Genomic DNA, 56,193 nt, shown 5'->3' with positions numbered 1-56,193 from the left:
CGCGGGCGTCCACGACCGGCGTCCGTCCCTCACCGAACGTCTGCAGGGCGATGAGGCCGGCGAGCGTCGCGATGGGCACGAGCGCCGCGAGCCGGCGCACCATCGGCCGCTCCAGGACGGCGGCGGGCACGGACAACCCGAGGAGTTTCACGGCGTAGCAGCCCGCGGCGACGAGGGCGATGGCGGCCCAGATCATGACAGGTCCCTCCGGCGGCGGTTCACGACGAGGACGGCGGGCGCCGCGAGCGCCGCCACCAGGATGGGCACTCCGGCAGGCAGGATCGGCAGGCTCGCCAGCGTGAGGACGGCGGCGGCGAGGGCCGTCACCGGCTCAGGACGCTCCCGGATCCGTCGCCACGACCCGCGCGAGTTCCCGCCCCGCATCATCGATGCGAGAAGCGCCAGGAAGACCGCAGGACCTGCCGCGTCCAGTCCCCATGCCGACGGATCGCCGAGCGCCGACGCACCCAGCGCGCCCAGCAACGTCGTGACGTTCCACCCGAGGTAGAGGCTCACACCGGTGACCGTGAAACCCAGGCGGGCGGCGGCCCGGTCCGGCTGGGCGAGGGCCACCGCCGAGGTCTCGTCGATCACCCATTGGGCTGCCAGCGGGCGGACGGCGGCGGGCAGGGCGAGCAACTGCGACAACCGCAGCCCGTAGAAGGCGTTGCGCGCCCCGAGGAAGAGGGCGCCCGCCGCCGCGGCGAACGGGGCGCCGCCCGCACCGATCGCCCCGACGAGAGCGAACTGCGACGCCCCGGTGAACACCAGGAGAGACAGGGCGCAGGTCTGCGCCACGCTCAGGCCGGCTCCCGACGAGGTGACGCCGAAGACGAAGCCGGACAGACCGACGGTGATCCCGACGCCGAGGGCGTCCCGGACGACCGCGGCTCGCGGTTTGGGGGGTGGAGGGCCGGTCTGCGTGGGGGATGCGGTCACTCGGCCGAGACTAGGCGCGGCCCCATTCGCGAGTCTTGTACGTTCTTGCGCTCTCGGCTGTAGGCGCCGGGTGGCACGCCGATGATCCGGGTGAAGTGCCGGTTCAGGTGCGGCTGGTCAGTGAAGCCCACGGTCACGGCGGCGTCCGCCGGGGCGATCCCGTTGTCGAGGAGGCGCCGGGCCCGCCGCACTCGCGCGTCGGTGAGCCACACGTGGGGCGGCATGCCGTACGCGTCGCGGAAGGCCCGCAACAACGCGAACGGGCCGGTGCCCAGTTGGGCCGCGAGCTCCCGCAGGGACGGGGGATCGGCCATCCGGGACTCGAGGATCTCCCGGGCCCGCGACACGTCGTGCCTGGCCGCGCCGCGCGGAGAGCGAGCGGGCAGCGCCGTCCCGCTGGAGCGCAGCAGCCGGGCCACCACCAGGCGGAGCATCGTGTCGGCGGCGAGCGCGTTCTGGCCGTCCGCGGCCCGATGCACCTGGGTGATCAGGCGGACGGCCTGCGGGTCGTGGGCCACGGCGACGGCGAAACCGGGATTTCCGCGGATCGAGGTCGTCTCCCCGGCGATCTCGCCCACGACGGCCGCCGACGGGTAGATCACGCTGTAGGTCCAGCCCTCGGGCACGCCCGCCTGGCCCGTGTGCACCGTGTCGGGATTGACCAGCGCGAGGTGGCCCGGCCCCGCACGCTCGATCGAGTCGCGGTGGTGGAACTCCTCGACGCCCGAGGTGATCGCGGCGATGACGAACGACTCGTGCGTGTGCCGGGCGAAGGTCTTGCTCACGTAGCGGGCGTCGAGCAGGTCGACGCCCGGCAGCCCGGGGTGCCGCCAGTGCCGCGCTCTCTCCCGCGCACTCATCGCCGGGCGTCAGTCCTCGCCGGCGCGGCGCAGGATCTGGAGCGACCGGGCCGTGACGGGCACCTTGGCGCCCGCCGGGCACGTCTCCTCCCCGGACGTCTCCTCCCGCGGGCTCTCGTCCGCCGTGTCGAGGACGAGGTGCCACTCCTGGCCGAACTCGGCGCCGGGCAGGTTGAACATGAGCTCGTCGTGGTGGGCGTTGATCAGCAACAGGAACGAGTCGTCCCTGATCCTCTCCCCGCGCTGGCCCGGCTCGCTGATCGCCTCGCCGTTCAGGAACACCGCGAGCGACTTGGCGTAGCCCGCGTTCCAGTCGGAGTCGGCCATCTCCTTCCCCGAAGGGGTCAGCCAGACGATGTCCCGCGTGCCGTCCTGAGCCCTGCGGCCGTGGAAGAACCTGCGCCGGCGGAAGACGGGATGCTCACGGCGCAACGCGGCGAGTGCGCGGACGAACTCGAGCAGGTCGTCCTCCTGCTTGAGCAGCGACCAGTCGGTCCAGGAGGTCTCGTTGTCCTGGCAGTAGGCGTTGTTGTTGCCGCCCTGGGTCCGGCCGAACTCGTCGCCCGCCAGCATCATCGGGACGCCCTGGGAGACGAACAGCGTGGCCAGGAAGTTGCGCCGCTGCCGCCGGCGCAGCCGTACGATCCCGGGGTCCTCGACGGGGCCTTCGGCGCCGCAGTTCCACGAGCGGTTGTCGTCGGTGCCGTCGCGGTTGGCCTCGCCGTTGGCGTCGTTGTGCTTGCGGTTGTAGGAGACCAGGTCGGTGAGAGTGAAGCCGTCGTGGCAGGTCACGAAGTTGATCGAGGCCACCGGGCGGCGGCCGCTGGTGGCGTAGAGGTCGCTCGATCCGGTCAGCCGTGAGGCGAACTCGGGCACCGTGCGGGAGCCGCCTCGCCAGAAATCCCGAACGGAATCCCGATATTTCCCGTTCCATTCCGTCCATAAGGGCGGGAAATTTCCCACCTGGTACCCGCCGGGGCCGACATCCCACGGCTCGGCGATCAGCTTGACCTGTGAGATCACCGGGTCCTGCTGGATGAGGTCGAAGAACGCCGACAGCCGGTCGACGTCGTGCAACTCGCGGGCGAGCGCGGCGGCGAGGTCGAAGCGGAAGCCGTCCACGTGCATCTCGAGCACCCAGTAGCGCAGCGAGTCCATGATGAGCTGCAGAGCGTGGGGCGAGCGGACGTTCAGCGAGTTGCCGCAGCCGGTGTAGTCGAGGTAGTAGCGCCGGTCCTCATCGCGCAGCCGGTAGTAGGCGACGTTGTCGATCCCGCGGAAGCCGAGCGTCGGGCCCATGTGGTCGCCCTCGGCGGTGTGGTTGTAGACCACGTCGAGGATGACCTCGATGCCCGCCTCGTGCAGCGCGCGGACCATCGCCTTGAACTCCTGGACCTGCTCGCCCCGCTGCCCCGCGCTGGAGTAGGCGTTGTGCGGGGCGAGGTAGGCGATCGTGTTGTAGCCCCAGTAGTTCGTCAGCCCGCGGGCCACCATCGCGTGCTCGGGCACGAACTGGTGGACCGGCATCAACTCGACGGCGGTGACCCCGATCGACTGCAGATGCTCGATCACGGCGGGGTGGGCGAGGCCGGCGTAGGTGCCGCGCTGCTCCTCGGGCACCTTCGGATGCCGGATGGTCAGGCCGCGCACGTGGGCCTCGTAGATCACGGTGTCGTGGTACGGCGTGCGGGGCGACCGGTCGTTGCCCCACTCGAAGAACGGATTGACCACCACGTTCTTCGGCATGTACTCGGCCGAGTCGTCGACGTTCAGCCGCGCGGGGTCGGTGAAGTGGTAGGAGAACAGGGACTCGTTCCATTTGACCGAGCCCTCGACCGCCTTGCCGTACGGGTCGAGCAGGAGCTTGGCCGGGTTGTTCCGGTGGCCGTGCCCCGGCCGGTACGGCCCGTGCACGCGGAAGCCGTACCTCTGGCCGGGCATGATCCCCGGCAGGTAGCCGTGCCACACGAACCCGTCGACCTCGGGGAGGTCGACGCGGCTCTCTTCGCCGTGGTCGTCGAACAGGCACAGCTCGACCCGCTCGGCCACCTCGGAGAACACCGAGAAACTGGTGCCCACTCCATCCCAGGTGGCTCCGAGCGGGTACGGCTCTCCAGGCCAAACTTCACGCATGTAACCTCATTCTCCACTCCCGCGGTCGATCGCGCACCTGAAGAGGCTCGAGGCGGTCAGGGAACCCCGTCAGGAAACCCCACCGGGCACATCGCCGGGGACGTCTTCGGTAGATCGTCACCGGAAAAGGTTTCCGGGAAACGGCCGTTGGAACGTCGTTCGGGTGTGTCGTCCGTCTGGGGAAATGCGAGAGCCCCCACCGGATCACGTCCGGCGGGGGCTCTGCCCGGCCATCAGGGCATGTTCAGCCGACGAGCTCGGCGTTCAGCGTGATCGTCGTGCCGGTGAGGGCCTTGCTCACCGGGCAGTTGGCCTTGGCCGTCTCGGCGGCCTTCTGGAAGTCCTCGGCGGACAGGCCGGGGACCTGGCCGCGGACCGACAAGACGATGCCGGTGATGCCCTCACCCGGCTGGAAGGTGACGTCCGCCTTGGTCTCCAGCGACTGCGGCGGGGTGCCCGCGCCGGCCAGGGCGTGGGACAGGGCCATCGAGAAGCAGGAGGAGTGGGCGGCCGCGATCAGCTCTTCCGGGCTGGTCTTGCCGTTGGCCGTCTCGGCCCGCGAAGCCCAGGTGACGTCGAAGGTGCCGACGCCGGAGGTGTCCAGCGAGACGACGCCCGAGCCGTCGAGGAGAGCGCCCTTCCACTGCGTGGTCGCGGTACGAGTGGTCGCCATGGCGATTGTCCCTTCATCGGTTAAGTCACATCCATGAGCGAGCTTAGAGCCTCCCCAGGTGGTGATCATGCTCAGGTTCGGTGCCAGCCCAACCGACCTGACCCTTCTCTGGCCGTGATCATGCACAGATTCGTAAATGTGCCGTCTGAACAGCCAAAACTAGGGGCGTGATCATGCACAGGTTCGGTGACGGGCCGACTGACCTGGCCATTCCCGAGTCGTGATCATGCACACCTTCGCGAGTAAGGCCTGTGACCTGCGGTGATGCGGCTCGTGATCATGCACGCATTCGCGCAACGCCGTACGGACCTGCGGCTTCGCCGTACGTGATCATGCAGAGCATGGGTTCGTGCCCGTGCGACGCCCGATCGCACTCCTCGCCGCTACATGACCATGTACGGCGAAACGCCTGCTCATCCCGCATGCTCGCGAACCTGAGCATGATCACGAAAAACGAAGTCGCAGGTCAGGTGGCCGATCCACGAAAGTGTGCATGATCACGAACCATGTCACCGCAGGTCAGAGGGCATCCTCCCGAATGTGTGCATGATCACGGCGGGGTGGCCGTCAGGTCGCTCGTTCGACGATCGCCTCCAGGTCGAGGCCCGCCGGAAGGGTGCCGAAGGCCCGCCCCCACTCACCCGCCAGGCGGGAGGCGCAGAACGCGTCCGCCACCGCCGCGGGCGCGTGCCGTACGAGCAGGGACGCCTGGAGGACCAGGGTGAGCTCCTCGGCGAGGCGCCGGGCGTCGCCCTCCCCGGCCGACGCGAGCGTCTTGCGGGCCCGCTCGGAGGCGTCGCCCACCCGGCGGTCGTCGGCCAGCGCGACCTCGGCGAAGAACGCCTCCAGCCCCTCGGGCTCCTTGGTGAGCGCCCGCACGAGATCGAGCGCGGCGACGTTGCCCGATCCCTCCCAGATGCCGTTCAGCGGCGAGTCGCGGAACAGCCGCGGCATCTGCGACTCCTCGACATACCCGTTGCCGCCCAGGCACTCGAGCGCCTCGGCGGCGTGGACGGGAGCCCGCTTGCAGATCCAGTACTTCGACGCGGCCAGAGCCGTACGGCGGAACAGCCCCTCGGCGGCGTCGCCGCGCACCGCGCGGTCGGTGGCCCCGGCCAGGCGCATCATCAGCGTGGTGGCCGCCTCGGACTCCAGGGCCAGGTCCGCGAGCACGTTGCGCATCAGTGGCTGGTCGATGAGCGCCTTGCCGAAGGCCTTGCGGTGAGTGGTGTGATGGATCGCCTGGACCAGGCCGTACCGCATGCCGGCCGCCGAGCCGATCACGCAGTCGAGCCGGGTCATGTTGACCATCTCGATGATCGTGCGGATGCCCCGTCCCTCCTCGCCCACGAGGTGGGCGATCGCGCCGTCGTACTCGACCTCGGCCGAGGCGTTCGACCTGTTGCCCAGCTTGTCCTTCAGCCGCAGCAGGCGCATCGCGTTGCGGGAGCCGTCCGGGAGCACACGGGGCAGCAGGAAGCACGACAACCCGCCGGGAGCCTGGGCCAGGACGAGGAAGACGTCGCACATCGGGGCGGAGTTGAACCACTTGTGGCCGGTCAGGGCGAACGTGCCGTCGGCCAGCCGTTCGGCCCTGGTGGTGTTCGCACGGACGTCGGAGCCGCCCTGCTTCTCGGTCATGGCCATGCCGGCCAGCACGCCGCGTTTGTCGTGCGCGGGCCTGAGCCCGAAGTCGTAGGTCCGCGAGGCGAGCTGGGGTTCCCACTCGGACCTGAGGTCGGGGGAGTGCCGGAGCGCGGCCACGGCGGCGTACGTCATGGAGATCGGGCAGCCGTGTCCGGCCTCGACCTGAGACCAGGTGAAGAACTTCGCCGCCCTGGCCACGTGAGCGCCCGGCCTGGCGGAGGTCCAGGGTGAGGCGTGCATGCCGTTCCCGACCGCGACGGCCATCAGGTCGTGCCATGCGGGGTGGAACTCCACCTCGTCGATGCGGTGGCCGTACCGGTCGTGCGTCCGCAACACCGGCGGGTTGTCGTTGGCCAGCCGCGCCCATTCCTGCGCCTTCGCGGAGCCGGCCAGCAGGCCGAGCTGGCGGAGCTCCCCGGTCGCCCAGTCCGCGCCCTCCCGGTCCAGCCCGTCGAGCAGCGCGGGGTCGCTTGACACGTCGTGCCCGATCAGCGGCGGTGCCTGGTTGATCACGTCGTGGGTCACTTGGGCCTCCTGTCCGGGTCGTCATCAACCATCTCAACATTTCAAGTGGATAATGAAATGCGGGGGTCGAGGGGGATAACTCCACAATCACACGGGACGGCCGTCCAGAGAGCCGTCGGCGTCGCCGGCCCCGGAGGTGCCCGAAGTTCGTCCTCTGGGAGAGGTGATTCCTTCCCAGGGAGGATAGGTCGATCGCGTCGTGCGGGATAGCGTGGAGGCGTGAGCGATCTAGGTGATATGCGTGCTTCCGACGCGGAACGGGAGCAGGCGGTCGAGAGGCTCCGTGAGGCCTCTGTCGAGGGACGGCTGACCCTCGCCGAGCTGACCGAGCGGACGGAGGCGGCCTACCTGGCCCGGACGCACGCGGAGCTCGCCCAGATCACCGCCGACCTCCCCGGGGGCGCCCCGGCACCCCGGCCCCAGCCGGTGAAGACGCCGGGCAAGGTGAAGACCTGGGTCGTCGCGGTCATGGGCGACGCCAAGCGCAACGGCACCTGGCGCATCGACCAGGAGATCGCCGCCGTCAGCGTGATGGGCGACGTGACGCTCGATCTCCGTCAGGCCGAGGTGCGCACGCGCGAGGTGGAGATCACGGCCACCTGCGTCATGGGCGACGTGAAGATCATCGTCCCGGACGGCGTCGACGTCGAGCTCTCCGGCGTCACCATCATGGGAGACAAGAAGGTCCAGGTGGCCGAGGCTCCGGCGGGCCAGAACGCCCCCGTCGTCAGGGTCAAGGCCTTCGTCCTCATGGGCGACGTGAAGATCATCGGCGATTCCCTGGCCGATCCGATCAAGCGGGGATGGTTCGCCTGGAGTGAGTGGTGGTGGGATCGCCGCAAGGAGGTTCGCCAGCAGTTCCGCGCGGATCTGCGCCAGACGATCGACGGCGGCCGTCAGGCCCACCGCGAGATCATGCAGGCCCACCGGGACGCCACCAGGGAGTTCCGCCACGTGCAGCGAGAGGCCAGGCGGGGGGAGCAGGAATTCCGCCGGCAGTTCACGCGCGACGATCGCGAGGCCCGCAGGGAGTCCCGCCGCGAGGGTCGTGACACCTGGGGTGACCTCCGCCGCGGCGACGACCCGTCCTCCTAGCCCTTTTCAGGCCGTCGCGACGGCCTTCAGGCCCCGTACGGCCTGGCCGTACCTTTCGAGGACGACGGTGACGAGTTCGGGCGCGGGCCCGAGGACGCCGGCCACCACGTCGGCTCCGGCGTGCAGGGTGTCCCGCTCGACCTTGTCGGCGAAGTGGCCCGGCGCCAGCAGGTAGGGGGCCACCACGATCCTGGGCGCCCCCGCTCGCCTGAGCCGTGCGACCTCCTGCTCGGGGGTGGGGGTGGCAGCGGAGGCGAAGGCCGCGGTGACCGACCACCACGGACGTGCCCGCGCCCACTCACGGGCCATCCGCGTGATCACGAGGTTGGCCCGGCGGTCGCTGGAGCCGGCGGACACGAGCACCACGGCGGTGCCGGGGTCGCCCGGCGTCACCCCGGCCTCGGAGAGCCGGCGCTCGAGTGCCCCGATGAGGAGCGGATGGGGTCCGAGGGTGTCCCCGCACGCCACCTGGAGTCTCGGCCGGCGGGCGGACGCCTCGCGGAGCGCCGAAGGGATGTCCACGCGGCTGTGGTAGGCCGCGGTGAGAAGCAGGGGGAGGACGACGGCCTCGTCCAGGCCCGACAGGGCCGCGGCCAGTGTCGGCGGGGCGTGATCGAGATACGCCGTCCTGACCTCGAGACCGGGCTCCCGCTGCCGTACGGCATGCAGGAGCGCCTCCACCGTCACGGAGGCGCGCGGGTCGCGGGACCCGTGCGCCACCGCGATCAGCGGCGCTCGGTCGGCTGGACGGCTGTGCATGATCACGAAAGGAGTTCCGCCTGGTCGTCGGGTGTTTTCACGAATTCGTGCATGATCACGCCCGGTGAAGGAGCAGGTCAGTGACCGTTCCTCCGAACCTGTGCATGATCACGCCTGGGGGGTGGGGGGTCAGAGGTGGATGCCGCACTCGATCTTGCCGAGTCCTGACCAGCGGCCGCTCCTCGGGTCCTCGCCGGGCGCGACCTGCCGGGTGCACGGGCCGCAGCCGATCGAGGGGTAGTTGTCGTAGTGGAGCGGGTTGATCAGCACACCGTTGTCCGAGATGTAGTTGTCCACCTCGTCCTGCGTCCACCGCGCGATCGGGTTGATCTTGACCATCTGCCGCTTGGCGTCCCACTCGACGACCTTGGTGCCCGCCCGGGTGGGGGACTCGTCGCGGCGGATGCCCGAGATCCAGGCCAGGTACGGCTCGAGCGCCCGGTTGAGCGGCTCCACCTTGCGCAGGTAGCAGCACAGATCCGGGTTGCGCCCGAACAACCGGGGGCCGAGGTCGCGATCCTGCTCGGCCACGGTCCGTGAAGGCTGAATGTTGATCACGTTGACGTCGTAGACCTGCTGCACGGCGTCGCGCGTGCCGATGGTCTCGGCGAAGTGGTAGCCGGTGTCGATGAACAACACGTCCACGCCGGGCTTGACGCGGCTGACCAGGTCGATCAGCAGCGCGTCGCTCATGGAGGACGTGAGACAGAGACGGTCGCCGAATGTGGCCGCCGCCCAGCGGATGATCTCCCGGGCGGGCGCGTCCTCAAGGAACTCGGCGGCGGACGCCACGATGCTCTGCAGGTCGAGCGTCACCCGCTGCCGTTCAAGACCGGCCTCGATGTCCACGACGGTCATTGCCACTCCTCACACGTCATTTCTCTAAGATCACTGTTCGACTCGTCACGAACGCACGCCGAGCCCGAGGAACTTCACCCGGAAGGCCCGAGCACAGGAGCGGCAGTACCACCCGTAGCTCTCCTCTTCGGTGACGTAGGGCTCCAGGTCTTCCTCGCCGCAGTAGGGGCAGTAGAACGGCGCCGCTCTCTCGCTCACTTGAGGTCGGCCTCGTCCGCGCGCTGGACCCACTCGCTGAAGGTCTCGCCCTCGTTCTTCTGCTTCTCGAAGTTCCGGACCACGCGCTCCACGTAGTCGGGCAGTTCCTCGGTGGTGGCCTTCAGCCCGCGGACCTTGCGGCCGAAGTTGGGGTTGAGGCCCACGGAGCCGCCCAGGTGCACCTGGAAGCCCTCGACCTGCTCGCCCTTGTCGTTGGTCACCAACTGGCCCTTGAGGCCGATGTCGGCGACCTGGATGCGGGCGCAGGAGTTCGGGCAGCCGTTGACGTTGATGGTCAGCGGTTCGGCGAAGTCCGGAAGGCGCCGTTCCAGCTCATGGATCAGATCGACCGCCGTGGCCTTGGTCTCGACGATCGCCAGCTTGCAGAACTCGATCCCCGTGCACGCCATGGTCTGGCGGCGGAAGGTCGACGGGTTGACCTGGAGGTCGGCCGCCTCAAGCTCCTTGACGATCGAGTCCACCTGGTCGGGCGCGACGTCGAGGACGACCATCTTCTGCTCGACCGTCGTGCGCACCCGGGTGGCCCCGTGGCGCTCGGCGATGTCGGCGATCTCGTGGAGCTTGTCGCCGTTGACCCGGCCGACCTTGGGGGCGAACCCCACGTAGAAGTTGCCGTCCTTCTGGGGGTGGACGCCGACGTGGTCACGGCGGCCGTCGCGCGGCACCTCGGGAGCGGGCCCGTCGGGCAGCTTGTAGTCGAGGTACTCGGTCTCGAGGACCTCGCGGAACTTCTCCGCACCCCAGTCGTTGACGAGGAACTTGATCCGGGCCCTGTGGCGCAGGCGGCGGTAGCCGTAGTCGCGGAAGATCCCGCAGACCCCCGCCCAGACCTCGTGGACCTGCTCGGGCCGGACGAACGCGCCGAGGCGCTTGGCGAACATCGGGTTGGTCGACAGGCCGCCGCCCACCCAGACGTCGAAGCCCTGCTCGCCCTGCTCGTTCACGACGCCGACGAACGCGATGTCGTTGATCTCGTGGACGGTGCAGGCGGCCTTGCACCCGCTGATCGCCGTCTTGAACTTCCGGGGGAGGTTGGAGAACTCCGGGCTCCCGATGTACCGCTCGTCGATCTCGTGGATCTGGGCGGTGCCGTCGATCACCTCGTCGGCGTCGATGCCCGCGAGAGGGCAGCCCAGGATGACACGGGGAGTGTCGCCGCAGGCCTCCATCGTGGACAGGCCGACGGCCTCCAGCCGGTCCCAGATGTCGGGGACCGCCTCGACCTCGATCCAGTGGAGCTGGATGTTCTGCCGGTCGGTGATGTCGGCCGTGCCCCTGCCGTACTCGTTGGAGATGTCGGCGATCACCCGGAGCTGCTCCAGGCTGAGCTGGCCGCCGTCGATCCGGACGCGGAGCATGAAGTAGCGGTCGTCGAGCTCCTCGGGCTCGAGGATGGCGGTCTTGCCGCCATCGATCCCGGGCCGGCGCTGGGTGTACAGGCCGAACCAGCGGAACCGCCCCCGGAGGTCGGCCGGGTCGATCGAGTCGAAACCACGCTTCGAGTAGACGTCGATGATCCGCTGACGGACGTTGAGCCCGTCGTCGTTCTTCTTGTTCTCCTCGTTCTTGTTCAGCGGCTCACGGTAACCGAGAGCCCACTGACCTTCGCCGCGCGGGCGCTTGTGGTGGCGGTTCGCCGGGCGGGCCGGGGTGCTCATGGGCACGTCCTTTTCCGAGTGATCGGTCTGATCGGACTACGGTCCGGGACGCGCTGGGCAGGCCGCCTCCCACCTCGTCATCGAGTGTGAGGGCATGAAAAAGACGCCTGCTATGCGCCCCGGGTCAACAGAGGGAGCGGTCAGCCGGCGTCGATACAGATGGCACTGCGGACGCGCAGAAGGTCGACGTGACGTCGCACGACGAGCAATGGGTCCGCTGGCATGTCCTAGACGATACCTCGGAGATCCCGGATGTCCAAGTTCGTGTCCACGATGCGGGACTGTAACCTCTGCTTCATTTTTCCAGGCCGGACGGGTCGTCACCCCTGGCTGACCCAGTTCTCGGCCGGCTCGGTCCGCCGGCCGTCCGGCGACTCCTGATGCTGGCAGTCGCACCACGACCCGCCCCGGCAGTCGTCGTGCCTGCGGTCCTTGCACGCGTCGCAGATCATGTCTTCATTGTTCTCCGCCGGTTACGCTGGCGTGAGCCGAGTGTCACCCGCGGATGTCACGGGAGATGTGATGGGGATCACAGGATCCGGGCTCATGGCCGAACTCGTCGCCGATCTCGGGGCCGAGACGGCCGACCTCGCCGGCATGGTCGAGGACCTCGACGCCGCCGCCTGGGACCTGCCGACCCCGGCCGCCGGCTGGGCCGTACGGGACCAGATCAGCCACCTCGCGTGGTTCGACGACGCGGCGACCCGCTCGCTGACCGACCCCGCGGGTTTCCGCGTGGCCCGCGACGCCCTGTTCTCCCGGGGCGCGGGCGTGATCGACGACCTGGCCGCCGGAGCGCGCGGCCTCAGCCCGCGTGAACTCCTCGACTGGTTCGGCGCGGCCCGCCCCCGCATGATCGGGGAACTGGCGGAGACCGACGCCCGGCTGCGGGTTCCCTGGTACGGCCCCGACATGTCGGCGGCGTCGTTCGCCACAGCACGCCTGATGGAGACATGGGCGCACGGGCAGGACGTGGCCGACGCGCTCGGAATCGTCCGTGTGCCGACCGCCCGGCTGCGTCACGTGGCGAGCCTGGGCGTCCGCGCTCTGCCGTACGGCTTCGCGGTGCGCGGCCTCGCGCTCCCCGTGGATCCGGTGCGGGTGGAACTGACCCTGCCCGACGGCGCCGCGTGGGCCGCCGGGCCGCCGGGCGCACAGGACGTCGTACGGGGTCCGGCGCTCGACTTCTGCCTGCTGGTCACCCAGCGCTGCCACCTCGACGACACCTCTCTGGAGGCCGCGGGCGCGACGGCGACGTCATGGCTGAAGATCGCGCAGGCGTTCGCCGGGCCGCCGGGCGAGGGGCGGCGCCCCGGTTATTCCCCGGCGCTGGCGAGGCGCCCGGAATAACCCCCTATCCTTGGCCTGACGACGGCGTTGAGGGCCCGGGGCGAGCCGGGTGGCGGTATTCGCGCCGGATGCGGGTAGTGCTCAGTTCTAACAGCCGGTGTTCGCATTCAAAGATCACGCTGAGCCGCGGACATCTTCACTGTGTGTATACGGTTGGGTGCCATGACGTCCACGGACGCTTCGACGCGCAGGCCGAGGCATGTCTCACGCCTCGCGATGGCGCGGGCCCGTGCCCGCATGAGCTGGGTCCGCGACACAAGCGGCTGGGCGTTGTTGAAGGCGACCACGATGGCGGGCGTCAACTACCGCGTGACGGGCCTCGCCGGTGAGGCGGCCTTCTTCGCCCTGCTGTCGCTGCCGCCCTTCGTCCTGGGGCTGCTCGGCGTCATGGGCCACCTGAGCGGCATGCTCGGCGAGGCCACCGTCCTGGAGATCAAACAGTGGGTCGTGGACCAGGCCGAGTTGCTGTTCACCAGCAACACCGTCGACCGGGTCGTCACGCCCCTGCTCAACGACGTGCTGACCGGCGGCCAGGTGTCGCTCATCTCCGTCGGCTTCCTGCTCTCGCTGTGGTCGGGGTCCCGCGCGCTGTTCGTCTACGTCGACCTGATCTCCATCGCGTACGGCCTGGGGGAGACCCGGGGGATCATCCGCACCCGGGTCATGTCGTTCGGCCTGTACGTGGCCGCGCTCCTGATCGGCCTGGTCATCATGCCCACCCTGGTGATCGGGCCCACGCTGCTGTCCAACACCCTGAGCCGGTACGGCGTGCTGGTCTCGGTCTTCTACTGGCCGGTGGTGATCCTCGGTTCGGTGCTGATGCTCACGCTGCTCTACCACGTCAGCATCCCGAGGCGGACCCGCTGGTGGCGTGAGACTCCGGGTGCCGTGCTCGCTCTGATCATCTGGATCCTCTGCGCCACCGTGCTCCGCGAGGTGCTGGCCGCCTGGTTCACGCCGCTGTCCATCTACGGGTCGCTGGCCGCCCCGATCGCCGTGCTGCTGTGGCTGTACATCACCGCCCTGGCCGTGCTGATCGGCGCCACGCTGAACGCCGAAGTGGACCGGCTGTGGCCCCTCAACGGCACCGCCCGCCACGAGCGGTGTGAGTGAGGCCCGGCCGATTCGGGACGTAGGCGGATTTGTCGCGTAACCACGGATGATCCGTAATGATGGCTGCGATGAACGCGCAGCCTCCCCCCTCCTCTGAGGACACGATGCCGGTCTCCCGCCGGACGATCGGCCCGTACGTGCCGGTCCGCAGGCTCGGAGAGGGCGGGATGGGGATCGTCTACCTCGCCCACGACGCCGCCGGCCGTCAGGTGGCCGTCAAGGTGATGCGCCCCGAACTCGCCTCGCAGGAGCAGTTCCGGAGCAGGTTCCGCAAGGAGGCCGAGGCGGCCAAGCGGGTCGCCCGCTTCTGCACGGCGCCACTCCTCGACGCCGGTCTGGACGGCGAGCAGGCGTACCTGGTCACGGAGTACGTCGACGGGCCCGACCTGTCGTCGGTGATCGAGGCGCAGGGGCCCATGGGCGGGTCGAACCTCGACGCCCTCGCGGTGGGCGTGGCGACCGCGCTGGCGGCGATCCACCGGGCCGGAGTGGTCCACCGGGATCTGAAGCCGTCCAACATCCTGCTGGCGCCGGTCGGCCCCCGGGTGATCGACTTCGGCATCGCCCAGCTCGCGGACACGCTGGCCGAGCAGACCGGGACGGTGATCGGCACACCGAGCTACATGTCCCCCGAGCAGGCGCGGGGCGAGGCGGTCACCGCCGCGGCCGATGTCTTCGCGTGGGGATGCGTGGTCGTCTACGCGGGAACCGGGCGGTCGCCGTTCGGAGGCGGCACCACACCCGAGGTCCTCTTCCGGGTCGCCCACCACGTGCCCGACCTCCGGGGGCTCGACGAGCGCCTCCGGCCGCTCGTCGAGCGGGCCCTCGACAAGGACCCCGAGCGGAGACCGTCCGCTCAGGAGCTCCTCGACCGCCTTCTCGGGCGTGAGGAGGTGGCCGTCGAGGCGGCCACCCGGATCGTGAGCGAGGCCTGGACCAGCCCGGACCCCGACAGGACGGGAGCGGTCGCCGCCCCGGGCACGGTCGGCCTGGCGCACGAGGCCGGCCGTACCTCACTGGCGGAGGGCGTGTCACGCCGCCGCTGGCTGCCGGCCGCCCTGGCCGGAGCCGTCGCCGTCATCGTGGCCGCCGGGGCCGTCATCGTGTTCCAGCAGTTCGGCGGAGGCCGGTCGGAGACGCCGGACGGCCCGCTGGCGACACGTGATCAGCAGATCAGCGGGATCCCGCTCAAGGCGACCGTGGACGCGGCGACGCGGCAGGGGACCGCGGTGAGTGTGTGGCTCACGGTCAAGGTCACCGGGGCCAAGTCATGGTGGCCGAGCGACCTGTTCGGGGACGAGGCCTCCAAAGTCAGCCTCATCGACCCGCCCAGCGGATCGAAGTTCTCCCCGGCGAGCAAGGACGGTGCGTGCCTGTGCACCTCGCTGCCCAAGCAGTGGCTGAAGTCCGGCGACTCCCTGTCCCTCTACGCGAGCTACTCCGGTGTGCCCGATGACGTGGAGAAGATCGGCGTGGACGTCCCCGGATTCGGGCTCATCCCCGACATCCCCATTTCGGAAGGGTGAGCCGTACCGGGAAGCTCCCGATAAAGTGGGGAAGTCGCGACTGGCGCTGGCGTGTCCCCACGGGGCCGCGTCGCAAGGTGGGGCACCACCGGGGAGCATTCTCGCGGAGGCCGTGCGCCTGGGCCGCCGTCATCGCCGATACGGACAAGGAAGCGCCATGGCTGGGAACTCGCTGAATTCCGTCGATCCCGAGATCGCAGGGCTCATCACGGCTGAGGAACGGCGGCAGGCCGACACCGTCAAGCTCATCGCGTCGGAGAACTATGTGTCCAAGGCCGTTCTCGAGGCCACGGGCACGGTCCTCACGAACAAATACTCCGAGGGATACGCGGGCAAGCGCTACTACGAGGGCCAGCAGGTCATCGACCAGATCGAGACCATCGCGGTGGAACGGGCCAAGTCGCTGTTCGGGGTGAACCACGCCAACGTCCAGCCGTACTCGGGCTCGCCCGCGAACCTGGCGATCTACCTGGCGTTCCTGAACCCCGGTGACACCGTGCTCGGCATGGGTCTCCCGTTCGGCGGCCACCTCACCCACGGCTGGTCGGTCTCGGCCACCGGCAAGTGGTTCAACTCGGTCCGGTACGGCGTCCGCAAGGAGACCGGCCGCATCGACATGGACGAGGTCCGCGCGCTGGCGCTGGAGCACCGCCCCAAGCTGATCTTCTGCGGCGGCACCGCGATCCCGCGCACGATCGACTTCCCGGCCTTCGCCGAGGTCGCCCGTGAGGTCGGCGCGGTCCTCGCCGCCGACATCGCGCACATCGCCGGCCTCGTCGCCGGCGGGGCTCACCCGTCGCCGGTCGGCCACGCCGACGTGATCTCCACGACCACGCACAAGACCCTGCGCGGGCCGCGCGGCGCCATGCTGATGGCGACCTCCGACGAGCACGCGACCGCGCTGAACAAGGCCGTCTTCCCGGGCCTGCAGGGCGGGCCGCACAACCACACGACGGCCGCCATCGCCGTGGCCCTGCACGAGGCCGCCCAGCCGGACTTCAAGGCGTACGCCGCGCAGGTCGTCAAGAACGCCCAGGCGCTCGCCGACGAACTCGCGGGCAGAGGGTTCGACCTCGTCTCGGGCGGCACCGACAACCACCTGATCCTGATGGACCTCACGCCCAAGGGGATCGGGGGCAAGCCCGCGGCCAAGGCCCTCGACCGGGCCGGCCTGGAGACGAACTACAACACCGTGCCGTTCGACCCGCGCAAGCCGTTCGACCCCTCCGGCATCCGGATCGGCACGCCGTCGGTGACGTCGCGGGGCATGGGCGAGGCGGAGATGCGGCAGATCGGCGCCTGGATCGACGAGGTCGTCACGGCCGTGGCCAAGGGCGACGCCGAGGACGTGATCGGGCGGGTCCACCGCGAGGTCAGCGACCTCACCGCCCAGTTCCCCGCCCCCGGCCTCTCCTGACCTCACCCCCCTCACCCTGGGGCGTGATCATGCACAGGTTCGGAGAAAGGCCCTCCGGCCTGCGGCGACTCCCGCCGTGATCATGCACGCATTCGGGAAAAGTGGCCCTGACCTGGGCGAAGGCCGATCGTGATCATGCGTGAATTCGGAGAAGGCCGGGCTGAGCTGGCGTTTTGCCGTACGTGATCATGCAGTGACCGGTGAAAGTGGCACGTGTGCGCTTGGTCCTGCATGATCACGTGCTTGGAGTACGCAGGTCAGGCGGGCTTTCCCCGAACCTGCGCATGATCACGCTCGGAGAGTTGCCTGGTCAGTGCGTGTGCCGCCGAATCTGTGCATGATCACGGCGGGGGTCGCCGCAGGTCGGCGGCCGAATCTCCGAATGTGTGCATGATCACGCCTGAGGGGCATGGGCCTACGCCTGGGGGTGTGATCACACGGTGGAGGGGTGGGGAAATGGGTTGCGGAGGGGTGGGGGAGCTCCGTTAGGGTTCTGGCAATGCCGCTTTTCATGCGGCCGCGGAGATTCGGGAGGTGAGGATCATGCGGGTCTTTCTGACGAGCATGCCGTCCATCAACCTCCGGGTGCCCGCCTAGTCTCTCGCTGAGGCACCCGTTTCCGAAGGGTGTCTTCACCGATGTTGTTCGATCTCTCGCTTCTCGGCTGGCAGGACGACCGCTACTCCGAGCTTCCCGCGGGCACCGTTCCCGCCCGGGTGGCACGGGTCGACCGCGGCGCCGCCGAAGTCATCGCCGCCGACGGCACACACCAGGCCCGGTACGGCGCACACGTCCGCAGGGCTTCCGCGGCCGATCCGATCGCCCTGCCCTGTGTGGGCGACTGGGTGGCCCTCCATCGGCTCCCTGAGGGCCGCTACGAGCTCGACGAGGTGCTTCCCCGCACCACGGCCTTCGTCCGGGGCGGCGTCAGCCGCATGTCCCGGGGCGGCCTGTCCGGCGACGGGCAGGGCCAGGTCCTGGCCGCCAACGTCGACGTCGTGTTCGTCGCGGAGCCGTCGATGCACTCCACCGATTTCGCCGATCTCGGCAGGATCGAGCGCCTCGTGGCGCTGGCCTGGGAGAGCGGCGGCATGCCCGTCGTCCTGATCACCAAGACCGACCTCTTCGAGCAGGGGCTCGACGACCTGCTCGCCGACGTCGCGTCCTCGGTGCCGGGGGTGGACGTCCATCCGATCAGCTCGCTGACCGGCGACGGCGTGGACCTCGTGCGCGCTCATCTCGCCGGCTCCAGGACCGCGGTGGTGCTCGGTCCCTCGGGGGCGGGCAAGTCCACTCTGGTCAACGCGCTCGCCCAGGGCGAGGTGATGGACACCCAGCAGGTCCGGGCGGCCGACGGCCGGGGCAGGCACACCACCGTCCATCGGGAGCTCATCCCGCTGCCCGGCGGCGGTCTCATCATCGACACTCCCGGCATCCGCCGGGTCGGCCTGTACGAGATGAGCGACGGCGTCGACCTCGTCTTCTCCGACATCGAGGAGTTGGCCGGGCAGTGCCGGTTCTCCGACTGCTCCCATGGGGAGGAGCCCGGCTGCGCCGTACAGGCGGCGATCGAGTCGGGGGAGCTGCCCGTGCGACGGCTGGAGAGCTGGCACAAGCTCCAGCGTGAGGCCGCCTGGATGGCACGCAGGACCGACGCGCGCCTCCAGAGTGAGGAGACCCGCAAGTGGAAGATCATCCATAAGGAGATGCGCCGGTCGGGCCGGGCCCGCCCATAGAGGTGCCTGGCGCGATTTGCCGGGTATGAGGATTTTATGAAGCCGATGCGGGTCCGGCTCCCGTTCGCGGACAGGGCACAGGCGGGAGCGCTTCTCGCCCACGCCCTGTACGGCATGCGCCGGAGGGATCCGGTGGTGCTCGCCCTGCCGCGTGGCGGGGTGGCGGTGGCCGCACCCGTGTCGGACATGCTCGACGCGCCCCTGGACGTGCTGGTGACGCGGAAGATCGGGTGCCCCGGCCAGCCGGAGCTCGGCGTCGGCGCGATCGCCGAGGGCGGGGAGCCGGTGTTCCACCAGGATCTGCTGGAGAAGCTGGGACTCGAGCCTGAGGACGTCGCGCCGGTCGTGGACCGGGAGAGGCTAGAGCTGGCCAGGCGGGTCAAGGTCTACCGGGGCGACCGGCCCGCGCCTGAGCTCCGGGGCAAGGACGTGATCGTCGTCGACGACGGCATGGCGACGGGGGGCACCGCGACGGCGGCGCTGCGGGCTGTACGGGTCCGGCAGGAGGGTCGGGGGACCTCGACGCTGGCGGTTCCGGTCGCAGCAGGCGATACCGTGGAGCGAATGCGAAAAGAAGCCGACAATGTCGTGGTTCTAGCGGTTCCGTGGGGTTTCCGAGCGGTCGGGCAGTGGTACGAATCCTTCGACCAGCTGACCGACGACGATGTTCTCGATCTGCTCAGGGAACGGCCGTGACCTGAGGGTGTCCCGCGTTCCTTGACGGTTGGCGGAACACCCGGAGGCCTGCTGACGCGTGTCGGGGGAGGGGGAAGACGGCTTCAGGCGACAGCGCTGATGCCGGCGCTCGCCGCGCGGCGCATGCGGCGACGACGCTCGGAGGCGCGCTCGTCCTCGTTCAGCCCGCCCCAGGTCCCGTACTTCTCGGGACGGGAAAGGGCGTAGTCGAGGCACTCGGCGCGCACGGGACACTGAGCGCAGATGGCCTTGGCCTTGCGCTCACGGATGTCGCGCTCCGGCTGACGCTCACCGTCAGGACCGAAGAACAGCACAAGGTCCTCTCCCCGGCACGCGGCATCATCCTGCCATCCCCAGCTGGGGCGCGGGCGGGCGAGCTGCCGACGTACCTGAGACATGAGAAACCACCTTTGGTGAGAGGTATTTCAAGGGTGTGCCGCATTGGACGCTTGTGGCGTCCCTGATTCAACGCGAGGACCGGCCGTGATGTTCCCAACTCCGGGCGGACGCCTCAGGTCAGAGCCGGAGTGAGCTGCCTCAAATCGGCCAACCTGTAGGTCGAGATCTCATCGGCACAGGTCATCCCACACGGTGCCGTGAACACCACGCGTTCGACCACTACCCGAAATCGCGACGATCCCCGTTGTGACGTGCTTCGCACGACGCACACCGTGGTGTCGCTTTCCGACCGGGAGGATTCCACGGCCACTCCGCCGACCGAGAACTCACCGGTGTGGGACCGGACGAAATGCTCGGCGGCTTGCAATGGCTCAGGGATACCCGCGCGCCCCCGGTAACGGTCGAGGACGACCTCGCCGGACCGGTACGCGTTTGCCGCCGCGATCGCAGCAGCTTGAGACATGCTGCCGTAGTAAAGCCCGTGTGGCAAGCATACGAGGTTAGCGGCGTATCGATCGCCGCCAACATGACTGGTCTCCCAGGCCCCTCCGGGCAGGTTCCCATCCAGGAACCGGGCCAGCGGAAGGCCGAGTCGGGCGCAACAGGCATTGCGTTTGCCGTGCGTGCAGACCAGGAACATCGGCTCGTTCACCAGTATGCAGGACTCCGGAACCACTCCGTGCACGAGCGAGCCCAGGTCAAGATCGTCGGGGCTCTCGAAGAAGCCCTCCGCCAGCCACGGCTCGGAGGCGGCGGACGAGGCCACGAAGACGTGCAGGGGGCCGGTGCCGGTGGTGCGCCGGCCGGGGCGCCGGATCAGCTGCGGTCGGACGCCCAGCGACGTGGCCCGGTCGATCAGCGCGCGCACCGGGTCGGGCAGCTTCATCTCGTCGAGGTAGGCCGCCCACGGCCCGGAGTGCTCGATCAGCAGCCAGAACCGCGCGCCGGAGGTCGCGCTCGCGTGGACGGGGGCGGTGCCGGTGTGACATCCGGCGGGATGCTCGCAGCCGTTGGCCATCGGGGTCCCCCGCCTCCCTCACACTCGATTAGGTAAGTCTTACCTTAGCTAATCGAGTCAAACGGTGTGACGGGTGGGTCCCACGAAGTCGAGAGTGCCTCCTCCGCGGCGGGAAGCGCCGCCTCGCGGTCGGCGGCCACCAGCCCGATCCGCGTGCGCCGGTCGAGGAGGTCGCCCGTGTCGAGCGCGCCCTCGTGCCTGACCGCCCACACCAGTTCCGCCCGGGTCACTCCCAGGGCCACGGATTCGGCCAGCGCGGGGTTCTCCCGGCCCAGCGCCTGTACGGCGGCGGCCTCCGTGCCGTACCTCTCGACGAGCCGTGCCGGTGTTCCGCCTTCGAGGGGACGCGGCCCCGGAGCGCCGACCAGGGGCAGCCGTGCCGTACGGCTCGCGGGTGCGCCGGGGCAGGCCGCGTCGACGGCGTCCTCGGCCATACGGCGGTAGGTGGTGAGCTTGCCGCCCACGACGGTCACCACGCCGTCGGGCGACCGGAGCACGGCGTGCTTGCGGGACACGTCGGCCGTCCTGCCGCCCCCGGCGTCGACCAGCGGGCGCAGACCGGCGTAGGCGCCCGCCACCTGCTCGCGCCTGACCGGCTCGGCCAGGACGGAGCCCAGGACGTCCAGGAGGAAGGCCACGTCGCCCTCCGGCGCCTCGGGGACGTCGGGGACGGGTCCCTCGACGGGCTCGTCCGTGAGGCCGACGTAGACCCGTCCGTCGGCCTGGGGAAGGACGAGCGCGAAGCGGTTCCGCTCGCCGGGGATGGGCACGTGCATCCCGGCGCGCAGCCCGCCGAGGACCTCCGGCGCGAGCACGAGGTGGGTGCCGCGGGAAGGGCGCAGCCGTACCGACGGCACGAGGTCCCCGGCCCAGACCCCGGTGGCGTTGATCACCGCACGGGCCCTGACGCCGAACTCGGCGCCGGTCAGCTCGTCGCGGACCTGGGCTCCGTCTCCGGCGAGGGAGAGCGCGCGGCACCTGGTGAGGATCCGCGCCCCGTGACCCGCCGCCGTACGGGCGACGGCGACGACCAGTCGCGCGTCGTCGACGACCCGCCCGTCCCACGACAGCAGCGCGCCGCGCAGGCCGCGCGGGCTCAGCGGCGGTGCGAGCGCGAGCGCCCGCTCGGCGGGCAGCCGGGACGGGCCGGGCAGGACGCCGCGCGGCGTGCGGGCGGCGGCACGCAGGGCGTCGCCCAGCCGATAGCCGGCCATGACCATGGCCGCCTGCCCGGGCGGCACCGCCGGCGTGAGCGGCAGCAGGTACGGCTGGGCGCGGACCAGGTGGGGGGCGGTGTGGCGCATCAGGATGCCGCGCTCGGCGGCACTCTCGTGGGCGACGCCGACCTGCCCCTTCGCGAGGTAGCGCAGGCCTCCGTGTATGAGCTTCGAGCTCCACCTGGACGTGCCGAAGGCGATGTCGTGCGCGTCGATCGCGGCGACCGACAGGCCGCGCGACGCGGCGTCGAGGGCCGCTCCCGCTCCGGTGGCGCCGAGACCGACGACGAGGACGTCCACGACGGCGTCCCGGACTTCGGCGAGCTCGCGAGCCCGCCGGGTGGCGTTCAGCGAAGTGTCCATACCGCTCCTTGGGCCGCGTATTACCCTTGAGTAACCTATCTGGAGGCGTGCACGACGTGGAGACCCCTTCGACCCCCGCGGAACCGATGCTCTGGTCCGGCTGGGGGGACCCCGCCAAGGCCACCGAGTTGCCGGAACCCGTGCGCAGGCTGCTCGCCGACTTCCTCGGCGTCCGCGGGCCCGCCGTTCCCGCCGCGACCTTCGGCGAGGTGCGACTGCCCGTCCCGGTCCTCCCGGCCCCCGCCCTGGCCGCGCTCGCGGCGATCACCGGCCCGGAGCACGTGCGCACCGACGACGACGCCCGCATCCGCCACACGCGCGGCAGGTCCACGCCCGACCTGCTGCTGATGCGGGCGGGGGACGGCTCGGACGCGCCGGACGCCGTCGTCCTGCCCGGCTCGCACGACGAGGTGGCCGCGGTGCTCCGCGTGTGCGCGGACCATCGGGTGGCGGTCGTGCCGTTCGGCGGCGGGACGTCGGTGGTCGGCGGCCTGGTCGCCACGCGTGAGGGGTTCGCCGGGGTGGCGGCCCTGGATCTGTCCCGGCTCAACAGGCTCGTCTCGGTGGACGCCGAGTCGATGGTCGCCGAGATGGAGCCCGGCCTGCGGGCGCCCCAGGCGGAGGAACTGCTCGCCGCGCACGGGCTGACACTGGGCCACTTCCCCCAGTCCTACGAGTACGCGACCCTCGGCGGTTTCGCCGCGGCGAGGTCGAGCGGGCAGGCGTCGGCCGGATACGGCCGGTTCGACGACATGGTCGTCGGGATGACCGTCGCGACCCCGCGAGGCACCCTGGAGACCGGACGGGCGCCCAAGTCGGCTGCGGGTCCCGACCTGCGGCAGGTGATCCTCGGGTCCGAGGGCGCCTTCGGGGTGATCACCTCGCTCAGGCTCCGCGTCCACCGGGCTCCCGGACGGCGGGTCTACGAGGGCTGGCGGTTCGCCACGTTCGCGGACGGGCTCGCGGCGATCCGGCGGCTCGCGCAGGACGGGCCGTCGCCGACGGTCCTGCGGCTGTCCGACGAGACCGAGACCATGGTGGGCCTGGCCCAGCCGGGTGAGCTCGGCACCTCGCCGTCCGGCTCCGGCTGCCTCGTCGTCGCCGGCTACGAGGGCGCCCCCGAGGACGTGTCGTACCGCGGGGAGCGCGCGGCGGCGGTCCTGACCGGCATGGGCGGCGTCCACCTCGGCCCCGAGCCCGGGGAGAAGTGGGCGCACGGCCGGTTCTCGGCGCCGTACCTGCGGGACTCCCTGCTCGCCGCCGGCGCGACCGTGGAGACGCTGGAGACGGCCTGCTTCTGGTCCGCGGTGCCGCGCCTCTACGAGTCCGTACGGCAGGCCCTCACGGGCGCCCTCGGCTCGCCGCTGGTGATGTGCCACGTCTCACACGTGTACGGCACCGGAGCCTCGCTGTACTTCACCGTGGTCACCGCCCAGACCGGGGATCCGATCGGCCAGTGGGCGGCGGCCAAGCGCGCGGCGAGCGAGGCCATCCTGCGCGCCGGAGGGACGATCACCCACCACCACGGGGTCGGGCGTGACCACCGGGAGGCGTACGGGGCGGAGATCGGAGAGGTGGGTGTGGAGATCCTGCGTGCGATCAAGGAAAGGCTCGATCCGGCGGGCGTCCTCAATCCGGGTGTGCTGATTCCGTAGATCCTTTTGCTGCGGAAGCGTCAAGATTGTCCCATGGTGGATGTCGGTGCGGCCGCGGCGCGCGGAAAGCAGGTCTCGTCACGGATCTCGGAGGAGGGGGCCGGGTGGAACTGCCAGCAGATCGGCACCTTCGAGAAGTTGCGGCCCAGCAGGAAGACCTTCACCTGGCTGAACCCCGCGACCCTCTGGCGGTCGCGCAACGAGATCCTCGCCCAGCTCTTCGGCGACCCCTCTCCCGAGGTCAGGCGCCTGTGGGTGGCCGCCCAGCGGGAGAGCGGGGCCGACCCGGACCTCCGGATCGAGCACGAGGTGGGGGAGGAGTTCTCGTTCCTGGTCCTGGGTGACACCGGCGAGGGCGACGCCTCGCAGTACGCGGTGGTACCCGGGATGCTGAAGCTGGGGGAGGGAACGTCGTTCGCGGTGGTCGCCAGCGACGTGATCTACCCCACGGGGTCGGGCAACGAGTACGGGGACAAGTTCTTCCGGCCCTACCAGGACTACCCGGCCCCGATCTACGCGGTTCCCGGCAACCACGACTGGTACGACGGGCTCGGCGGCTTCATGCGGGTCTTCTGCGAGGCGAAACCGCTCGAGGTCCAGCGGCAGGGTTTCCGGCTGTCGCCCGCGGGCCTGCGCGGACTGCTCTGGAAGAAGCCGGAGGTCGTCGACGAGGCCGTCCTGGAGCAGGCCCGGAAGATGCGGTCGCTGCCCGAGCAGCAGGCCACGCTGCCCGCGCCGTACTGGGTGCTGGACCTGGGCAGGCTCGTCATAGTCGGGATCGACACGGGCATCAAGGGCGACCTCGACCGCGAGCAGGGGGAGTGGCTGCGCCGCGTCTCCGCCGATCCCAGGCCCAAGATCCTCGTCACCGGCAAGCCCATCTACGTCCGCAACGAATACCACCCCTGCGCGATCGAGGGCGGGGGCACGGTCGACGACGTCGTCCGCGACCCGGCGAACAACTACGTGGCCGCGATCGGCGGGGACATCCACAACTACGAGCGTTTCCCCGTCCGGGTGGACGGCCGGACCATCCAGTACATCGTCTCCGGGGGCGGGGGCGCCTTCATGCACGCCACGCACACCATCCCCCGGGTCGACGTCGGCGGCGTGCACGAGGACGAGTTCAAGTGCTATCCCCTCCGCGGCGACTCGTTGTCGTTCTACAGCCTGCTCTACAGCAGACGACTGCGGATGCGCTGGCTCTACATCACGCCCGAGCAGGGGCTCGAGCTCATGTCGCGGCAGGTGGGCAACACTCCGCCCCGGCCCACTCCCGGTGCGCGGATCACGCTGCGGATGCGGTGGGCCGCGCGCCTGCTCGGCGCCTGGCCGATGCCCTTCCACCTGCCCGTCGGGCGGGTCTTCCACCGGTGGATCTCGGAGCTGTCCGACTGGGACACGCCGCCGTTCTTCAAGAGCTTCCTGCACGTGTCGGTCACGGCCGACCGGCTGAAGATCAGATGCTTCGCCGCCACGGGCTGCCTGCCACAGGAGATCGATCCGCCGATGGAGGACGAGGTCGAGATCCCGCTCTGAGACGTTGTCGGTGCCGCCTGGCACTCTTGGGGCGTGCACGTAGTGGTGGCGGCCGACCCTGACGGCGGCGGGTCGATCCGTCCGGCCGGGCAGGAGGCCGCACGGGTCGCCGACCTGAGGTCGGCCGTCCGGGAACTGGAGGCCGGGCGTCCGCGCTGGGCGTGGGCCGACACGCGGCGCGTCTACCCGGCGTTGCTGGCCGGAGACGTACGGCTGTCGCGTTGCCACGACGTGACGCTGACCGAGGGCCTCCTGCTGGCCGCGGAAGGCCGCTACGGCGAGCCCAGGCAGCCCGCGGCGGCCTATGCGCGGCTCCACGGCCTTCCGGTGCCCGAGGACGCCCACGAGCTCGCAGAGGCGGCCCAGGTCGCGCTCTTCGAGCCCGCGAAGGACGGTCCCGACGTGGCGGAGGCCGACCTCGTCGCCGAGGTGCTCGACGACCAGTTGCGCCGGATCGCCCTGACCTCCGACCCGGGGCGCTTCCGCCTGCTCGTGGCGGCCGAGTCGGCGGGGGCGCTCATCGCCGCCGAGATGGCCCACGACGGCATGCCCTGGCGGGAGGACGTCCACGACGCCCTGCTGACGGAGCTGCTCGGTCCACGACCGGCCCACGGGATGCGACCGGCCAAGCTGCAGGCGCTCGCCGGCGAGGTCTCGGCCGCCTTCGGCCATCCGGTGAACCCCGACTCCCCGCAGCAGATCGTCAAGGCGTACAAGAGCGCGGGCATCGTGATCCCGTCCACGCGATCACACGTGATCAAAGAGGTCGAGCATCCGGGGACGCGACCGCTGCTCGCCTACAAGGAGCTGGCCAGGCTCTACAGCTTCCACGGCTGGGTCTGGGCCGACCAGTGGGTGAGGGACGACCGGTTCCACCCGGAGTACGTCGTGGGCGGCGTCGTCAGCGGCCGATGGGCCACGAGCGGCGGCGGCGCGCTGCAGATCCCCAAGGTCATGCGCCGGGTCGTGGTGGCCGACGAGGGCTGGACGCTGGTCGTGGCCGACGCGGCCCAGTTGGAGCCGCGGGTCCTCGCGGCGATGGCCGGCGACGGAGGGCTCGCCCGGGCGGCCGGTGAGATCGACCTGTACGCCGCCCTGGCCCAGGCGTTCGGCGGCGTCCGCGACTCCGCGAAGATCGCCATGCTGTCCGCGATGTACGGCGGCACCAGCGGCGACGCGCCCAAGCTCCTGGCCGTCATGCGGCAGCGCTTCCCCCAGGCGTACGCGTTCGTGGAGGACGCGGCCCGGGCGGGGGAGGACGGACGGCTGGTCAGGTCGTGGCTCGGCCGTACGAGCCCGCCGCCCTCCGCCCGGTGGCGCGAGCTTGTCTCCGGTCCCGAGGGCGCAAGGGCGGCCCGCGACCGCGGCCGGTTCACCCGGAACTTCGTCGTCCAGGCCACGGCCGCGGAGTGGGCGCTGACGCTCATGGCCGTGCTCCGGGGCCTGCTGCCCGAGCCGGCCAGACTTGTGTTCTTCCAGCACGACGAGGTCATGGTGCACTGCCCGGAGGATCTCGCGTCCGAGGTGCGCGCCGCCGTCGGGCAGGCGGCCGAGGAGGCGACCCGGCTCGTGTTCGGGCGGACTCCGGTGCGCTTCCCGATGGAGGCGGTCGCCGTCGCCTGCTACGCCGACGCGAAATGATCGCCGGCGGGCAGGCGGATCAGGTTCGTCAGGCCGGCGTGAAGGTGTTCCAGAGCGCCTGACGGACGGGCGCGGCCGACTCGCCCCAGTCGTAGTCGGGGGAGGAGAAGGTGATGGAGTAGCCCTGGCCCTCGACCTCCACGTAGCGGGTGACGGCGTGGACGGTCACCTGGCTGGTGTTGGTGTAGGTGTACTCCCAGTCGGCCGCCGGATAGCGGTAGGTGGCCTTGCCGAGCTGGACCTGGGTGTAGTCGGGGTAGTCCTTCACGTTCAGGTTCTGCTCGGCGGCCTGGAGCGCGGCCAGGCTGCCGTCCTTGATCTTCTGGATCTTGATCCGCTGGGCGCTGTCCTTCGGGCCCGAGTACGTCACGGAGCCGCCCTGATCGGTCACCGTCCAGTCCTTGGGCACCGCGACCGACACGCCGTCCTCGCTGTGCTCGATGAAGCCCTTGGGCACCTGGACGCCGGACTGGCCGGACGGGTCCTTCTGCCCGCTCACGGACGGCACGCCCTGGGCGACCTCCGGCGTGGAGTCGTCCGATCCGCTCGGCAGCAGGACGAACAGGAGGGTGACCACCAGGCCGATGACCGCCACGGCCGTCACGGCGATCAGGACGATCGAACGGGAGTCGCGCTCCTCGCGCGGTTCGTCCTCGTCCCTGCGCCTGCGGCCGGCGCCCTGCGGGCCCGTGACGGAGTGTCCTCCCGTGGAATGCCCGCCGGTGGAGTGCGCTCCCGTGGAGGACACCCGGGGGATGGGCCCGGTCGTGCGATGCTCGCCGGTCCGATGCTCGCCGGTGCCGCTCCGGCCCGGCCGGGCGGCCAGGTCGCCGGGAAGGTCGCCGGGCGACGGCGTCGGCCACATCGCCTCACGCGACCGCTCGGGTGCGTGGCTCGACCCCGAGGGGGAGGTCAGGGGGTCGTAGGCCGGCATCGCGTGGGGACCCGTGGCGCCGCCCGGCTGCGGGCCGGTCATGGAGCCGGGCATGTCCTCGGGCGCGAACGGCACCCGGACCGGCCCCGACGGCGTCTCGATGATGCGCGAGGGAAGCGGCCCCGACGGGAGGTCGAAGGGCGGCAGCAGTCCGGCGGGCGTGGGGTTCTGGGGGGTCGGCATGGACAGGGAGGAGACGCCGCGGCCCGGCAGTCCCGCCCCGCTGCTGTGCAGCACCCGCTCCAGCATCTCGGCCACCTGTGCGGCGGCGATGCGGTCGGCCGGGTTCTTGCGCAGCAGTCCTTCGATCACGGGGAGCAGCGCGCCGGCCCGCTGCGGCCGGTTCGGCTCCTGGGTGAGCACGGCGCCGAGGACGGCGACCGCGTCGGCTCCCTCGTAGGGCGGCCGGCCCTCGACGGCCGCGTACAGGGTGGCGCCGAACGACCACAGGTCGGCGGCGTGCGTGATCGGGCGGCCCTGCAGGCGCTCCGGCGGGATGTAGGCCGGGGAGCCCATCAGCAGCCCGGTCTGGGTGATGGTGACGTCGCCCTCTATGGCGGCGATCCCGAAGTCGGTCAGCACGACGCGGTCGGCGGTGAGCAGCACGTTGCCCGGCTTGACGTCCCGGTGGAGGATCCCGGCGGCGTGGGCGTGCCGGATGGCGTCGAGCACCCGGATGCCGATCTCGGCGGCCTGGACCACGGGGAGCGGGCCGCTCTGCCGCACGGCCTGCTCCAGGGACCACGCGCGGACGAGTTCCATCACGATCCAGGGCCGGCCGTCCTCCTCGACCACGTCGTGAACGGTCACGATGCCGGGGTGGCTCAGCCGGGCGGCGGAACGCGCCTCCCGGAGTACACGGCGGTTGGCCACCTGGGTGGCCGACTGGTCGAGCCCGTAAGGAAGGATCAGCTCCTTGACCGCCACGTCGCGATCGAGCAGCACGTCGTGGGCGTGCCAGACCATGCCCATGCCGCCGCGGCCGACCGGGGACAGCAGGCGGTAACGCCGCCCGACGAGTCGTCCCTGCCCTTCCGGGGTCGCCTCAGAATGGACGCGTCCCGCGGGTCCCTGACCCTCAGGCGTGGGGGGGACCATACCGAGCAGGCCATCGGTCGACATAGGACGGTCCCCAATTCATCAATCGATCCGCGAGATCCCCCGACTGGATCATGCGAATTCCACTGGATATGTGAGGTTGGGCACCGATATTAGGGTCAAAGCCGCCTCAATGGGAATTCATGCTAGAACCAAGGCCTCCAGGGCCGCAGTGAAGGCCTCCACGGGAGGGCTCACCAGACCGGCCCCGACCTGCCCGGTTCCGGCCACGCGGCCCGCTATGCCGGTGTTCACCACGGGCAGAATCCCGGTTCTCGCGACGAGGGTGACGTCGATCCCCACGGGTGTCCCGCGGAAGCCCAGACCCGGGATCTGGTAGGCCGGATGCTCGGCCAGTGTGATCTCGTACATCGAGGTCGTGGCCGCGACGGCGTCCGCCACGTCGCCGCCGACGAACCTCACGATGGCCGGCGCCGCCGCCATCGCGAAGCCTCCCAGGCCCGACGTCTCGGTGATGGTCGAGTCGCCGATGTCCGGGTTGGCGTCCTCGGGGCCGTACGCGCCGAGGTAGAGACCGTCCGGAACGCCGGCGGGGCCGGTGAACCAGCGATCGCCGAGCCCGGACACCTGGATACCGAATTCCGTTCCATTTCGTGCCATGGCGACGACGAGACTGGAACCCGGAACGTTCCGTGCCGCGTCGGCGCTCACTTTCGCGGCGGCCATTCCCGCGTTCAAGAAGAAATGATCATTTCCATTGACGAAACGCAGGACCTCCGCGGCCCGTTCCGGCGCGGCGTCGACGATCGCGGGGGCCAGTTCGCGGACCAGGAGCGAGGTGGCCGCCCGGTTCCGGTTGTGGAGTTCGTCGCCCATCTGCAGAGCCTGCGCGATGAGCGACCGCAGGTCGAGCGGCCCGGTGCGGCTGAGGGTCGCCTGGAGCACCGGCCCCAGCACCTCGCCCATCCAGCGCAGCCGTTCGACCACCTCGATCCCGTACGCGCCGTACCGCAGCACCTTGCCCAGGCCCTCGTTGAGCGAGCAGTAGGCGGTGCCGCCGTGCTCGGCGTCGGTGACCTCGAGCATCCACATCGACGGGCTGACGACCCCCGCCATCGGGCCGACCGTGCGGTGGTGGTGACAGGAGTCGAGCGTGATCCCCGCACCGGAGGCGAGCCTGCGCTCCGCCTCCTCGGGGGAGGAGGCCAGCCCCTCGAACAGCATCGCCCCGATCAGCGCCCCGCGCATGGGGCCGGAGGCGCGCTCCCAGGTGATCGGCGGTCCGGCGTGGAAGAACGTGCCGGGCTCCAGTCCGAGGACGTCGCGGGCCCGCCGTACGCCGATCAGTTGCGGGCGGGCGGACAGCAGCCGTCCCACGGCGAGCGCGTTGGCGCGCTCGCGGCGCGGATCGGCCAGCACGCGGGCCAGGGCGTCCGACGTGCCGGGCAGCGGCGGCCGCCAGTCGACCGGCGTCCACGGCACGGCCTGCTGGTCGAGGGCCTCGCCGAGCACGGCCGCGCCCACGGAGATCACGCGCGGCTCGCCGAGCAACATCGAGAGGGTCATGAGGCTCCGATCAGGAGGCGGGCGTGGCGGGCCGCGGCGGCGTTGGACGTGAAGACGGCGGCTCCCGCCTCGTTCAGGCGGGCGGCCTGGGAGCGCAGGCCCTGGGGGTCGCCCTCCGTCCCGACGAGCGCGACCACGACGGCCACGCCGCGCTCGCACGCCTTCTCGACGGCCGGCGCCAGCGACGCCGACGGATCGGGATCGGACCCGTGACCGAGGACCACGTCGAGCAGGATGACGCCCGTCTCCACCGCGGCGAGCGCCTCCAGGCGGAGGGCGGGGTCGATCATGGGATGCGCCCGGCCCCGCGTGTACTCGTCGTCGCCGAAGTCGGTGAACTCGCCGGTGCCCGCGAGGAGGGCGGCCTCGGTGCAGAGCGTGCCCCCGGAATACAGTCCGCGCAGCGGCCCTCCTGAGACCGGCGGGCGCCCGGCCGGCCACGACGGCCACTCGGGCACCGGGACGCCGAGGGCGCCCAGCACCTTCTCCACGGCCGTCGTCAGGTCGTCCTGCCCAGGCCCGAGGAGCGCGCGGACGACGGGTTTGGACAGGCTCAACTCCTGTACGGCGACCGCGACCTCGGGGGCGGGAGGCTTGGAGACCAGCACGATCAGCTCGGTCGCCGGGTCCTCGTCGAGGGCCAGCAGCGCCTGCGTCGTCGAACGGCCGCCAACCTGTGCGGACAGGTCCCTGCCGCCGACCCCGAGGAGGTGGCTGACACCGACTCCGGCCTGGTCGAGCAGGCTCGTCACCTGCTGCGCGCCGGTGCCCGACGCGGCCACGACGCCCACCCGGCCGGGCCGCAGGACGTTGGCGAAGCCCAGACCGGCACCGCCGATCACGGCGGTGCCGCAGTCGGGGCCCATCACGAGCACGCCCTTGTCCCTGGCGCGGTCCTTGAGGAGGATCTCCTGCTCCACCGGAACGTTGTCGCTGAAGATCATGACGGACAGGCCCGCCTCGACGGCGTCGGCCGCCTCCACGAACGCGTGCTCGCCGGGAACGCTCACGAGAGCCACCGTCGCGTCCCACGCCCTGCTCGCCGAACGGGTGGTGCGCGGCGGCGCGTCCCGGGCGCCCGCCCCGCCTGCCGGGGCTCTGGCCGTGAGTTGCCGGTCGAGTTCGGCCGACGCCTCCGCGAGTCGCGCGTCCCCGGAGGCCCTGATCGCGACGAGCAGGTCGCCGCCCGTCGCGGCCGGTACGGCGAAGCCGAGGTCGCGGGCCAGATCCAGGTTGAGCTCCGTGGCCATCGCCACGACGGCCACCTCGACGCCGGCGTGGGCCGCGAGGGCCTGACTCACCCGCATGAGGCTCACCGAGTCGTGGTAGACCCCGGCACGCACTTCGACCAGATCGCTCAAGAAGGCTCCCCGTTGGAATGGACGGCGTGGGACAGGACGGCGGACAGGCCGATCTGGATTCCCCAGGCGATGTCGGCGCCCGACGTGTGTCCCAGGTGGAGCAGACGGTGCGTCGCCGGTTCCAGGGGCTGACGCCCCGCCACGGCCCGCAGGACTCCGGTCACCTCGGGGCTCGCCTCGCCTTTCGCGGCGCAGTGGAGCAGCGTCGCCGAGATCGGGGTCGTGCGGGTGCGGGCGTCGTAGGTGACGGCCGCCGCCAGCCAGTCGGCCAGCCAGACGGCCCTCGGCGTGCCGGTCGCCCCGCCGAGATGCCGCAGCGCGACCAGGAGACCGGAGAGCATGTCGTCGCCGCTGGGCGTCAGCCCCGGGCCCAGCCCGATCAGGCGCTCGGCCGCCGTGATGGCGTCGGTCAGCGACCCCGCCCTGCAGCCGTCGTCGAGAAGGCTCGGAGCGCCGTCCGGGTTCAGCCCCGGCTGTCTCGGCGACCGCCGTCTGACCTCGCCGAGCAGGCCGGCCGATCGCGACAGCCGTACGAGGTCGGCGGAGCCGAGCGGCGGCGCGGGGTCCCACCAGCGGCGCACCCGGATGGCGAGCCCGCCGATCTCGATGGCCCCGTCCCCGACCCACCCGTCGTCTCCAGCCGCGATGCCGTCCAGCAGGTCGCCGACCACGACGGCGTTGGGCAGACGGACGGCCTCCCCGGTCACGAGCGTGATGACGTGGGGCTCGGTCTCGCTCCGGACCTCGAGGTAGACGGCGAGCGGGAAGGCCGCGAGCACGCGCGCCGGGCGGCGCGGCGACTCGAGGGCCGGGCGCAGCGAGGCGCTGGCCGCCCCGCTCACATACGTGTGGCTCCCCACGCCCCGGAAGGCGGGCGACGCCGCCCGCCGGGCTTTCGGGCGCGTCCCAACAGTCACCGAACCTCCCGACAAGCCAGTTCCTGCCGACGCTAGAACGACGTTGGCACGCTCCGTACGGAGAAAGCTGCCAACAGTCCGCCAAATGCTTGGCTCTTCCTGACAGTCGGGTCGATCATGCACAATCGGCGTGAGCCCTTGACACCCCGGAGCGCATGATGACGATGGACCCGGCCCCCCCGGCAATGCGCCTGGCCAGCACGGGAACGATCCTCCACGGTGTCTCGGTGGGCGAGGTGCTCGGGGTGTCGACCCTGGCGGACGCCCGGCTGATCGCCGGCAAGAGCGGGCTCGACCGCATCGTCCAGCGGCTGAACGTGATGGAGGTCCCCGACATCCTCGCGTGGGTGAAGCCGCACGAGTTGCTGCTCACGACGGGGTATCCGCTGCGGAACACGCCGCAGTCGCTCGACCGGCTCGTGGCCGACCTCGACGAGCGGGGGCTCGCCGCCCTCGCGATCAAACTAGGTCGCTATCTGGACGAACTGCCGGGAGAGATGGTCGAGCAGGCCGACAGGCTGGGCTTCCCGCTGATCCTGCTGCCGAACGACGTCGGCTTCGACGACATCCTCAACCAGGTGCTCACCGACATCCTCAACCGGCACGCGGCGATACTCGCGCGGACGGAGGAGGCGCACCGGGCCCTCGTGCAGATCGTGCTCGCGGGCGGAGGGATGCGCGAGGTGACGGCCGAAGTCGCCGGGCTGCTGCACGCGGCCGTGGCGGCGGTGGACGCCTCCGGCCGGCTCCTGGCCACCGCGGGCGACGCCGAACAGGTCACGATGTTGCGGGAGGCGCACGGAGCGGGAGCGGGGACGCCCACACCGACGGTGGAACCCGTGACGGGAGCCGACGGGCACTACGTGGCGGTCCCGGTCGTGGCCGGAGGCCACCACCACGGCAGGATCGCCGCGTTCAGCGCGGCGGGCACGCTCACCCCGAGCGACATCGGGATCCTCGAGCGCGCGGCCACGGTCGTGGCCCTCGTCATCACCCGGCAGGAGGCGATCACCGCAGTCGAGAGCAAGTACCGCGCCGACTTCCTGCGGGACGTGCTCACCGGCCGGGGCGGGACGCGGGTCGCGGAGCGCGCCCAGGCCTTCGGCTGGAATCTGGAACGCCCCGTGAGCGTGCTGGTGGCGGAGATCGACCCGGACGCCGACGAGCGCTCGGCGCAGGACCGCATGCTCGCGGCCTGGCAGGCGGCGGTGCGCAAGTACGACCCGAGGGGCGCGGTCGCCGGCTTCTCCCACGAGGTCGTCGCCATCGTCGGGGCCGACGTGGACGCCCCCCGGCTCGCGAGGGACGCGCTGGCCGCCATCACCGACGGCACGTTCTCGACCGGGCTCAGCCGGGTCTCGGGCGGGGCCGACTCCCTCCCCGCGGCCTACGGCCAGGCGCTCAAGGCCGCCAGGGTGGGGCGTCAGCTCCACGGGTCGGGGGCCGTCGCCCACTTCGACGAGCTCGGCGTCTACCGGCTGCTGTCACTGGTGAACGACACCGATGAACTCCACGCGTTCGTCAGGGAGACGCTCGGGTCGCTCGCGGGGGACGACGACGTGGAGAACGCCGACCTGCGCAGAACCCTGCAGGTGCTGCTGGACACCAACCTCAACGTCGCCGAGACGGCACGCCGGCTGCACTTCCACTACAACACGCTCCGCTACCGGATCGGCAAGCTGGAGCGGCTGCTCGGCAACTTCACCGAGGACGCCCACCTGAGGCTGAACCTGACCCTGGCGCTCCACGTGCTCCGCATGCGTGGCATCTGACCCTATATTGACGCAGTGAAAGAGACCTTCGAGCTCAGAGGCGACTACATCCCCCTCTGCGACCTGCTGAAATTCTGCTTCGTCACCGAGAGCGGCGGCGCGGCCAAACATCTCATCGCCGAGGGGAACGTCCTGGTGGACGGCGACGTGGAGTTGCGCAAGGCGTGCAAGATCCGCGCAGGTCAGGTCGTCAGCGGCGACGGCTTCGAGATCCGGGTGGTCGCCGGCCCCTGATCAGCGGCCGACCGGGGCGCCCGACACGGCATGGACGAACGCCCCGGGGTTGTCGAGCATGATGTTGTGCCCGCTGGCGGGGACGGGCACGAGGCGCACACCGGCGTCGCGCAACTCTCCGGCGTTCCTCGGCGGGCCGTCCTGCGCGGGGTACAGGTAGGTGCGCGGAATCTCCAGTCCGAGCAGCACCTCCCGCATGATCGGGGTGCTGCCGCGGGCCAGGTGCACGGCACTGCGGTACAGGGCACGGGCATCCGCCAGGCGCATGGTGGCCCACCAGAACGGCCCCACCCGGTGCCCGACCTCCTGCCTGCCGTACCGGACGAACTCCTCTTCGGTGTACGACGCGATGCCGCTGCTTCCCGGACGGGCCGGGTCCGGGGAGACCGGGTCGAGGTTGGCGTCGACCAGGACGAGGTCGGAGACCACGCCCGGATGGCGTCCGGCCAGGACGATCGCGACGGCCCCTCCCATGCTGTGACCGATCACCTGGGCGCCGGTCGCTCCCGCGGACGTCAGGGCCCCGGCGAGGGCGTCGGCGTGCTCCTCCAGCGTGTAGCCGAAGTCGGCCGGGCGGTCGCTGAGGCCGAATCCGAGCAGGTCGACCAGGAGCGACCGGCGGTCCGCCAGCAGGGGATCCCCCGCCACGCGGGCGAAGTACGGAGCCGACATGGCGCCGAGACCGTGCACGTAGACCCTGGCGGGCTCGGCGACCCCGGCGGGCTCGGCGCCGGGAAGTTCGAGCCATCTCATCCGTGCGCCGCTGGAATGAACCCGGGCGTCTTGCAGCATGTCGTCTCCTCATCGCAAAGTATCGGAAGCAATATATATCGGCTCCGAGGTATCACGGACAAGAGCTATTGTCGTCTCATGCTCGAACTGGCCATCCTCGGTTTCCTTCATGAGCGACCGCTGCACGGCTACGACCTGCGCGGTCGCGTGGCCGCCCTGACCGGCCACGTGCGCCCCATCGCGGACGGAACCCTGTATCCGGCGATCAAACGCATGGAGGCGAAGGGCTGGCTGGAGCGGAAGACGCAGCCGGGCAGCGCGGCCGCTCCCCGGCACATGCTTCATCTGCGCCCCGCCGGCGAGCAGGAGTTGCTGCGGAGGCTGCGAGAACCGGAAGAACTGGACGTCAGCGATGAGAACCGCTGGTTCGTCCTGCTCGCGTTCCTGCGTCACCTGCGAGACCCGGAGGCCCAGGCCGGGGTGCTGAGACGCAGGCTGGCCTTCCTCGAACTGCCGAGCAGCTTCTTCTACGAGGACGGCCGTCCCGTGCGTGCGGAAAACGTGGACGATCCGTTTCGGCAGGGCCTGCTGACGATCGCCAGGGCCACCAGCGAGGCCGAACTCCACTGGCTGCGCACGACGTTGACGGACCTCGGGGGGTAGCGCACGGAGACCGTTCCCGAACGGTGCGCAATGTTTCGGCGTCAACCGGGCCCGGCTTTGGCAGATCATGCCCATGTATCACAGCCACATCGGTCTTACAGTCCCGGCAAACGGTCGAGATCGACCGGCGCGAAGCGCCGCGGCGGGACGCCTGCGGGGTGGCCACCGGCCCACGGCCCGTTTAGCTGAAGGGGCTCACATGGCATTTCGATGGACTGTCCACGGTGAGGGACGAGGCCTCGCGCCCGGCGAGGTGGTCAAGCCCGACGAACGGCTGAGCTGGCCGCGGATGGCGGGCTTCGGCGCCCAGCACGTGATCGCGATGTTCGGCGCGACGTTCGTCTTCCCGCTCGTCATGGGCCTGGACCCGAACCTCGCCATCATGATGTCCGGCGTCGCCACGGTCATCTTCCTGCTGATCGTCCAGGGGAAGATCCCCAGCTACCTCGGGACGTCGGCCTCGTTCGTCGGCGCCGTCGCGGCCATCCGCGCGGCGGGGGGCGACAGCGCGACGGTCACCGGCGCGATCCTCGTCGCCGGTGTCGTCCTGGCGGCCGTGGGCGTCGCCGTGCACTTCCTCGGCGTGCAGATCATCCACAAGGTCTTCCCGCCGGTGGTGACCGGCGCGGTGGTCATGCTGATCGGGTTCGGCCTGGCGTACGTCGTCGCCGACATCTACTGGCCGCAGGATCACTGGATCGCGCTCGTGACGATGATCGCCACCGGACTGTTCCTGGTGATCTTCAAGGGCTTCCTCGGCCGGATCGGCATCCTCCTCGGCCTGGTCTTCGGATTCGTCCTGTCCTGGCTCGTCGACAAGATCTGGGGGAACATCACCGCCCTCAACGCCGGGACAGGGCAGATCGACACGCACCCTCGCGTCAACTTCGGCGCCGTGTCGGACGCCGCGTGGTTCGGCGCGCCCACCTTCCACGCTCCGAGCTTCCAGGCCTCGGCCGCCATCCTGGTGCTGCCCGCGGTCATCGCGCTCATCGCGGAGAACGTCGGCCACGTCAAGGCGGTCGGCGAGATGACCGGCACAGACGTCGATCCCCTGATGGGCAGGGCGATCATCGGCGACGGAGTCGGCACCGCACTGGCGAGCGCGGTCGGCGGCTCCCCGACGACCACCTACGCGGAGAACATCGGCGTCATGGCGGCCACCCGCGTCTATTCGACGGCCGCCTACTACATCGCCGCCGTCGTGGCGATCCTGTTCGGCTTCATCCCGAAGTTCGGCGCCCTGGTCGCCGCCACGCCCGGAGGCGTGCTGGGCGGCATCACGGTCATCCTGTACGGCATGATCGGCCTGCTGGGCGCGAAGATCTGGATCGAGAGCCGGGTGGACTTCTCCGATCCGGTCAACATGGTCCCGATCGGAGCGGGGATCATCCTCGCGGTGGGCCCCGTGACGCACCAGATCACCGACGATTTCTCGCTAGCCGGCATCACGCTCGGCACCATAGTGGTACTTGGTGGATATCACCTGCTGCGCGCGCTGGCGCGCCGTCCGGACAAGGAGGTCTCCGGTGGGGAGATCGGATTCGAGCGAGACGCGACGGCAGGCTGACGGGCGGATCCCCCTGTCGTGAAGCCATCCCCCTTCGACTACCACCGGCCTGCCGGTCTCGGCGAGGCGCTCCAGACCCTCGCCGAGACCGGCTCGCACGGCAAGGTGCTGGCGGGGGGCCAGAGCCTGATCCCGCTGCTCAACATGCGGCTGGCCGCGCCCGGGCACCTCGTCGACATCAACGGCCTGACAGAGCTCGCCACGATATCCGCGGACGCGTCCGGAGTGCGGGTGGGCGCCCTGGCCAGGCACGCGGCCGTGGAACGCGCCGGCTCCGCGCGCGCCGTCCAGCCGCTGCTGGCCCAGGCGCTCGCGCTGGTCGCCCATCCGGTCATCCGCAATCGCGGGACCGTCGTCGGCAGCCTCGTCCACGCCGACCCGTCCGCGGAGATGCCCGCCGTCCTCGCCCTCCTCGGAGGCTCCGTACGGCTGGCGCGGCTAGGAGGCGAGCGCGACGTGCACGCCCGGGACTTCTTCGTCGGGCCGCTGGAGTCGGCCTGCCTGCCGGGAGAGATGGCGGTGTCGGCGTTCTTCCCCGCGCTGCCTGAGCGGTCGGGCACCGCGTTCTGCGAGGTGGCCCGGCGCCACGGCGACTACGCCGTGGCCGGGGTGGCCGCCGCCGTCACGCTGGACGAGGACTTCCGGATCACCGCGGCCCGGGTGGCGTGCGTCAGCGTCGGCCCGGTCCCCGTGGTGGTCGACGTGACCGGCGTCTGCGGCCCGCGCCCCCCGGCGTCCGTCGACTGGGACGAGGTCGCGAGAGCCGTACAGGACCGGATCGAGCCCGAGGACGACATCCACGCGACGGCCGGTTACCGGCGGCACCTCACCGGGGTGCTCGTCACGCGGGCCCTGCGAGGCGCGGCCCAGGACGCGGCTCAGAGCACGGCACACGACGCGGGGGAGGGACGGGCATGAGCGAGCGAACCGGCGAGCACCGGCACGCCGTCACGCTGACCGTCAACGGCGTGCTGCGCGAGGCGACGGTGCCCGCCCGGCGGTTGTTGTCCGACTGCCTGCGCCACGACCTCGGCCTCACCGGCACGCACGTCGGATGCGAGCACGGAGTGTGCGGCGCGTGCACGGTGCTGCTGGACGGCGAGCCGGTCCGGTCGTGCCTGACGTTCGCGGTGACGGTCGACGGCCACGAGATCACCACGGTCGAGGGGCTCGCGGAGGGCGGCGAACTGTCCCCGGTGCAGAGGGCGTTCTCGGAGTGCCACGGGCTGCAGTGCGGCTTCTGCACCCCCGGCTTCCTCTGCACGGTCACCGCCTTCCTGCGGGACAACCGGACGCCGACCGACGAGGAGGTCCTGGAGGCCGTCTCCGGCAACCTGTGCCGGTGCACCGGCTACCAGAACATCATCAAGGCGGTCCATCGCGCCGCGGAGATCCAGGCGGAGGAGTCCGGGTGACGACGAAGCTGTTCGGGGAGCGGGTCCAGCGGCGCGAGGACGCCCGGCTGATCACCGGTCAGGGGCGGTTCCTGGACGACCTCGGCGCGAACGCGCTGGCCGCGGCCTTCGTCAGGTCGCCGCACGCCCACGCGAGGATCAGGGACGTCGACGTCTCCGCCGCGCTGGACGTGGAGGGCCTGGTCGCGATCTACACGTGGGAGGACCTGCCCGGGCTGCTCGCCGAGCCGCTGCCGTTGCTGATCCCGCACCCCGCGCTCACCCACGGCCGCACGGGCCACGCCCTCGCGCGCGACGTCGTGCGGCACGTCGGCGAACCCGTCGTCATGGTCGTGGCCGCCGACCGTTACGTGGCCGAGGACGCGTGCTCGCTCATCGAGGTCGACTACGAGATCCTCAAGCCGGTCGTCGGGGTCGAGGAGGCCGCGGAGGCGGTCAACCTCGTCCACGCCGACGTGCCCGGCAACGTCGGCGCGCACCTCGTCCAGGAGGTTCCGTCGCCGGAAGGGCTGTCCGCGCGGGAGGCCATCGAGGCCGCGCCCCACACGCTCGCGTTCCGGCTCGACATCGAGCGGAGCGCGTCCATGCCCCTGGAGGGCAAGGGCGTCTACGCGCGCTGGGACGCCGACGACCAGTCGCTGCGCGTCTACTCCTCCACGCAGACCTCCACCAGCGTGCGGATGGCCGTCGCCGCCAAGCTCGGGCTGCCGCTGCCCAAGGTGGAGGTCATCGCGCCGGACGTGGGCGGCGGCTTCGGCGTCAAGATCGTGCACCCGTGGCCGGAGGAGATCCTCGTGCCGTGGGCGGCCCGCCTGCTCGACCGCGAGGTCAAGTGGACCGAGGACCGGCGCGAGCATTTCATCTCCTCGGCGCACGAGCGTGCCCAGGTGCACCACGTGCGGGTCGGCTTCGACGACGACGGGCGCGTCCTCGGCCTCGACGTCAACATCCTGCACGACCACGGCGCCTACACGCCGTACGGCATCATCGTGCCCATCATCACCTCGACCCAGCTGGTCGGGCCGTACAAGATCGGCGCCTACCGGGTCGAGTTCTCCTCGATCTACACCAACACCGTGCAGGTCACGCCGTACCGCGGCGCGGGCAGGCCCCAGGGCGTGTTCTGCATGGAGCGCACGATGGACCGGATCGCGGCCCACCTCGGCAGGGACAGGACCGAGGTGCGGGCGGCCAACTTCATCCAGCCCGGCGAGTTCCCCTACGACCAGGGCATGACGTTCCAGGACGGGCGCCCGCTCATCTACGACAGCGGCGACTACCCCGAGTCGCTGCGGATGCTCAAGGAGCTCATCGGCTGGGACTCCTTCCCGGCGATGAAGGCCGAGGCCGCCGCCGAGGGGCGGGCCATCGGCATCGGCGTCGGCTGCTACGTCGAGGGCACCGGGGTCGGGCCGTACGAAGGCGGCCACGTGCAGATCACCTCCGACGGCCGGGTGCACGTCTCGACCGGCCTCACCTCGCAGGGACAGGGCCACGAGACCGTGTTCGCGCAGATCGCGGCGACCGAACTCGGCGTGCCCATCGAGAAGGTGTCCGTCGTCACCGGTGACACCCGGCGGTTCGGCTACGCCGTGGGGACGTTCGCCTCGCGGGCGGCGGTCATGAGCGGCAACGCCATCGCCCTCGCCTGCAGGAAGGTGCGGGACAAGGCTTTGAAGGTCGCCGCGGACGCCCTCGAGGCCGATCCCCGCGACCTGGAGATCACCGACGGCGTCGTCCACGTGGCCGGCACGCCCTCGGCGTCGATCCCCCTGGCGACGGTCGCGGTGCTGTCCAACCCGCTGAGGTACGCCTTCGACAAGGAGACCCAGCGGGCCACGCAGTTCGCCGGGCCGCAGGACGACGACCGGCCCCCGGTGGCGGACGGCGAGGAGCCCGGGATGGAGGGCAAGGACTACTACTCGCCGGTCCGGTCGACGTTCGCCTCCGGCATGCACGCCGCCATCGTGGAGACCGACCCGCTGACGGCCGAGATCAAGATCCTCCGGTACGTGGTCGTCCACGACTGCGGCAAGCTGATCAACCCGATGATCGTCGAAGGACAGATCCACGGGGGAGTGGGCCAGGGCGTCGGCGGCGCGCTCTACGAGAAGATGGTCTACGACGAGCACGGGCAACTGCTGAACGCCTCGTTCATGGACTTCCTGATGCCCTATGCCACCGAGGTGCCGCGGATCGAGACCGCGCATCTGGAGACGCCCTCGCCGCTGAACCCGCTGGGGGTCAAGGGGGCGGGGGAGGCCGGGGTCATCCCCGTCTCCGCCGTCATCGCCGCCGCGATCGAGGACGCCGAGGGCATCACGATCGACAGGATGCCGATCTCCCCCTCCGACCTCTACTCGCTGCGGGCGGAGACGCGCCTGCGGAAGACCCAGTAGGTCCAGGCCTGGTAGGCGATCACTCCGGGAAGGGCGATCACGCCCAGCCAGGTGAGCACGGTCAGGGTGTAGGGCGCGGACGCCGCCTCCATGACCGTGATCCCGGGCATCGGAGCCGGCCAGAGCGCCCCGAACAGGGTGGCCGTCGTGAACACGATCGCGCCGGCGGTGGCCGCGAACGCCCAGCCCTCTCTACGCCGCCAGATCAGTGCGGTGCCCGACGCCAGGGTGGCCATGGCGGCCAGCGCCGAGGCCCACAGGAACGGCGACGCGGACCAGTCGGGAACGGTCAGGGCGGACGACCCGGGCAGGGACGGCAGTGCGACCGCCGCGAGGGGGACCGCACCCGCGGACACCAGGAGCGCCGCCCTTCTGGCGCGGGCCCGGACGGGCCCCGTCGTCCGCAGCGCGACGAACACCGCGCCGTGGAGCGTCGCCATCGTCAGCGACAGCGCGCCGCCGACCGCGGCGGCCGCGGCCGTGCCGTACAGCATGTGCCCGAAGATCGCGCCCCACAGGAACGCGGGGATCACGCTGCCCGCCACGATCCCGGCGTCGCAGAGCGCCAGTTCCCGCCGGGAGGTCACCTTGCCGCGCCATTCGAGGCCGACGCCGCGCACGATGAGCCCGATGATGACCAGGAAGAGGGGGAGGTAGAAGCCGCTGAGCATGTGGGCGTACCACGCCGGGAAGGCGGCGAACATCGCGCCGACGGCCGTGATCAGCCAGACCTCGTTGCCGTCCCAGACCGGCCCGATCGTCGTGATGACCTGCCGGCGGTCCGCATCGGACCGGGACAGCAGCGGCAGCAGCGCGCCCACGCCGAAGTCGAATCCCTCCAGGACGAAGTAGCCCGTCCAGAGGAACGCGATCACGATGAACCAGAACGTCGTCAGCGTCATGGGGATGCTCCTCAGTACATGAGGGTCGGCGTCAGCCGCGCCTCGTCGGAGGGGACCGGTTCGACCGGCATGGGCTCGGGACCGGCCTTGATGTGGCGCATCAGCAGGACGCCCTCCGCGAGGGCGAGGACGCCGTACAGGAGGGTGAATCCCGCCAGGGTGGCGGCCACCTCGATCAGGGAGACGCCGGGCGACACGCTGGCCGCGGTCATGAGCTCGCCCTGCACCGTCCAGGGCTGGCGGCCGATCTCGCTGAGCAGCCAGCCCGCGACGATCGCCACCGTGGGCAGGGGCAGGGCGAGCACGCAGAGGCGGGCGAACCAGCGCGGGAGCGCGGCCGTGCGCCGTCTCCGGCGGGTGAGCCACAGGCCGAGCACGGACAGTCCGACGGTCGTCATGCCGAACACGATCATCACGCGGAACGACCAGAAGACCACCGGCAGGTTCGGCGTGTAGTCGGCCGGCCCGAAGGAGGCCGCGTACCGCCGCTGGATGTCGTCCATGCCCTGGACCACGGCCTGCGGGTCGTGGGCGGCCAGAAGGCTCAGCAGATCGGGCACCTCGAGGCCGGGCACCACGCTGAAGGGTGCGCCGGACGTGTCGTGGCGGAGGCCCTCGGCCGCGGCGAGCTTCATCGGCTGCTGCTCACGCAGCAGGCGCGCGGACTGGTCACCGGTGCCGGCCACCACGATCCCGGCGATCGCGGTCATGACGAGGGCGCCGCGCAGGCTGGTCCGCCACAGGCCGGCCGTCCCGCCGGACCCCTCGCGCAGGATCCGGTAGCCGCTGACCGCGATCACGAAACCGCCGGCCACGACGAACGCGCCCGCGACCACGTGGGGCACCTGGGCGAGCGCCGTCGAGTTGGTCAGCACGGCCCACAGGTCGGTCATCCGGGCCCGGCCGCCGACCACCTCGTAGCCGACGGGATGCTTCATCCACGCGTTCGCGGCGAGGATGAAGTAGGCGGACAGGTTGGATCCGATGACGGCGGCCCACAGGCAGGCGAGGTGCACCCTGCGCGGCAGCCGCTCCCAGCCGAAGATCCACAGGCCGAGGAAGGTCGACTCCAGGAAGAACGCGAGCAGCGCCTCCATCGCCAGCGGCGCTCCGAAGACGTCGCCCACGAAGATCGAGTACTGGCTCCAGTTCATGCCGAACTGGAACTCCTGCACGATCCCGGTGACGACCCCCATCGCGAAGTTGATCAGGAAGAGCTTGCCGAAGAACTTGGTGAGCCTCAGCAGGTGCTCACCGTCCCCGCCCTTGCGTGTGCGGCGGTACCACGCCGTCTGCAGTCCTGCGACGAAGACGCCGAGGCCGATCGTCAGGGGTACGAAGAGAAAGTGGTAGACGGTGGTGACCCCGAACTGCCACCGTGCCAGGTCCAGCGCGTCCATGTCTCCCTCGCGGGTGCCGGAGCTCTACAGCTTGTAGTTCTACTCCTAGTAGTACTACAAGCCGTAGAGCAATAAGGGCGTGCGGTGCCGGGAGTCGATGCGATCTACGTCACAGAGGGCGTGAATCCCGGAGATACGCCACCAATGGTCGGCTCGCCCGGCGGGACGGGCATCCGCCACACGGGTGATCCGTCTGTACGCCGACCGACCGATTGGGCATGAGTACCGCTGCGACGACCGGGTGACGTGTGAACTTCTGAGTAACTCCGCCGCGAGGGGGAGGCAGATCTTGCCGTACTCGCCGGTCCCGGAGATTGTCTAGTGTGCTCGGCATCGGAGGTGCCCATGAAGGTCGTTGGCAGTGCACTGCTCGCAGTCGAGCGCAAGCGGGTCTGGGACGCGCTTCAGGACCCCGCCGTCCTGGTGCGGACGATCCCCGGCTGCGAGCGCCTGGAGGAGATCGGCGGCGACGCCTACAAGATGACGGTCACGGCCGGGGTCGCGTCGATCAAGGGTGTCTATCAGGGTGAGGTCTCCCTCGCCGACCAGCACGAACCCGAGCGCTTCGTGCTCAGGGCGCGCGGCCAGGGGGCTCCCGGAACGGTCGAGGCCACCGTGCAGGTACGGCTCAGCGAGGCGGAGGGCGGCACTCGCGTCGACTACGACGCCGAGGCCGTCGTGGGCGGCATGATCGGCGGAGTCGGCCAGCGCATGCTCGGTTCGGTGGCGAAGAGGACGGCTGGCGAGTTCTTCACCGCCGTCGAGCGGCATCTGGTGTCCGGCCCCGTCGCGGTGTCCGGCGCCGGGGTCGTGTCCGGCGCCGAGGTCGTCTCCGGGGCTGAGGTCGTTTCCGGCTCCGGGGTCGTTTCCGTTTCCGGGGAGGCGCCCGGCGCCCAGGTCTTCACCCGCCCGGCCGAGCCGGCGGCCCAGAAGGGCACGCCCGTCTGGCCGGTGCTGACCGCGTTCGGCATGGGTGCCGGGATCGCGCTGGGAAGCGCGGTGATCGGCTGGCTGCTCGGGCGGTCGGGCCGGCGCCGCTAGCCTCTCCGGCCCATGGTGGCAGGGTCTGACGACGGGATGAGTTTTCTTCGGCAGAGTGCGCCGGTTCCCGGTACCCGTCGCGATCGGTAGACACTGGAGCATGGGTAGCGTCCGCATCGGGGTCGACACCGGGGGCACGTTCACGGACGTCGTCCTGGTCGACGAGGAGACCGGTGAGATCGTCACGACCAAGACTCCTTCGACACCTGCCAATCCGGCCGACGGGTTCATGGCAGGTGTCCACAAGGTCCTGGAGCTCCATACCGGCTCGGGCGATCTCGGCGACGTGTCCGCGATCGTCCACGGCACGACGGTGGCCACCAACCAGTTGCTCGAGGACCGCCCCGACGGCACCGCGCATCTGGGCTTCGTCACGACCGAGGGCTTCGAGTTCATCCTGGAGATCGCCCGGCAGAGCGTTCCGGACGGTTACGGCAACTCCTACTTCTGGGTCAAGCCGCCCCGGATCGTCCCCGTGCACCGGGTGCAGACCGTCGGCGGGCGGCTCGACCATCTCGGGCGGGAGATCAGGCCGTTCGACGAGGCGGGAGCCGTACAGGCCGCACGCTGGTTCGCCGACAACGGCGTCACCGCGATCGGCGTGTGCTTCCTGCACTCCTACGCGAACCCCGACCACGAGCGGCGCATGCGCGAGGTCATCGAGCGTGAGCATCCGGACGCGGTCGTGTCGTTGTCGAGCGACGTCCTGCGGGAGTACCGGGAGTACGAACGGTCGGTCACCACGCTCGTCGACGCGGCGGTCAAACCGATCATGCGGCGGTACATCGGCAACCTGTCGGACCGGCTGGGCCGCCCCTTCTCGGTGATGAAGAGCAACGGCGGCGTGCTGTCGGCGTCCGAGGTGGTCCACCAGCCGATCACGACGGTCCTGTCCGGGCCCGCGGCGGGCGCCCTCGGCGCCGCCCTGATCGCCGGCACGGCCGGCCACCCCGGCGTGATCACACTCGACGGCGGCGGCACGTCCACGGACGTGGCGGTGGTGGTCGACGGCGAACCCTCCCTGACGACCGAGGGCAACATCGGCAGATACCCCTGCAAGATCCCGATGATCGACATCGTGACCGTGGGCGCGGGCGGCGGGTCGATCGCCTGGATCTCCCGTGAGGGGACGTTGAAGGTCGGGCCCAAGTCGGCGGGCGCCGATCCGGGACCGCTCTGCTACGGCAGAGGCGGCACGGAGGTCACCGTCACCGACGCCCACGTCTTCCTCGGCCGGGTGCCTCCCCACCTCCTCGGCGGCGAGATCCCGCTCGACGTCTCCGCGGCCAGGGCGGGCATCGAGGCGCTGGCGGGCAAGCTCGGTCTGTCGCCCGAGCGATGCGCGACCGGCATCCTCGAGATCAGCGCGTTCAACCAGTCGAACGCGATCCGCCAGATCACCGTCAAACGCGGCCTCGACGTGCGGGACTTCCCGATGGTCGCGTTCGGAGGCTCGGGACCGCTGCTCGCCTGCCGGTTGATCGACATCCTCGGTCTCCGTGCGGCGATCGTCCCGCCGAACCCGGGCAACGTGTCGGCGTTCGGCCTGCTCACGGTGGACGTGAAGAACGACTACGTCCGCACCCACGTCTCCCGCGACCCCTCGCAGGAGACGTTGCGGGCCGTGTTCGCCGAACTGGAGGGCCAGGCCGCCGCCGCGCTCGACCGCGAGGGCTTCGCGAGTCACGTGTACGCGCGCAGCGCCGACCTCCGCTACTACGGCCAGGCCTACGAGGTCAGGGTGCCCGCCCCGGACGGGCCGCTGGACGACGACTGGCGGGCCGCCGTCGTGGACCGGTTCCACGAGGCGCACCAGCGGCTCTACGGGTACGGCTACCGCGACGACCCCCGCCACGCCGTCGAATGGGTCAACCTGCGGGTCTCCGGCATCGGGCCGATCACCCGCCCCACGATCGCGCGCCTGCCGTACCAGCCGGACGAGCCGAGCCCGGTGGCGACGCGGGACGTGTTCTACGAGCGGTGGGGCCGCACGGTGATCTACCGCCGAGGGGACCTCCGCGCGGGTGCCGTGGTGACCGGTCCCGCGGTCATCGAGGAATACGGCTCGACCCTGCCGGTGCATCCCGGCTTCACGGCGACCATGGACGACTACGGCAACCTCGTGGTGGTGAGCGACCGATGACCGACGTCGACCCGATTCTGGTGGAGATCGTGGAGGGGACCCTCGCGTCGGTCGAGATGGAGGTCGAGACCTCGATCGCGCGGACCGCCCGCTCACCCATGATCCGCGACGCGCACGACTTCCGCGCGGGCATCCACGACGTACGGCTGCGCAAGCTGACCGGCAGGTCCTACTCGGCGCTGGTCCAGCCCGTCGTCCGGGACTTCCCGATCGAGACGATGAGGCCGGGCGACGTCTACTTCCACAACGACGTCTACCTGTCAGAAGGCGGGATCGGCCACCTGCCCGATCTGTGCGTGACCGTGCCCGTGTTCCACCAGGGAGAGGTGGTGGCCTTCGTCCAGGCGTTCGGGCACCACGACGACATCGGCGGAGCCGTGCCGGGCTCGATGCCGTCCCACGCGCGCAGCGCGTTCGAGGAGGGCCTGATGGTCCCCCCGATCAAGCTCTGGGACCAGGGCGTGCCCAACCGCGCGGCACTGACGATCATGACGCGCAACTCGCGGATGCCCGACTCGCTCGCGGGCGATCTGGACGCCGAATGCTCCGCGTGCCTGATGGGCGCCCGGAGGCTGGGGGAGATCTTCGACCGCTACGGGCGCGCCGCCGTCGAGGCGTGCTTCGACGCGATCATCGCGAAGACGACGGAGACCTTCCGCAGGGAGTTGCTGTCGAAGATCCCCGAGGGGGTGCACGTCTGGGAGGACTACGCCGAGCACGACGGCGTCGACGAGCCCAGGCTGCACACCCAGCGGATCACCCTGACCGTCGACCACTCGGCGGACGTGCCCCTGACGATCGACTTCACCGGGACCTCCGCACAGGCCAAGGGGCCGATCAACCACGCCGGCGACTACGCCGACGGGGTCTTCCTGAAGAAGTGGCTCGCCCCGGTCCTGCGCAACCTCGCGGACACGCCGGAGCGGATGGCGGAACTCGACGTCAACGAGGGCGTCGTCCCGCTGATCAAGATGGTGTTCCCGGAGAAGGGCACGCTGCTGACCCCGATCTTCCCGGCGCCGACCAACGCCAGGACGTTCGTGATCCTCCGGCTCCTCGGCGTGCTGGCGGGCGTGCTGGCCAAGGCCACCAACGGGCGCATGCCGGCCGACCAGGAGACCATCCGCTACACCGGGGTCTACGGCGAGTCCGGCGACGGCCCGTACCTGATGCGTGAGGTTCTCGGCGGAGGCTCGGGCGGGCGCTGGTACGCCGACGGGGAGGACACCATCCACGTCGTGCCCGACTCGCGCAACATCCCCGTGGAGTTCGCCGAGGCGCGGTGGCCGTTCCTGGTCGAACGGCTCGGGCTGGCCGTCGACAGCGGCGGCCCGGGGGAGTTCCGCGGCGGCCTCGGCTACGACAAGCACATCCGCATGTTGCGGGACGCGTCGTTCATGTCGATCGCGGACCGGTCGATCCTCGCGTGCTGGGGCGTGAACGGCGGCCGGGCGGGCCGTCCCTTCCTCGTCACGGTGAACGGTGAGGAGATGGAGGGCCTGGTGGACGACTTCCCCGTGAAGGAGGGGGAGATCGTGCGCGTCAGGACCACAGGCGGCGGCGGGTGGGGCTCGCCGTACGAACGGGAGGCCGGTCGGGTGGCCGCCGACGTCCGCGACGGGAAGGTCTCGCAGGAGGCCGCACTGGACGACTACGGCGTCGTCCTGCACGGCTCACGCGACGATCTGCAGGTCGATGAGGAGGCGACGGAGCGGCTGCGGGCGGCCAAGCGGACGCGGCAGGACGCCTTCTTCGACCGGGGGCCCGGTTATCCGCGGCTGTCCGGCGGACGGGCGCATGCCGAGGTCGACATCGTCTGAGCCGGTCAGGACCAGCCGGTCAGGCTTGAAGCCGCCGCCCGGGAGACCATGCGAGGGGTGGCCCGAAGCTCTGCCTCGAGTTCGGAGAGGACGTGCCGGGCGGCGGCCCTGACGCGGGCCCGGCGTCCGTTGAGCTCGTCGCCGAACGCCCTTGCCGTGGGGCCCACCCACACCGCGCGGCCGCCGAAGGTCGCACAGGCGTTGTCGAGGGCCGTCTCCAGCACGTGCATGTGCGCTCGTGCGGCCGCGAGCGCCGTCTCCAGATCCCGATGTCTCGGGTTGGGGACCAGATCGTCGTCGAGGGGCAACGCCTGACTCCTGCTGCGGATGACGTAGGGATATTCGGGGTGGCGCAGCGGTTCTGCTTGAGATTATGTGGGCTGGACCCGATCACTGCCACTCGCGGAGGCGAAGAGAATGCTCGGCCTTTCCGGTCTCGTACGGCTTCGCGGTCTGCTCGTGGTCGTGGCGGTTGCGATCCCGCTGGCCCTCACCGGCTGCGACTCAGACGACGGCCCCACCGCCGCCCAAGCCGGCCAAACCCTGAAAAATCACATTCTTCAACTCCTCAAGGAACGTGACGCGCGGGATGTCACCATTACTGATCCCGGTGGACAGAATATTCCTTGCGGGGACGGAAAGGCCAAGCAGACCTTCGCCGCTACAGGTCGGGGCTTCCCGCAGACTGAACCCGATGACCAAATCGGAGCACTAGTGGGTGCACTAAAACGGGTTGCGCAATATGAAATAGTAGATCCCGGTGGTTCGGGTAAGCCGGTGCGCATGCGAAACACGACAACACGGACATCTTTGGTTCTTGGCTCTCCAGCTAACGGTCTGTACTCCGTCAGTGGAGAAACTCAATGTCTCATGGCGGTTTGACTTATCGGTGATAAAGGAGAGCGCGCTTCCGTGCGACATCCTTGCGACCGTCGAACAGATCAGCCAGGAGTCGGGTCAGCTCGCCAAAGGTCCTCAGGTCCTTGTCTTTCAAAGTGTTCATCATGAGCCAGCCGTCGAGGGCTCTCAGTCCATCTTCGCCGGACTGGACTATGTCCCGAAACGGGCGGAGACGGCCGCTGCCATCGGCGATGGCGACGCCCGGCGGGCACGTCGCTTGGTAGTCCTGAGGAGAAATCTGGAGCGCGAAGCCGGCGTCGATCATTGATTGGGCGATGATGTGTTGACGGCCCAAGGTTTGCTCTCGATCCGTTTTCTCGGTTTTCGCGCTTTCTGTCTCTGCGTCGGACTTGTATGTATCGAATGCGCTCATGCCTGTTCCCAAAGCCGTCCAGAGGACGGCTCCCGTCATGCCCGGAATGGCTAGCCCAGCGATTCCTATCGCAGTTCCAACGCCGAAACTCTTGGCCTTATCAAGTTGCTCGGCCGCATCGTCGGCTGCTTTGGCGAATTTCTCCTCGGCGGCAAGTTCCTGTCCGCGGACGTTCCCCAACGCGGCGAAGGTCTTGTTGAGCCGAGAGAGATCCCCGTCTCTCATCGTGGAAGGAACTGATTCTTCGATGAGGTGGCGTGTGAGGTCGCCCATGCCTTCGTCGAATGGATTTCGATTCTCTGGTGTGTTGGCGAAGGAAGAGATGAAGCGATAGGTGTCCTCTGGGCTGAGTCGGAAAACAGGCCTCAGGCCCAGCACCCTGGATTCCGTCGGCTCAAACGAGCTTGGAAGGAGATGGTTGGCATCATCGAGGTTGGCGCCCTCGGTGATTTCCGTGGCATAGGCCCCGGCGATCTCCGCCAGGTGCACGCGCACCTCTTCGCCGACCTCGAGTCGGCCGAGCGTTGTCATCACGGTGTAGGCGAAGAAGGCCGCTTCCTTGGTGTGTTCGCCGTCTTCCTCGTCGTACGCGCCTGAAGCGGCCGCCAGCATCCGTCCGAACGCGTCACCGCGGCCCGCCTCTTGGTACATCCCAGCCGCGCTTTTGTTCAAAGTCGTGAGGAAGTCGCGCAGCTTGGCCGGGTCGCCTCGTGTCACCGCTTGGATCGCGAGGCGGGCGGCGGCCGGGTTGTTCCCCAAGGCGTAGAGGTAACCGGCGTTGACATGACGGGGATCGTCGAGCCCCCGCGCCACGACCGCCTCGGTCAGCCATTCGGGCGGGAACGCCCCGGAGCTGAGGAGAAGACTCGCGCCGAACCAGTCCTGTGATGGCGGAACAAGGATCGCGTTCTTCACTTGAGCGAATCCCGGCACCTGAGAGCCCCCGGTGACCGCAGTGCCGAATGCCAGGCTCACCGCGCGAAGCCAGAGGTCATCAGGCCGGGGCGGATCCAGAGTCGCGTCCTCGGCCAAGGCGAAGAGGTTGTTCCGCAGCACCGTGGGGAGATCGAGCGTGCGTTGCGGGCCCAGAGTCGCGAAGAAGGCTGCCGTGAATTCCGGATCGTGAAGGTGCTCGACCAGGCGGTACACGATCGTCCGGTAGTCCTCGTCTCTATCGGGGTTGAAGAACGAGTCCGAGATTCCGAGGTAGTCCGAGGCGAGCTGGCGGCCGAGGCGCCGGGCATCCGCGGCGGGGAGGATCGCCTTCTCCTCGTACGGCAGGAGCCCGCCGGGCGTTCCGGGATTCCAGCCGGGCAGACGCGCGATGTTCCCCGCCATCTGGTGGCGTCTGCGCAGCTCCGGCAGGTTCTCGTCGATCCACCGCTCCGCCTCGCCGATCGGGTCGAGTGACGCCGCCGGCACGCCGTTGGCGGCGAAGATGCGCCGGACCATCTCGGCCCTCTCGCCGATCACGCCACGCGCGTGCTCGAGTTCGGTGACGAAGCCACCCAGCAGCGCGGGATCGATCCCGCTGAAGTCAGGAGAGAGCGGACCCGTCCCCGGTGGCACGTTTCCCATGTTCCGATCGCCCCTCCGACGCCCCAGGCGCACAACGTAACGCCTGGCGCATGGGTGTGCCGAGGCATTCGCCGTGAACCGTATGGCGCCGGTCAGGTGTGATCTTGTGATTTGAGGCGACACCCCTGGGTAGCCGACTCATGACAAATCGATACAAGGGTGGTGAACGGACAGATGGCGAAGCTACTCGACCGGATCAAGGAATATCTCCGCGGTCCGCAGGGCCGGCGTATGACGGAGAAGGCGAAGACGATGGCCCGTGATCCGCGGAACAAGCAGCGGCTCCAACGGCTGATGGATCGGCTCCGCGGACACAAGACGCCCCACTGACCCCACGGTCCTGATTCCGCACCGCAAATCCCGCGGTGCGGGCCTTCGCTGCGTGAGAACCGCAGCGAGAACCTCAGTGAAAACCACCGTGAGAGAACCGCAGTGAGGACCAACGACGCGCTGAGGCGGCGAGGTCACCTGGTGAGCGGGTGGAGTCTTCAGTGGAAGTGATCCGGAGCACCTGGCAGTCTTGCCGGAGGAACCGGAATCGTCTTCCGTGGAGGCTGACCGTGCAGAGACCTCTCCGTAGCCAGGGACCTCTCAGCGACGTCGTCGTGCTCGACCTGTCCCGGGCTCTGGCCGGTCCGCACGGAGCGCAGATGCTGGGGGACCTGGGAGCGCACGTGATCAAGGTCGAGCACCCGTCGGGGGACGAGTCGCGAGGCTGGGGCCCGCCCTTCGTCGGCCCTGATCACGATATTTCGACCTATTACCTGGCGGCGAACCGCAACAAGCAGTCGATCACCGTCGACATGAAGTCGGATGAGGGTCGCGACCTCGTCGAAAGGCTCGTACGGCAGAGCGACGTGCTGGTCGAGAACTTCCGCACGGGAGTCCTCGACCGGCTCGGCTTCCCCGTCGAGCGCCTGCACGAGCTCAATCCACGCCTGATCATCCTGTCCATCACGGGATTCGGGCACGACGGGCCCGAGGGCGGCAGGCCCGGCTATGACCAGATCGCCCAGGGCGAGGCGGGTCTCATGTCGCTCACGGGACCGTCGCCGGACGAGCCGTACCGTGTCGGAGCCTCGATCGCCGACCTGCTGGCGGGCGTCCACGGCGCGTACGGCGTGGTCGCGGCACTCTACGACCGGGAGCGGACCGGCCGCGGCACGGTGGTGCGCACGTCACTGCTGGCCTCGGTGGTGGGGGTGCACTCCTACCACGGGACGGCCTGGACCGTCGGGGAGACGGTTCCCCGGGCCTCCGGCAACCACCACGCCTCGATCGCCCCCTATGGGGCGTTCCACTGCGCGGACGGCATGATCCAGCTCGCCGTGGCCAACGACGGTCAGTGGCGGAAGACCGCCCAGCTACTGGACATAGATCCAGATATCCCGAAATATGCGACGAATAGGGATCGCTTCGCGCATCGAGAGGAGCTGATCGCCGACATGGAGAAGGCGCTGGCCGCGCACACCAGGGCGCACTGGCTGGCGACGCTCGGCGAGCTCGGTGTGCCCGCCGGCGCCATCCGCTCGATCGACGAGGTCTACGCCTGGGACCAGGTGCACTCGCAGGGCCTGGTGGTGACCGTCGACCACCCCGTGCTCGGCCCGATCGAGCTGCCCGGCCCGCCCCTGCGCTTCGACGGTGACGCCCTCCGGGAGCACACGCCGCCCCCCGCCCTGGGCCAGGACGGCGACGCCGTCCTCAGCTGGCTCCGCGAGCGCGAACGATGACCACACGCCCGGACGCGCGAGCCCTCATCGTCCGGGTGCTCGACGCCCAGTCGTGGAAGTCGTGGGACGAGCCGCCGCTCGACCGCGCCGTCCCCGGATCGCAGTACGCGGAGGAGATCGCCGCGGCGCGGGCCGCCACCGGTTACGACGAGGCGGTGATCACGGGCGAGGGCACGCTCGACGGCCGGCGGGTGGCGGTTGTGGCATGCGAGTTCTCCTTCCTCGCCGGATCCATCGGCGTCGCCGCCACCGAGCGTCTGGTCCGCGCGATCGAGCGGGCCACCGCCGAGAGGCTGCCCCTGCTCGCCGCTCCGGCCAGTGGCGGAACCCGTATGCAGGAGGGCGCCCTCGCGTTCGCCCAGATGGTGAAGATCACTGTCGCGGTGACGCGCCATCGCGACGCGGGCCTGCCGTACGTCGTCTACCTGCGCCATCCCACCACCGGCGGCGCCTTCGCGTCGTGGGGCTCGCTCGGCCACGTGACCGCGGCGGAGCCGGGGGCGCTCATCGGCTTCCTGGGCCCACGGGTTTACGAGTCGCTCTACGGTTATCCGTTCCCCGAGGACGTGCAGGTCGCGGAGAACCTGTACGCCCACGGTCTCGTCGACGCCGTGGTGTCCGCGGAGGACGCGCGGGAGATCGCGATCAGGGCGCTCGCCGTCTTGTGCGCCCCGAGGACGGGACTGGCCCGCGGGCCGGAGCCGGAGGAGGCCGGCGAACCGGCCGAGGCATGGGAGGCGATCATGCGCTCCCGCCGCGACGACCGGCCGGGGGTACGGAGTCTGCTCAAGCTGGGCGCGCACGACGTCACGCCGCTCAACGGCACCGGCACGGGCGAGCACGAGCCCGGGCTCACCCTCGCTCTCGCCCGGTTCGGTACGGCTCCCGCCGTCGTGCTGGGCCAGGACCGCAGGCGCCAGCGGGCCGGCGCCCCTCTCGGCCCGGCGGGTCTGCGGGTGGCGCGCCGCGGCATGCGTCTGGCGTCCGAACTGGGCCTGCCCCTGGTGACGGTGATCGACACGGCGGGGGCGGCGTTGTCCAAGGCGGCGGAGGAGGGCGGGCTCGCGGCGGAGATCGCCCGTTCGCTGGCCGACCTCGTCATGCTGGACGCGCCGACCGTGTGCCTGCTGCTCGGTGAGGGCGCGGGCGGTGCGGCGCTGGCGCTGCTGCCCGCCGACCGGGTCGTGTGCGCCCAGCACGGCTGGCTGTCCCCGCTCCCGCCGGAGGGCGCCTCGGCGATTCTCTACCGGACGGTCGACTTCGCCCCTGAGATCGCGCGGGCCCAAGGCGTGCGGGCCGCGGACCTGATGCGGGACGGCATCGTCGACCGGATCGTCCCCGAATGCCCTGACGCGGCCTACGAGCCCGGCGCCTTCTGCCGCAGGGTCGCCCGGACACTCGAATACGAGATCATCGGCCTGCTCGGCACGCCTCCCCGGGACCGTCTGGCCGCGCGGCTGGCGCGCTACAGGTCGCTGGGGTCCTGATCGCCGGTGGTGGGGACGGGCACCCGCTCCACCCGGATCGAGTGCACCTCGTCCCGGGGGACGACCACCTCATACGCGCCGTGGTCGACCAGCCAGTAGCCGAGAGCCTCGGCCTTCATCCCGCTGTGGCCGGTGTAGGCGATGTGCAGGCCGTCGGCCTCGCCGCTGTCGTCCTCGTCCAGGACGAGGCACGGCTCGCCGCCGAAGGCCCCGACGGTGCGCAGCAGCGTGAGCGACTCGAGGTCGGACCGGCGCACGGTCAGCCGCCAGTAGCTGCCGACCTTGACGAACCCCTCGTCGGCGGACTCGCTGAACAGGACGACGTCGTCGCTTTCCGGGCCGATGGCTGCGGCGTAGGTCTGGTCGCGGTAGGCGGCGACGAAACCCAGGCCGGCCGGTTCGATGTCGGTCATGACGCGGGCCGCCAGGTCAGGCCGTCGTACCCGGCGAAGGAGCGTTCCCCCGCGCCGGTGAGGTGGATGATCTCGGCTCCGGCCGGGATCGGCATCGGCATGGTGTGGAACTGCGGCACCACATGCTCGCGGGACGTGGTGAACCCGTTTCCCGTGAACGGCGGTGAATCGCTCCAATCCCCGCCCATGTGCGGGCCGTACGGGACGACGTAGGTGTCGATGTCACGCGCGTACCACCGCATGATGTACAGCTCGGGCACGTCCGGCGTCAGCTCCGATCCTTCGAAGCCCAGGTCGAGGGCTTCCACGAGTGACCCGGGAGTGGTGAGACGACCGCAGTCCTGCACGCGGTAAACGTACCCCGAGATGATCGTCCGCTTGCTCCCGAGGTAGGGCACGAGCAGCCTGGGAGGGATCACCTTTTGCATCTGTGTCCTGTGTCCCGGCTCGCTCATGAGCCCAAGTTTACGAGCTGGTGATTCCAAGCCGGCGATGTTCCAGTGACGGAAGGGTCCTTCGCACGCTTTCGGTCAGACGGGGGTCGATCTCCCCGACCTGTACGGCAGGCCCTGGACCGAGGTCGTGCCGCACGGCGCCCATCGGATCGATCAGCATGCTGCGGCCCACGCCGAACGCGTCGCGGGCGGCCGGATTCGGAGCCTGGCCGACGGCGATCGTCCAGGTCGTGTTCTCTATCGCCCGCGCCCTGACCAGGGTGACCCAATGATCCTCCTTCATCGGGCCG

Annotated in this window: 51 protein-coding genes (2 of these 51 only partly in view); 24 read left to right on the top strand and 27 right to left on the bottom strand. The window is 70.3% G+C overall.

What is annotated here, in order from left to right; translation table 11 throughout:
- The 6 genes from Pmi06nite_RS04070 to Pmi06nite_RS04045 all read right to left on the bottom strand — a co-directional run.
- A protein-coding gene (locus Pmi06nite_RS04070) for an AzlD domain-containing protein (protein WP_203951464.1) crosses the window boundary here: on the bottom strand, positions 1-196 show its 5' portion. It extends 110 nt beyond the left edge of the window; 196 of the gene's 306 nt are visible here — the first part of the coding sequence; its start codon is at positions 194-196; its stop codon lies off the left edge, out of view.
- The gene (locus Pmi06nite_RS04065; protein WP_239113619.1) at positions 193-939 is read right to left on the bottom strand and encodes an AzlC family ABC transporter permease; all 747 of its coding nucleotides are present in this window, start codon (positions 937-939) and stop codon (positions 193-195) included. Before Pmi06nite_RS04065 ends, Pmi06nite_RS04070 begins: the two co-directional genes overlap by 4 nt.
- Positions 936-1,799, bottom strand: coding sequence for an AraC family transcriptional regulator (locus Pmi06nite_RS04060; protein ID WP_203951463.1), 864 nt, complete (start codon positions 1,797-1,799; stop codon positions 936-938). Before Pmi06nite_RS04060 ends, Pmi06nite_RS04065 begins: the two co-directional genes overlap by 4 nt.
- 9 nt (positions 1,800-1,808) lie before the next feature.
- Positions 1,809-3,932 carry a glycogen debranching protein GlgX gene (gene glgX, locus Pmi06nite_RS04055; protein WP_203951462.1) on the bottom strand — a complete coding sequence of 708 codons (2,124 nt, stop codon included), beginning with the start codon at positions 3,930-3,932 and terminating at the stop codon, positions 1,809-1,811.
- A 244-nt stretch (positions 3,933-4,176) separates the two neighbouring features.
- Positions 4,177-4,605: an OsmC family protein gene (locus tag Pmi06nite_RS04050; RefSeq protein ID WP_203951461.1), complete on the bottom strand. Its 429-nt coding sequence runs from the start codon at positions 4,603-4,605 to the stop codon at positions 4,177-4,179.
- Between the two features lie 567 nt (positions 4,606-5,172).
- On the bottom strand, positions 5,173-6,777 hold the full coding sequence (locus tag Pmi06nite_RS04045) for an isovaleryl-CoA dehydrogenase (RefSeq protein WP_203951460.1): 1,605 nt from the start codon (positions 6,775-6,777) through the stop codon (positions 5,173-5,175).
- 219 nt (positions 6,778-6,996) lie between these two features.
- Here Pmi06nite_RS04045 and Pmi06nite_RS04040 point away from each other — a divergent pair, with 219 nt between their 5' ends.
- Positions 6,997-7,872, top strand: a complete 876-nt coding sequence (locus Pmi06nite_RS04040; protein ID WP_203951459.1) for a DUF1707 SHOCT-like domain-containing protein — start codon at positions 6,997-6,999, stop codon at positions 7,870-7,872.
- A gap of 6 nt (positions 7,873-7,878) precedes the next feature.
- Here the strand turns inward: Pmi06nite_RS04040 and Pmi06nite_RS04035 are convergent, their stop codons facing one another.
- The 6 genes from Pmi06nite_RS04035 to Pmi06nite_RS42510 all read right to left on the bottom strand — a co-directional run bounded on the left by Pmi06nite_RS04035 (position 7,879) and on the right by Pmi06nite_RS42510 (position 11,818).
- Positions 7,879-8,631, bottom strand: coding sequence for a sirohydrochlorin chelatase (locus Pmi06nite_RS04035; protein WP_203951458.1), 753 nt, complete (start codon positions 8,629-8,631; stop codon positions 7,879-7,881).
- A gap of 129 nt (positions 8,632-8,760) precedes the next feature.
- Positions 8,761-9,489 (bottom strand): phosphoadenylyl-sulfate reductase, encoded by a 729-nt coding sequence (locus Pmi06nite_RS04030; protein WP_203951457.1) that lies wholly within the window; start codon positions 9,487-9,489, stop codon positions 8,761-8,763.
- Positions 9,490-9,534: 45 nt separating this feature from the next.
- Positions 9,535-9,687, bottom strand: coding sequence for a DpnI domain-containing protein (locus Pmi06nite_RS04025; protein WP_203883160.1), 153 nt, complete (start codon positions 9,685-9,687; stop codon positions 9,535-9,537).
- Positions 9,684-11,366 (bottom strand): nitrite/sulfite reductase, encoded by a 1,683-nt coding sequence (locus Pmi06nite_RS04020; RefSeq protein WP_203951456.1) that lies wholly within the window; start codon positions 11,364-11,366, stop codon positions 9,684-9,686. The genes Pmi06nite_RS04025 and Pmi06nite_RS04020 overlap by 4 nt, the downstream gene beginning before the upstream one ends.
- Before the next feature lie 140 nt (positions 11,367-11,506).
- The gene (locus tag Pmi06nite_RS42925; RefSeq protein WP_357054749.1) at positions 11,507-11,590 is read right to left on the bottom strand and encodes a putative leader peptide; all 84 of its coding nucleotides are present in this window, start codon (positions 11,588-11,590) and stop codon (positions 11,507-11,509) included.
- A gap of 96 nt (positions 11,591-11,686) precedes the next feature.
- Positions 11,687-11,818 carry a hypothetical protein gene (locus Pmi06nite_RS42510; protein WP_275409545.1) on the bottom strand — a complete coding sequence of 44 codons (132 nt, stop codon included), beginning with the start codon at positions 11,816-11,818 and terminating at the stop codon, positions 11,687-11,689.
- Positions 11,819-11,888: 70 nt separating this feature from the next.
- Here Pmi06nite_RS42510 and Pmi06nite_RS04015 point away from each other — a divergent pair, with 70 nt between their 5' ends.
- The 6 genes from Pmi06nite_RS04015 to Pmi06nite_RS03990 all read left to right on the top strand — a co-directional run bounded on the left by Pmi06nite_RS04015 (position 11,889) and on the right by Pmi06nite_RS03990 (position 19,204).
- A complete protein-coding gene (locus Pmi06nite_RS04015; protein WP_239113618.1) occupies positions 11,889-12,716 on the top strand; it encodes a TIGR03084 family metal-binding protein in 828 nt (275 codons plus the stop codon).
- A 162-nt stretch (positions 12,717-12,878) separates the two neighbouring features.
- Positions 12,879-13,829, top strand: a complete 951-nt coding sequence (locus Pmi06nite_RS04010; protein WP_239113617.1) for a YihY/virulence factor BrkB family protein — start codon at positions 12,879-12,881, stop codon at positions 13,827-13,829.
- 68 nt (positions 13,830-13,897) lie between these two features.
- Positions 13,898-15,355 carry a serine/threonine-protein kinase gene (locus Pmi06nite_RS04005; RefSeq protein ID WP_203951455.1) on the top strand — a complete coding sequence of 486 codons (1,458 nt, stop codon included), beginning with the start codon at positions 13,898-13,900 and terminating at the stop codon, positions 15,353-15,355.
- 157 nt (positions 15,356-15,512) lie between these two features.
- Positions 15,513-16,772, top strand: a complete 1,260-nt coding sequence (gene glyA / locus Pmi06nite_RS04000; RefSeq protein ID WP_203951454.1) for a serine hydroxymethyltransferase — start codon at positions 15,513-15,515, stop codon at positions 16,770-16,772.
- Positions 16,773-17,410: 638 nt separating this feature from the next.
- Entirely contained in the window at positions 17,411-18,508 is a 1,098-nt protein-coding gene (gene rsgA / locus Pmi06nite_RS03995) for a ribosome small subunit-dependent GTPase A (protein WP_203951453.1), read from the top strand.
- 45 nt (positions 18,509-18,553) lie between these two features.
- Complete coding sequence (locus Pmi06nite_RS03990; RefSeq protein WP_239113616.1) at positions 18,554-19,204, top strand: phosphoribosyltransferase; 651 nt, start codon at positions 18,554-18,556, stop codon at positions 19,202-19,204.
- Positions 19,205-19,287: 83 nt separating this feature from the next.
- Here the strand turns inward: Pmi06nite_RS03990 and Pmi06nite_RS03985 are convergent, their stop codons facing one another.
- From Pmi06nite_RS03985 to Pmi06nite_RS03975, 3 genes are all read right to left on the bottom strand, one after another.
- Positions 19,288-19,602, bottom strand: a complete 315-nt coding sequence (locus Pmi06nite_RS03985) for a WhiB family transcriptional regulator (RefSeq protein WP_076434697.1) — start codon at positions 19,600-19,602, stop codon at positions 19,288-19,290.
- 113 nt (positions 19,603-19,715) lie between these two features.
- Complete coding sequence (locus Pmi06nite_RS03980; RefSeq protein ID WP_203951451.1) at positions 19,716-20,621, bottom strand: sucrase ferredoxin; 906 nt, start codon at positions 20,619-20,621, stop codon at positions 19,716-19,718.
- Positions 20,622-20,665: 44 nt separating this feature from the next.
- Complete coding sequence (locus Pmi06nite_RS03975) at positions 20,666-22,201, bottom strand: glycerol-3-phosphate dehydrogenase/oxidase (protein ID WP_203951450.1); 1,536 nt, start codon at positions 22,199-22,201, stop codon at positions 20,666-20,668.
- Positions 22,202-22,287: 86 nt separating this feature from the next.
- Between Pmi06nite_RS03975 and Pmi06nite_RS03970 the strand changes: the two genes are divergently transcribed.
- Genes Pmi06nite_RS03970 through Pmi06nite_RS03960 form a run of 3 tightly spaced genes read left to right on the top strand, consistent with a single transcriptional unit; the run spans position 22,288 to position 27,036 of the window.
- The gene (locus Pmi06nite_RS03970; protein ID WP_203951820.1) at positions 22,288-23,856 is read left to right on the top strand and encodes an FAD-binding oxidoreductase; all 1,569 of its coding nucleotides are present in this window, start codon (positions 22,288-22,290) and stop codon (positions 23,854-23,856) included.
- Positions 23,857-23,889: 33 nt separating this feature from the next.
- Entirely contained in the window at positions 23,890-25,395 is a 1,506-nt protein-coding gene (locus Pmi06nite_RS03965; protein ID WP_203951449.1) for a metallophosphoesterase family protein, read from the top strand.
- A gap of 33 nt (positions 25,396-25,428) precedes the next feature.
- Positions 25,429-27,036, top strand: a complete 1,608-nt coding sequence (locus Pmi06nite_RS03960) for a bifunctional 3'-5' exonuclease/DNA polymerase (protein ID WP_203951448.1) — start codon at positions 25,429-25,431, stop codon at positions 27,034-27,036.
- 28 nt (positions 27,037-27,064) lie between these two features.
- Here Pmi06nite_RS03960 and Pmi06nite_RS03955 read toward each other — a convergent pair whose 3' ends face one another.
- From Pmi06nite_RS03955 to Pmi06nite_RS03940, 4 genes are all read right to left on the bottom strand, one after another.
- Entirely contained in the window at positions 27,065-29,092 is a 2,028-nt protein-coding gene (locus Pmi06nite_RS03955; protein ID WP_239113615.1) for a serine/threonine-protein kinase, read from the bottom strand.
- Positions 29,093-29,209: 117 nt separating this feature from the next.
- Entirely contained in the window at positions 29,210-30,595 is a 1,386-nt protein-coding gene (locus tag Pmi06nite_RS03950; protein WP_203951447.1) for a YlbE family protein, read from the bottom strand.
- Complete coding sequence (locus tag Pmi06nite_RS03945; protein ID WP_239113614.1) at positions 30,592-31,956, bottom strand: AllF/FdrA family protein; 1,365 nt, start codon at positions 31,954-31,956, stop codon at positions 30,592-30,594. The genes Pmi06nite_RS03950 and Pmi06nite_RS03945 overlap by 4 nt, the downstream gene beginning before the upstream one ends.
- Complete coding sequence (locus Pmi06nite_RS03940; protein WP_203951446.1) at positions 31,953-32,873, bottom strand: oxamate carbamoyltransferase subunit AllH family protein; 921 nt, start codon at positions 32,871-32,873, stop codon at positions 31,953-31,955. Before Pmi06nite_RS03940 ends, Pmi06nite_RS03945 begins: the two co-directional genes overlap by 4 nt.
- A gap of 158 nt (positions 32,874-33,031) precedes the next feature.
- On the opposite strand from Pmi06nite_RS03940, the gene Pmi06nite_RS03935 reads away from it, so the two are divergent.
- Together Pmi06nite_RS03935 and Pmi06nite_RS03930 are read left to right on the top strand one after the other, a co-directional pair.
- Positions 33,032-34,645: a PucR family transcriptional regulator gene (locus Pmi06nite_RS03935; protein WP_239113696.1), complete on the top strand. Its 1,614-nt coding sequence runs from the start codon at positions 33,032-33,034 to the stop codon at positions 34,643-34,645.
- A gap of 15 nt (positions 34,646-34,660) precedes the next feature.
- Positions 34,661-34,879, top strand: a complete 219-nt coding sequence (locus Pmi06nite_RS03930; RefSeq protein WP_203951444.1) for an RNA-binding S4 domain-containing protein — start codon at positions 34,661-34,663, stop codon at positions 34,877-34,879.
- On the opposite strand, the gene Pmi06nite_RS03925 is transcribed toward Pmi06nite_RS03930, so the two are convergent.
- Positions 34,880-35,671 carry an alpha/beta fold hydrolase gene (locus tag Pmi06nite_RS03925; RefSeq protein WP_239113613.1) on the bottom strand — a complete coding sequence of 264 codons (792 nt, stop codon included), beginning with the start codon at positions 35,669-35,671 and terminating at the stop codon, positions 34,880-34,882.
- Between the two features lie 78 nt (positions 35,672-35,749).
- Here Pmi06nite_RS03925 and Pmi06nite_RS03920 point away from each other — a divergent pair, with 78 nt between their 5' ends.
- The 5 genes from Pmi06nite_RS03920 (at position 35,750) to cutA (ending at position 41,658) form a co-directional block, all read left to right on the top strand.
- Positions 35,750-36,274 carry a PadR family transcriptional regulator gene (locus Pmi06nite_RS03920; protein ID WP_203951443.1) on the top strand — a complete coding sequence of 175 codons (525 nt, stop codon included), beginning with the start codon at positions 35,750-35,752 and terminating at the stop codon, positions 36,272-36,274.
- Positions 36,275-36,473: 199 nt separating this feature from the next.
- A complete protein-coding gene (locus Pmi06nite_RS03915) occupies positions 36,474-37,844 on the top strand; it encodes a uracil-xanthine permease family protein (RefSeq protein WP_203951442.1) in 1,371 nt (456 codons plus the stop codon).
- Between the two features lie 18 nt (positions 37,845-37,862).
- On the top strand, positions 37,863-38,762 hold the full coding sequence (locus Pmi06nite_RS03910) for an FAD binding domain-containing protein (RefSeq protein WP_203951441.1): 900 nt from the start codon (positions 37,863-37,865) through the stop codon (positions 38,760-38,762).
- Entirely contained in the window at positions 38,759-39,259 is a 501-nt protein-coding gene (locus tag Pmi06nite_RS03905) for a (2Fe-2S)-binding protein (RefSeq protein WP_203951440.1), read from the top strand. The genes Pmi06nite_RS03910 and Pmi06nite_RS03905 overlap by 4 nt, the downstream gene beginning before the upstream one ends.
- Positions 39,256-41,658, top strand: coding sequence for an aerobic carbon-monoxide dehydrogenase large subunit (gene cutA / locus Pmi06nite_RS03900; RefSeq protein WP_203951439.1), 2,403 nt, complete (start codon positions 39,256-39,258; stop codon positions 41,656-41,658). The genes Pmi06nite_RS03905 and cutA overlap by 4 nt, the downstream gene beginning before the upstream one ends.
- Here cutA and cydB read toward each other — a convergent pair.
- Both cydB and Pmi06nite_RS03890 read right to left on the bottom strand, forming a co-directional pair.
- A complete protein-coding gene (cydB, locus tag Pmi06nite_RS03895) occupies positions 41,616-42,560 on the bottom strand; it encodes a cytochrome d ubiquinol oxidase subunit II (RefSeq protein ID WP_203951438.1) in 945 nt (314 codons plus the stop codon). The two genes, cutA and cydB, sit on opposite strands and share 43 nt — an antisense overlap.
- 11 nt (positions 42,561-42,571) lie before the next feature.
- The gene (locus Pmi06nite_RS03890; protein ID WP_203951437.1) at positions 42,572-43,960 is read right to left on the bottom strand and encodes a cytochrome ubiquinol oxidase subunit I; all 1,389 of its coding nucleotides are present in this window, start codon (positions 43,958-43,960) and stop codon (positions 42,572-42,574) included.
- Between the two features lie 345 nt (positions 43,961-44,305).
- Here Pmi06nite_RS03890 and Pmi06nite_RS03885 point away from each other — a divergent pair, with 345 nt between their 5' ends.
- The 3 genes from Pmi06nite_RS03885 (at position 44,306) to Pmi06nite_RS03875 (ending at position 48,964) form a co-directional block, all read left to right on the top strand.
- Positions 44,306-45,001 (top strand): SRPBCC family protein, encoded by a 696-nt coding sequence (locus Pmi06nite_RS03885; protein WP_203951436.1) that lies wholly within the window; start codon positions 44,306-44,308, stop codon positions 44,999-45,001.
- Between the two features lie 100 nt (positions 45,002-45,101).
- Entirely contained in the window at positions 45,102-47,144 is a 2,043-nt protein-coding gene (locus Pmi06nite_RS03880; protein WP_203951435.1) for a hydantoinase/oxoprolinase family protein, read from the top strand.
- Positions 47,141-48,964 carry a hydantoinase B/oxoprolinase family protein gene (locus Pmi06nite_RS03875; RefSeq protein WP_203951434.1) on the top strand — a complete coding sequence of 608 codons (1,824 nt, stop codon included), beginning with the start codon at positions 47,141-47,143 and terminating at the stop codon, positions 48,962-48,964. Before Pmi06nite_RS03880 ends, Pmi06nite_RS03875 begins: the two co-directional genes overlap by 4 nt.
- A gap of 5 nt (positions 48,965-48,969) precedes the next feature.
- Here Pmi06nite_RS03875 and Pmi06nite_RS03870 read toward each other — a convergent pair whose 3' ends face one another.
- Positions 48,970-49,272: a hypothetical protein gene (locus tag Pmi06nite_RS03870; protein ID WP_203951433.1), complete on the bottom strand. Its 303-nt coding sequence runs from the start codon at positions 49,270-49,272 to the stop codon at positions 48,970-48,972.
- Positions 49,273-49,429: 157 nt separating this feature from the next.
- On the opposite strand from Pmi06nite_RS03870, the gene Pmi06nite_RS03865 reads away from it, so the two are divergent.
- Positions 49,430-49,846, top strand: coding sequence for a hypothetical protein (locus tag Pmi06nite_RS03865; RefSeq protein WP_203951432.1), 417 nt, complete (start codon positions 49,430-49,432; stop codon positions 49,844-49,846).
- 1 nt (position 49,847) lies between these two features.
- Here Pmi06nite_RS03865 and Pmi06nite_RS03860 read toward each other — a convergent pair whose 3' ends face one another.
- A complete protein-coding gene (locus tag Pmi06nite_RS03860; RefSeq protein ID WP_203951431.1) occupies positions 49,848-51,815 on the bottom strand; it encodes a DUF6571 family protein in 1,968 nt (655 codons plus the stop codon).
- A 174-nt stretch (positions 51,816-51,989) separates the two neighbouring features.
- On the opposite strand from Pmi06nite_RS03860, the gene Pmi06nite_RS03855 reads away from it, so the two are divergent.
- The 3 genes from Pmi06nite_RS03855 (at position 51,990) to Pmi06nite_RS03845 (ending at position 55,035) form a co-directional block, all read left to right on the top strand.
- The gene (locus Pmi06nite_RS03855; protein ID WP_203951430.1) at positions 51,990-52,145 is read left to right on the top strand and encodes a hypothetical protein; all 156 of its coding nucleotides are present in this window, start codon (positions 51,990-51,992) and stop codon (positions 52,143-52,145) included.
- A gap of 230 nt (positions 52,146-52,375) precedes the next feature.
- Positions 52,376-53,548, top strand: coding sequence for a CaiB/BaiF CoA transferase family protein (locus Pmi06nite_RS03850; RefSeq protein ID WP_203951429.1), 1,173 nt, complete (start codon positions 52,376-52,378; stop codon positions 53,546-53,548).
- A complete protein-coding gene (locus tag Pmi06nite_RS03845; RefSeq protein ID WP_203951428.1) occupies positions 53,545-55,035 on the top strand; it encodes a carboxyl transferase domain-containing protein in 1,491 nt (496 codons plus the stop codon). The genes Pmi06nite_RS03850 and Pmi06nite_RS03845 overlap by 4 nt, the downstream gene beginning before the upstream one ends.
- On the opposite strand, the gene Pmi06nite_RS03840 is transcribed toward Pmi06nite_RS03845, so the two are convergent.
- The 3 genes in view from Pmi06nite_RS03840 to Pmi06nite_RS03830 are tightly spaced (at most 10 nt apart) and all read right to left on the bottom strand, a layout consistent with a single transcriptional unit that may run on beyond the window.
- Complete coding sequence (locus Pmi06nite_RS03840) at positions 55,014-55,448, bottom strand: hypothetical protein (protein ID WP_203951427.1); 435 nt, start codon at positions 55,446-55,448, stop codon at positions 55,014-55,016. The genes Pmi06nite_RS03845 and Pmi06nite_RS03840 overlap by 22 nt on opposite strands.
- Positions 55,445-55,903 (bottom strand): hypothetical protein, encoded by a 459-nt coding sequence (locus tag Pmi06nite_RS03835; protein ID WP_239113612.1) that lies wholly within the window; start codon positions 55,901-55,903, stop codon positions 55,445-55,447. The genes Pmi06nite_RS03840 and Pmi06nite_RS03835 overlap by 4 nt, the downstream gene beginning before the upstream one ends.
- A gap of 10 nt (positions 55,904-55,913) precedes the next feature.
- Positions 55,914-56,193 carry the end of a carbon-nitrogen hydrolase family protein gene (locus Pmi06nite_RS03830; RefSeq protein WP_203951426.1) on the bottom strand. It continues 512 nt past the right edge of the window, so only the last 280 of its 792 coding nucleotides appear in the window; the start codon falls outside the window, past its right edge; the stop codon is at positions 55,914-55,916.

Source organism: Planotetraspora mira, from assembly GCF_016863275.1.
Taxonomy (GTDB): Bacteria; Actinomycetota; Actinomycetes; order Streptosporangiales; family Streptosporangiaceae; genus Planotetraspora; species Planotetraspora mira.
The sequence above is the reverse complement of the archived record's forward strand: the minus strand, read 5'-3'. Positions and strand labels throughout refer to the sequence as shown.

Bases quoted from the DNA above. Each gene is read 5' to 3' on its own strand.
- Pmi06nite_RS04060 (WP_203951463.1), bottom strand. From the start codon at position 1,799: ATGAGTGCGCGGGAGAGAGCGCGGCACTGGCGGCACCCCGGGCTGCCG.
- glgX (WP_203951462.1), bottom strand. From the start codon at position 3,932: ATGCGTGAAGTTTGGCCTGGAGAGCCGTACCCGCTCGGAGCCACCTGG.
- Pmi06nite_RS04050 (WP_203951461.1), bottom strand. From the start codon at position 4,605: ATGGCGACCACTCGTACCGCGACCACGCAGTGGAAGGGCGCTCTCCTC.
- Pmi06nite_RS04035 (WP_203951458.1), bottom strand. From the start codon at position 8,631: ATGCACAGCCGTCCAGCCGACCGAGCGCCGCTGATCGCGGTGGCGCAC.
- Pmi06nite_RS04030 (WP_203951457.1), bottom strand. From the start codon at position 9,489: ATGACCGTCGTGGACATCGAGGCCGGTCTTGAACGGCAGCGGGTGACG.
- Pmi06nite_RS04020 (WP_203951456.1), bottom strand. From the start codon at position 11,366: ATGAGCACCCCGGCCCGCCCGGCGAACCGCCACCACAAGCGCCCGCGC.
- Pmi06nite_RS42925 (WP_357054749.1), bottom strand. From the start codon at position 11,590: ATGCCAGCGGACCCATTGCTCGTCGTGCGACGTCACGTCGACCTTCTG.
- Pmi06nite_RS42510 (WP_275409545.1), bottom strand. From the start codon at position 11,818: ATGATCTGCGACGCGTGCAAGGACCGCAGGCACGACGACTGCCGGGGC.
- Pmi06nite_RS04015 (WP_239113618.1), top strand. From the start codon at position 11,889: ATGGGGATCACAGGATCCGGGCTCATGGCCGAACTCGTCGCCGATCTC.
- Pmi06nite_RS04010 (WP_239113617.1), top strand. From the start codon at position 12,879: ATGACGTCCACGGACGCTTCGACGCGCAGGCCGAGGCATGTCTCACGC.
- Pmi06nite_RS04005 (WP_203951455.1), top strand. From the start codon at position 13,898: ATGAACGCGCAGCCTCCCCCCTCCTCTGAGGACACGATGCCGGTCTCC.
- glyA (WP_203951454.1), top strand. From the start codon at position 15,513: ATGGCTGGGAACTCGCTGAATTCCGTCGATCCCGAGATCGCAGGGCTC.
- rsgA (WP_203951453.1), top strand. From the start codon at position 17,411: ATGTTGTTCGATCTCTCGCTTCTCGGCTGGCAGGACGACCGCTACTCC.
- Pmi06nite_RS03990 (WP_239113616.1), top strand. From the start codon at position 18,554: ATGCGGGTCCGGCTCCCGTTCGCGGACAGGGCACAGGCGGGAGCGCTT.
- Pmi06nite_RS03985 (WP_076434697.1), bottom strand. From the start codon at position 19,602: ATGTCTCAGGTACGTCGGCAGCTCGCCCGCCCGCGCCCCAGCTGGGGA.
- Pmi06nite_RS03980 (WP_203951451.1), bottom strand. From the start codon at position 20,621: ATGGCCAACGGCTGCGAGCATCCCGCCGGATGTCACACCGGCACCGCC.
- Pmi06nite_RS03975 (WP_203951450.1), bottom strand. From the start codon at position 22,201: ATGGACACTTCGCTGAACGCCACCCGGCGGGCTCGCGAGCTCGCCGAA.
- Pmi06nite_RS03970 (WP_203951820.1), top strand. From the start codon at position 22,288: ATGCTCTGGTCCGGCTGGGGGGACCCCGCCAAGGCCACCGAGTTGCCG.
- Pmi06nite_RS03965 (WP_203951449.1), top strand. From the start codon at position 23,890: ATGGTGGATGTCGGTGCGGCCGCGGCGCGCGGAAAGCAGGTCTCGTCA.
- Pmi06nite_RS03955 (WP_239113615.1), bottom strand. From the start codon at position 29,092: ATGTCGACCGATGGCCTGCTCGGTATGGTCCCCCCCACGCCTGAGGGT.
- Pmi06nite_RS03950 (WP_203951447.1), bottom strand. From the start codon at position 30,595: ATGACCCTCTCGATGTTGCTCGGCGAGCCGCGCGTGATCTCCGTGGGC.
- Pmi06nite_RS03935 (WP_239113696.1), top strand. From the start codon at position 33,032: ATGACGATGGACCCGGCCCCCCCGGCAATGCGCCTGGCCAGCACGGGA.
- Pmi06nite_RS03925 (WP_239113613.1), bottom strand. From the start codon at position 35,671: ATGCTGCAAGACGCCCGGGTTCATTCCAGCGGCGCACGGATGAGATGG.
- Pmi06nite_RS03920 (WP_203951443.1), top strand. From the start codon at position 35,750: ATGCTCGAACTGGCCATCCTCGGTTTCCTTCATGAGCGACCGCTGCAC.
- Pmi06nite_RS03915 (WP_203951442.1), top strand. From the start codon at position 36,474: ATGGCATTTCGATGGACTGTCCACGGTGAGGGACGAGGCCTCGCGCCC.
- Pmi06nite_RS03905 (WP_203951440.1), top strand. From the start codon at position 38,759: ATGAGCGAGCGAACCGGCGAGCACCGGCACGCCGTCACGCTGACCGTC.
- cydB (WP_203951438.1), bottom strand. From the start codon at position 42,560: ATGACGCTGACGACGTTCTGGTTCATCGTGATCGCGTTCCTCTGGACG.
- Pmi06nite_RS03890 (WP_203951437.1), bottom strand. From the start codon at position 43,960: ATGGACGCGCTGGACCTGGCACGGTGGCAGTTCGGGGTCACCACCGTC.
- Pmi06nite_RS03885 (WP_203951436.1), top strand. From the start codon at position 44,306: ATGAAGGTCGTTGGCAGTGCACTGCTCGCAGTCGAGCGCAAGCGGGTC.
- Pmi06nite_RS03880 (WP_203951435.1), top strand. From the start codon at position 45,102: ATGGGTAGCGTCCGCATCGGGGTCGACACCGGGGGCACGTTCACGGAC.
- Pmi06nite_RS03875 (WP_203951434.1), top strand. From the start codon at position 47,141: ATGACCGACGTCGACCCGATTCTGGTGGAGATCGTGGAGGGGACCCTC.
- Pmi06nite_RS03860 (WP_203951431.1), bottom strand. From the start codon at position 51,815: ATGGGAAACGTGCCACCGGGGACGGGTCCGCTCTCTCCTGACTTCAGC.
- Pmi06nite_RS03855 (WP_203951430.1), top strand. From the start codon at position 51,990: ATGGCGAAGCTACTCGACCGGATCAAGGAATATCTCCGCGGTCCGCAG.
- Pmi06nite_RS03845 (WP_203951428.1), top strand. From the start codon at position 53,545: ATGACCACACGCCCGGACGCGCGAGCCCTCATCGTCCGGGTGCTCGAC.
- Pmi06nite_RS03840 (WP_203951427.1), bottom strand. From the start codon at position 55,448: ATGACCGACATCGAACCGGCCGGCCTGGGTTTCGTCGCCGCCTACCGC.
- Pmi06nite_RS03835 (WP_239113612.1), bottom strand. From the start codon at position 55,903: ATGAGCGAGCCGGGACACAGGACACAGATGCAAAAGGTGATCCCTCCC.